General features: G+C 66.9%; 54 protein-coding genes (2 of these 54 running past the window's edge). 25 read left to right on the plus strand and 29 right to left on the minus strand.

The genetic code is table 11. The features are described 5' to 3' along the window. Together ACETK3_RS13670 and ACETK3_RS13675 are read left to right on the plus strand one after the other, a co-directional pair. Window positions 1-215 carry the 3' portion of a hypothetical protein gene (locus tag ACETK3_RS13670; protein ID WP_373993051.1) on the plus strand. The gene continues 148 nt to the left of window position 1, outside the view, so the window shows 215 of its 363 coding nt (coding positions 149-363); the start codon falls outside the window, past its left edge; the stop codon is at window positions 213-215. Between the two features lie 238 nt (window positions 216-453). Then, window positions 454-1326, plus strand: coding sequence for a glycosyltransferase family 2 protein (locus ACETK3_RS13675; protein WP_237429551.1), 873 nt, complete (start codon window positions 454-456; stop codon window positions 1324-1326). Here ACETK3_RS13675 and ACETK3_RS13680 read toward each other — a convergent pair. The 10 genes from ACETK3_RS13680 to ACETK3_RS13725 all read right to left on the minus strand — a co-directional run bounded on the left by ACETK3_RS13680 (window position 1323) and on the right by ACETK3_RS13725 (window position 11603). Beyond that, complete coding sequence (locus ACETK3_RS13680) at window positions 1323-2189, minus strand: TolB family protein (RefSeq protein ID WP_373993052.1); 867 nt, start codon at window positions 2187-2189, stop codon at window positions 1323-1325. The two genes, ACETK3_RS13675 and ACETK3_RS13680, sit on opposite strands and share 4 nt — an antisense overlap. 3 nt (window positions 2190-2192) lie before the next feature. Continuing rightward, window positions 2193-3194, minus strand: coding sequence for a sugar phosphate isomerase/epimerase family protein (locus tag ACETK3_RS13685; RefSeq protein ID WP_373993053.1), 1002 nt, complete (start codon window positions 3192-3194; stop codon window positions 2193-2195). A 26-nt stretch (window positions 3195-3220) separates the two neighbouring features. Beyond that, the gene (locus ACETK3_RS13690; protein ID WP_373993054.1) at window positions 3221-4414 is read right to left on the minus strand and encodes a Gfo/Idh/MocA family protein; all 1194 of its coding nucleotides are present in this window, start codon (window positions 4412-4414) and stop codon (window positions 3221-3223) included. Window positions 4415-4460: 46 nt separating this feature from the next. Further along, entirely contained in the window at window positions 4461-5579 is a 1119-nt protein-coding gene (locus ACETK3_RS13695; protein ID WP_373993055.1) for a Gfo/Idh/MocA family protein, read from the minus strand. Then, window positions 5576-6322: a sugar phosphate isomerase/epimerase family protein gene (locus ACETK3_RS13700; RefSeq protein WP_373993056.1), complete on the minus strand. Its 747-nt coding sequence runs from the start codon at window positions 6320-6322 to the stop codon at window positions 5576-5578. The genes ACETK3_RS13695 and ACETK3_RS13700 overlap by 4 nt, the downstream gene beginning before the upstream one ends. Window positions 6323-6364: 42 nt before the next feature. Continuing rightward, window positions 6365-7255, minus strand: coding sequence for a carbohydrate ABC transporter permease (locus tag ACETK3_RS13705; RefSeq protein WP_373993057.1), 891 nt, complete (start codon window positions 7253-7255; stop codon window positions 6365-6367). Then, window positions 7255-8217: a carbohydrate ABC transporter permease gene (locus tag ACETK3_RS13710; protein ID WP_236800529.1), complete on the minus strand. Its 963-nt coding sequence runs from the start codon at window positions 8215-8217 to the stop codon at window positions 7255-7257. Before ACETK3_RS13710 ends, ACETK3_RS13705 begins: the two co-directional genes overlap by 1 nt. A gap of 12 nt (window positions 8218-8229) precedes the next feature. Further along, a complete protein-coding gene (locus ACETK3_RS13715; protein ID WP_373993058.1) occupies window positions 8230-9558 on the minus strand; it encodes an ABC transporter substrate-binding protein in 1329 nt (442 codons plus the stop codon). A 120-nt stretch (window positions 9559-9678) separates the two neighbouring features. Further along, entirely contained in the window at window positions 9679-10509 is an 831-nt protein-coding gene (locus tag ACETK3_RS13720; RefSeq protein ID WP_373993059.1) for a hypothetical protein, read from the minus strand. Then, window positions 10506-11603, minus strand: coding sequence for a Gfo/Idh/MocA family protein (locus ACETK3_RS13725; RefSeq protein ID WP_237429554.1), 1098 nt, complete (start codon window positions 11601-11603; stop codon window positions 10506-10508). Before ACETK3_RS13725 ends, ACETK3_RS13720 begins: the two co-directional genes overlap by 4 nt. Before the next feature lie 192 nt (window positions 11604-11795). Between ACETK3_RS13725 and ACETK3_RS13730 the strand changes: the two genes are divergently transcribed. Continuing rightward, window positions 11796-13013, plus strand: a complete 1218-nt coding sequence (locus ACETK3_RS13730; protein ID WP_373993060.1) for an ROK family transcriptional regulator — start codon at window positions 11796-11798, stop codon at window positions 13011-13013. 30 nt (window positions 13014-13043) lie between these two features. Here ACETK3_RS13730 and treS read toward each other — a convergent pair whose 3' ends face one another. After that, the gene (gene treS / locus ACETK3_RS13735) at window positions 13044-15320 is read right to left on the minus strand and encodes a maltose alpha-D-glucosyltransferase (RefSeq protein ID WP_236800534.1); all 2277 of its coding nucleotides are present in this window, start codon (window positions 15318-15320) and stop codon (window positions 13044-13046) included. Window positions 15321-15597: 277 nt separating this feature from the next. Here treS and ACETK3_RS13740 point away from each other — a divergent pair, with 277 nt between their 5' ends. Then, complete coding sequence (locus tag ACETK3_RS13740; RefSeq protein WP_373993061.1) at window positions 15598-16482, plus strand: GAF domain-containing protein; 885 nt, start codon at window positions 15598-15600, stop codon at window positions 16480-16482. Next, the gene (locus tag ACETK3_RS13745) at window positions 16479-17387 is read left to right on the plus strand and encodes an SGNH/GDSL hydrolase family protein (RefSeq protein ID WP_237429556.1); all 909 of its coding nucleotides are present in this window, start codon (window positions 16479-16481) and stop codon (window positions 17385-17387) included. Before ACETK3_RS13740 ends, ACETK3_RS13745 begins: the two co-directional genes overlap by 4 nt. A 65-nt stretch (window positions 17388-17452) precedes the next feature. Here the strand turns inward: ACETK3_RS13745 and ACETK3_RS13750 are convergent, their stop codons facing one another. Both ACETK3_RS13750 and ACETK3_RS13755 read right to left on the minus strand, forming a co-directional pair. After that, the gene (locus ACETK3_RS13750; protein ID WP_373993062.1) at window positions 17453-17920 is read right to left on the minus strand and encodes a hypothetical protein; all 468 of its coding nucleotides are present in this window, start codon (window positions 17918-17920) and stop codon (window positions 17453-17455) included. A 79-nt stretch (window positions 17921-17999) separates the two neighbouring features. Beyond that, entirely contained in the window at window positions 18000-19352 is a 1353-nt protein-coding gene (locus tag ACETK3_RS13755; RefSeq protein WP_373993063.1) for a uracil-xanthine permease family protein, read from the minus strand. Between the two features lie 200 nt (window positions 19353-19552). Here ACETK3_RS13755 and ACETK3_RS13760 point away from each other — a divergent pair, with 200 nt between their 5' ends. Both ACETK3_RS13760 and ACETK3_RS13765 read left to right on the plus strand, forming a co-directional pair. After that, window positions 19553-20158: a malonic semialdehyde reductase gene (locus ACETK3_RS13760; RefSeq protein WP_373993064.1), complete on the plus strand. Its 606-nt coding sequence runs from the start codon at window positions 19553-19555 to the stop codon at window positions 20156-20158. Between the two features lie 173 nt (window positions 20159-20331). After that, window positions 20332-20874 carry a 2'-5' RNA ligase family protein gene (locus ACETK3_RS13765; RefSeq protein WP_373993076.1) on the plus strand — a complete coding sequence of 181 codons (543 nt, stop codon included), beginning with the start codon at window positions 20332-20334 and terminating at the stop codon, window positions 20872-20874. Here the strand turns inward: ACETK3_RS13765 and pgm are convergent. Continuing rightward, complete coding sequence (gene pgm, locus ACETK3_RS13770) at window positions 20871-22535, minus strand: phosphoglucomutase (alpha-D-glucose-1,6-bisphosphate-dependent) (protein ID WP_306969711.1); 1665 nt, start codon at window positions 22533-22535, stop codon at window positions 20871-20873. The genes ACETK3_RS13765 and pgm overlap by 4 nt on opposite strands. Before the next feature lie 239 nt (window positions 22536-22774). Here pgm and ACETK3_RS13775 point away from each other — a divergent pair, with 239 nt between their 5' ends. After that, window positions 22775-23740, plus strand: a complete 966-nt coding sequence (locus tag ACETK3_RS13775) for a nuclease-related domain-containing protein (RefSeq protein ID WP_306969709.1) — start codon at window positions 22775-22777, stop codon at window positions 23738-23740. Here ACETK3_RS13775 and ACETK3_RS13780 read toward each other — a convergent pair. After that, window positions 23700-24626, minus strand: a complete 927-nt coding sequence (locus tag ACETK3_RS13780; protein ID WP_373993065.1) for a LysR family transcriptional regulator ArgP — start codon at window positions 24624-24626, stop codon at window positions 23700-23702. The genes ACETK3_RS13775 and ACETK3_RS13780 overlap by 41 nt on opposite strands. 94 nt (window positions 24627-24720) lie before the next feature. On the opposite strand from ACETK3_RS13780, the gene ACETK3_RS13785 reads away from it, so the two are divergent. Together ACETK3_RS13785 and ACETK3_RS13790 are read left to right on the plus strand one after the other, a co-directional pair. Then, window positions 24721-25293, plus strand: coding sequence for a LysE/ArgO family amino acid transporter (locus ACETK3_RS13785; protein ID WP_236800542.1), 573 nt, complete (start codon window positions 24721-24723; stop codon window positions 25291-25293). 34 nt (window positions 25294-25327) lie between these two features. Further along, window positions 25328-25804, plus strand: coding sequence for a DUF4190 domain-containing protein (locus ACETK3_RS13790; RefSeq protein WP_236800543.1), 477 nt, complete (start codon window positions 25328-25330; stop codon window positions 25802-25804). A 35-nt stretch (window positions 25805-25839) separates the two neighbouring features. Here the strand turns inward: ACETK3_RS13790 and ACETK3_RS13795 are convergent, their stop codons facing one another. Continuing rightward, window positions 25840-26538, minus strand: a complete 699-nt coding sequence (locus ACETK3_RS13795; RefSeq protein WP_373993066.1) for a FadR/GntR family transcriptional regulator — start codon at window positions 26536-26538, stop codon at window positions 25840-25842. A 134-nt stretch (window positions 26539-26672) separates the two neighbouring features. Between ACETK3_RS13795 and ACETK3_RS13800 the strand changes: the two genes are divergently transcribed. From ACETK3_RS13800 to ACETK3_RS13810, 3 genes are read left to right on the plus strand one after another with little or no spacing between them, the layout of a single operon-like run. After that, window positions 26673-28043: an SLC13 family permease gene (locus ACETK3_RS13800; RefSeq protein ID WP_236800545.1), complete on the plus strand. Its 1371-nt coding sequence runs from the start codon at window positions 26673-26675 to the stop codon at window positions 28041-28043. A gap of 49 nt (window positions 28044-28092) precedes the next feature. Next, complete coding sequence (locus tag ACETK3_RS13805; RefSeq protein ID WP_306969705.1) at window positions 28093-29316, plus strand: CaiB/BaiF CoA-transferase family protein; 1224 nt, start codon at window positions 28093-28095, stop codon at window positions 29314-29316. A 1-nt stretch (window position 29317) separates the two neighbouring features. Then, window positions 29318-30835 carry a carboxyl transferase domain-containing protein gene (locus tag ACETK3_RS13810; protein ID WP_306969703.1) on the plus strand — a complete coding sequence of 506 codons (1518 nt, stop codon included), beginning with the start codon at window positions 29318-29320 and terminating at the stop codon, window positions 30833-30835. A 72-nt stretch (window positions 30836-30907) separates the two neighbouring features. Here the strand turns inward: ACETK3_RS13810 and ACETK3_RS13815 are convergent, their stop codons facing one another. The 6 genes from ACETK3_RS13815 to ACETK3_RS13840 all read right to left on the minus strand — a co-directional run bounded on the left by ACETK3_RS13815 (window position 30908) and on the right by ACETK3_RS13840 (window position 34304). Continuing rightward, window positions 30908-31180, minus strand: a complete 273-nt coding sequence (locus ACETK3_RS13815) for a dihydrofolate reductase family protein (RefSeq protein ID WP_306969701.1) — start codon at window positions 31178-31180, stop codon at window positions 30908-30910. Window positions 31181-31225: 45 nt separating this feature from the next. Beyond that, window positions 31226-31492: a hypothetical protein gene (locus ACETK3_RS13820; RefSeq protein WP_373993067.1), complete on the minus strand. Its 267-nt coding sequence runs from the start codon at window positions 31490-31492 to the stop codon at window positions 31226-31228. A gap of 48 nt (window positions 31493-31540) precedes the next feature. Next, window positions 31541-32017: a lipopolysaccharide assembly LapA domain-containing protein gene (locus ACETK3_RS13825; RefSeq protein WP_236800549.1), complete on the minus strand. Its 477-nt coding sequence runs from the start codon at window positions 32015-32017 to the stop codon at window positions 31541-31543. A 210-nt stretch (window positions 32018-32227) separates the two neighbouring features. Beyond that, a complete protein-coding gene (locus ACETK3_RS13830; protein WP_236800550.1) occupies window positions 32228-32446 on the minus strand; it encodes a hypothetical protein in 219 nt (72 codons plus the stop codon). 79 nt (window positions 32447-32525) lie between these two features. Then, window positions 32526-32753, minus strand: coding sequence for a hypothetical protein (locus tag ACETK3_RS13835; RefSeq protein WP_236821025.1), 228 nt, complete (start codon window positions 32751-32753; stop codon window positions 32526-32528). Between the two features lie 144 nt (window positions 32754-32897). Beyond that, window positions 32898-34304 (minus strand): amidase, encoded by a 1407-nt coding sequence (locus ACETK3_RS13840; RefSeq protein ID WP_306969696.1) that lies wholly within the window; start codon window positions 34302-34304, stop codon window positions 32898-32900. A 228-nt stretch (window positions 34305-34532) separates the two neighbouring features. Here ACETK3_RS13840 and ACETK3_RS13845 point away from each other — a divergent pair, with 228 nt between their 5' ends. From ACETK3_RS13845 to ACETK3_RS13855, 3 genes are all read left to right on the plus strand, one after another. Next, window positions 34533-34859 (plus strand): rhodanese-like domain-containing protein, encoded by a 327-nt coding sequence (locus ACETK3_RS13845; protein ID WP_142131663.1) that lies wholly within the window; start codon window positions 34533-34535, stop codon window positions 34857-34859. Then, on the plus strand, window positions 34859-35839 hold the full coding sequence (gene pheA / locus ACETK3_RS13850; RefSeq protein WP_237429569.1) for a prephenate dehydratase: 981 nt from the start codon (window positions 34859-34861) through the stop codon (window positions 35837-35839). The genes ACETK3_RS13845 and pheA overlap by 1 nt, the downstream gene beginning before the upstream one ends. A gap of 94 nt (window positions 35840-35933) precedes the next feature. After that, window positions 35934-36158, plus strand: coding sequence for a hypothetical protein (locus ACETK3_RS13855; RefSeq protein WP_306969692.1), 225 nt, complete (start codon window positions 35934-35936; stop codon window positions 36156-36158). A 58-nt stretch (window positions 36159-36216) separates the two neighbouring features. On the opposite strand, the gene ACETK3_RS13860 is transcribed toward ACETK3_RS13855, so the two are convergent. Continuing rightward, complete coding sequence (locus ACETK3_RS13860) at window positions 36217-37296, minus strand: diacylglycerol kinase family protein (protein WP_306969691.1); 1080 nt, start codon at window positions 37294-37296, stop codon at window positions 36217-36219. 88 nt (window positions 37297-37384) lie between these two features. Here ACETK3_RS13860 and serS point away from each other — a divergent pair, with 88 nt between their 5' ends. Further along, window positions 37385-38665 (plus strand): serine--tRNA ligase, encoded by a 1281-nt coding sequence (gene serS, locus ACETK3_RS13865; protein WP_306969689.1) that lies wholly within the window; start codon window positions 37385-37387, stop codon window positions 38663-38665. Window positions 38666-38751: 86 nt separating this feature from the next. Here serS and ACETK3_RS13870 read toward each other — a convergent pair whose 3' ends face one another. Beyond that, complete coding sequence (locus ACETK3_RS13870; protein ID WP_237429572.1) at window positions 38752-39747, minus strand: hypothetical protein; 996 nt, start codon at window positions 39745-39747, stop codon at window positions 38752-38754. A 275-nt stretch (window positions 39748-40022) separates the two neighbouring features. On the opposite strand from ACETK3_RS13870, the gene ACETK3_RS13875 reads away from it, so the two are divergent. Then, window positions 40023-40910: an HAD family hydrolase gene (locus tag ACETK3_RS13875; RefSeq protein WP_306969687.1), complete on the plus strand. Its 888-nt coding sequence runs from the start codon at window positions 40023-40025 to the stop codon at window positions 40908-40910. 67 nt (window positions 40911-40977) lie between these two features. After that, entirely contained in the window at window positions 40978-41562 is a 585-nt protein-coding gene (locus ACETK3_RS13880; RefSeq protein ID WP_306969685.1) for a histidine phosphatase family protein, read from the plus strand. Window positions 41563-41612: 50 nt separating this feature from the next. Here ACETK3_RS13880 and ACETK3_RS13885 read toward each other — a convergent pair whose 3' ends face one another. Then, window positions 41613-42212 (minus strand): hypothetical protein, encoded by a 600-nt coding sequence (locus ACETK3_RS13885; protein ID WP_306969683.1) that lies wholly within the window; start codon window positions 42210-42212, stop codon window positions 41613-41615. Window positions 42213-42364: 152 nt separating this feature from the next. Next, window positions 42365-44602, minus strand: a complete 2238-nt coding sequence (locus ACETK3_RS13890) for a catalase (RefSeq protein WP_373993068.1) — start codon at window positions 44600-44602, stop codon at window positions 42365-42367. A 185-nt stretch (window positions 44603-44787) separates the two neighbouring features. Here ACETK3_RS13890 and ACETK3_RS13895 point away from each other — a divergent pair, with 185 nt between their 5' ends. Further along, window positions 44788-47214 carry a phosphoketolase gene (locus ACETK3_RS13895; RefSeq protein ID WP_373993069.1) on the plus strand — a complete coding sequence of 809 codons (2427 nt, stop codon included), beginning with the start codon at window positions 44788-44790 and terminating at the stop codon, window positions 47212-47214. An 8-nt stretch (window positions 47215-47222) separates the two neighbouring features. Here the strand turns inward: ACETK3_RS13895 and ACETK3_RS13900 are convergent, their stop codons facing one another. From ACETK3_RS13900 to ACETK3_RS13910, 3 genes are all read right to left on the minus strand, one after another. Continuing rightward, window positions 47223-48014 (minus strand): DUF429 domain-containing protein, encoded by a 792-nt coding sequence (locus ACETK3_RS13900; protein WP_373993077.1) that lies wholly within the window; start codon window positions 48012-48014, stop codon window positions 47223-47225. 7 nt (window positions 48015-48021) lie between these two features. Continuing rightward, complete coding sequence (locus ACETK3_RS13905) at window positions 48022-49365, minus strand: carboxylesterase family protein (RefSeq protein ID WP_373993070.1); 1344 nt, start codon at window positions 49363-49365, stop codon at window positions 48022-48024. Between the two features lie 87 nt (window positions 49366-49452). Continuing rightward, entirely contained in the window at window positions 49453-49941 is a 489-nt protein-coding gene (locus tag ACETK3_RS13910; protein ID WP_236800566.1) for an inorganic diphosphatase, read from the minus strand. A 156-nt stretch (window positions 49942-50097) separates the two neighbouring features. Here ACETK3_RS13910 and dacB point away from each other — a divergent pair, with 156 nt between their 5' ends. The 5 genes from dacB to ftsH all read left to right on the plus strand — a co-directional run. Continuing rightward, on the plus strand, window positions 50098-51594 hold the full coding sequence (gene dacB, locus ACETK3_RS13915; protein WP_373993071.1) for a D-alanyl-D-alanine carboxypeptidase/D-alanyl-D-alanine-endopeptidase: 1497 nt from the start codon (window positions 50098-50100) through the stop codon (window positions 51592-51594). Between the two features lie 90 nt (window positions 51595-51684). Further along, window positions 51685-52860: a zinc-dependent metalloprotease gene (locus tag ACETK3_RS13920; RefSeq protein WP_236800568.1), complete on the plus strand. Its 1176-nt coding sequence runs from the start codon at window positions 51685-51687 to the stop codon at window positions 52858-52860. A gap of 105 nt (window positions 52861-52965) precedes the next feature. Further along, entirely contained in the window at window positions 52966-54024 is a 1059-nt protein-coding gene (gene tilS / locus ACETK3_RS13925) for a tRNA lysidine(34) synthetase TilS (protein WP_373993078.1), read from the plus strand. A gap of 30 nt (window positions 54025-54054) precedes the next feature. After that, window positions 54055-54606, plus strand: a complete 552-nt coding sequence (hpt, locus tag ACETK3_RS13930) for a hypoxanthine phosphoribosyltransferase (RefSeq protein WP_102977004.1) — start codon at window positions 54055-54057, stop codon at window positions 54604-54606. Window positions 54607-54790: 184 nt separating this feature from the next. Continuing rightward, on the plus strand, window positions 54791-55387 hold the start of the coding sequence (gene ftsH, locus ACETK3_RS13935) for an ATP-dependent zinc metalloprotease FtsH (protein WP_237429578.1). Its footprint extends 1464 nt past the window's final position; the window shows 597 of its 2061 coding nt (coding positions 1-597); the start codon lies at window positions 54791-54793; its stop codon lies beyond the right edge, outside the window.

Below are 55387 nucleotides of genomic sequence, written 5' to 3' on the forward strand. Positions count from 1 at the left end.
CGCAGTCGGGCACAGGCCAGAACCCCGTCCCGCACGACATGGACCTTCCCTCCAGCGCCGCGGACATCGATGAGGCGAATGACGATTCCCAGGGGTCGGCGCCGGTCTCATCCGAGTCCGGCCAGGAAGCAGCCGGCATCCCCGACGGAAGCGGCAACGACCTTCCGCAGGAGGAATCGCCCAATGACGACGACGAGAGCTTCGACGCCGGATAAGCCATCCTGATCCACTAATGCCCCCGCTTCCCTGCCGCCCGGCAGCGGAGGCGGGGGTTTTTGCCGTTCCGGGAGGGCCGGGTCCGGACCCAAGGAGCTGTGGCGCGGTACGGCTACGCGAATACATGCCGCACGGCTGGGTACGGACTACACGAAACCAACTCGCTGGCAACAGGCAGCAGCACGTTGGGCTGCCCTGCCGGCGCCAACTTCGACGCCAGGAAGGTGGACCGTGGGCATGAGGTTTTCGGAGCGGTGGGCGCAGCAGCAGGACCGGCCGGACGAGGCAGTGGTGGATGTGCTGGTGCCCACCTGCAACCGGCCGGCCGAACTCGCCGTCACCCTCGCCGGACTGGCCGCGCAGCAGGAACCCGCGTTCGCCGTCGTGGTCAGCGACCAGTCAGCGGGGCAACCTGCCTGGGAACACCCGGCCGCCGCCGCGATGGTGCGGGTGCTTGAGGCGCAGGGCCGGCCCGTCATGCTGCTGCGCCACCTCCCGCGCCGGGGACTGGCAGAGCACCGGCAGTTCCTGCTGGACCAGTCCACCGCGGACCAGTGCCTCTTCCTTGACGACGACGTCTGGCTGGAACCGGGCGCCCTGGCACGGCTGAGCCGGGCGCTTGACGAACTGCAGTGCGGTTTTGTCGGAATGGCGCCCCAGGGCCTGTCCTTCCTGGACGACCGCCGGCCACACCAGACGGCAAACTTCAAGGCCTGGGACGGCCCCGTGACGCCGGAGCGCGTCCGGCCGGGAACCCCGGAATTCGAACAGTGGCCGCTGCACAGCGCCGCCAACCTCAGCCACCTCAGCGCCGAACTGTCGCTGCAGCCGGGCCAGTGGGTGCCGTACCACGTCGCATGGCTGGGCGGGTGCGTGCTGTACCGAAGGGAAGCACTGAACGACGCCGGCGGGTTCCGGTTCTGGACCAGCCTTCCCGACGGGCACGCGGGGGAGGACGTGGTGGCCCAGTGGCAGGTCATGGAACGATACGGCGGCGCAGGCATCCTGCCCTCTGGCGCGGTCCACCTGGAATCACCCACCACCGTAACGGACCGCGCCGTGGAGGCGTACGACGTCGTCCTTGGCCAGGAGTCGGCGCGCACGCCCTAGTCGAGCGGGTATGCCACGTAGGCGAAGCGCTGGGAGTCCGGCGACCAGCTGTTGACGTTGAGGGTGCCCTGGCCACCGAATAGCGGCCACGTGTGCAGCGGCGCGGTCCAGTCGGTGGTGGACACAAGGACGACGTCGACCGGCAGGTCAGCGGGGTGGCCTTGGGTTCCGGCGGGGAAGCGGACGTAGCTGGCCAGCCTGCCGTCAGGGGACAGGTGCGGGAACCAATCGACGGTGCTGCTTTTCAGCAGCCGCTCGAACCCGCTGCCGTCCGGACGGACCCGGGCAAGCTGGGCATGCCCGGAAATGGTGCTGAAGGACTCGGTGTTGAGGTACAGCCAGTTCCCGTCGGGCGCGTACTCGGGCCCGTCGCAGTGTCCTGGGCCGACCTCCACATCGTGGGGAGCTCCGCCTGCTGCCGGGATGGTCCGCAGCCGGCCGGGTTTGCTGAAGTCGCCTGCTGCGATGTCCACGTACGCCAAGTGCCGGCCGTCGGGGCTGACGCCGTGCAGGAAATGCCAGGAGCCGTCATCGTCCGTGATCCTGGTGGCTGGGCCGCCCGCTAGGGGTGCCCGGTAGATATGGCCGTCCTCGCCCGAGAGGAAGATGTGGCCACCGTCAGGGTCCAGGACGTGGTCGTTGTTGAGTTCCGGAATACCCGTAAGCGGAACCTCGCTGAGGGAGCTTTCCCTCAGATCGAACCGCCACAGCCTGCCAGCCCCGTTGAGGATCAGAGCCCGGCCGTCCAGTGTCCAGTTAGGTGCCTCAAGGAGCATATTCCCCGTGGAGTATGCCGGTTCCGCTTCCCCTGAGCCCGAGGCAACCCATACTTCGCAGCGCTGGCCCGGCCGAAGCCCGCGCACGCGCTAGTCCTTGCTGCTGAACGCGGCGTCGAAGCTGGTTTGGGAGGCGGGAAAGTCGTATTTCTTGAGGGCGGCGAGGGCTTCGGGGGCCCCGTGGAGGCGGTCCATGCCGGCGTCTTCCCATTCGATGCTGATGGGGCCGTCATAGCCGATGGCCGTCAGGGCGCGGAAGGAGGCTTCCCAGGGGACGTCGCCGCGTCCTGCGGAGACGAAGTCCCAGCCGCGGCGGGGGTCGCCCCAGGGCAGGTGGGAGCCCATGACGGTGTTCCGGCCGGTCTGGCGGACCTTGGTGTCCTTGCAGTCCACGTGGTAGATCCGGTCCTTGAAGTCCCAGATGAAGGAGACGGGGTCGATGCCCTGCCACATCATGTGGGACGGGTCCCAGTTCAGGCCAAACGCTTCGCGGTGGCCGATGGCTTCGAGGGTGCGCACGGTGGTCCAGTAGTCGTAGGCGATCTCGGACGGGTGGACTTCGTGGGCGAACCGGATGCCGTTTTCGTCGAAGACGTCCAGGATGGGGTTCCAGCGGTCGGCGAAGTCCTGGTACCCGGCATCGATGACTTTTTCCGGGACCGGCGGGAACATGGCCACGTACTGCCAGATGGAGGAGCCGGTGAACCCGACGACGGTGTCCACGCCGAGGGCCTTGGCGAGCCGGGCCGTGTGTTTCATTTCCTCGGCCGCGCGGGTGCGGACGCCTTCGGGGTCACCGTCGCCCCAGACCTTGGACCCGACGATGGCCTGGTGGCGGAAGTCGATGGGGTCATCGCAGACGGCCTGGCCTTTGAGGTGGTTGGAGATGGCCCAGACTTTGAGGTTGTACTTGTCCAGGATTTCGAGTTTGGACTCGACGTAGCCGGGTTCGTCCCAGCGCCAGGCGTCCAGATGGTCGCCGGAGACGGCGATTTCCAGGCCGTCGTAGCCCCAGCCGGAAGCAAGCTTTGCGACTTCTTCGAAGGGCAGGTCGGCCCACTGGCCGGTGAACAGGGTGAAAGGGCGGGGCATGAGGGGTCCTTAACTGGTGGGCGGCGCTAGTGGCGGACGACGGTGAGGGTGCTTTTGTTGGCTGCGGATTCCTCCACCGCGTCCAGGACGTACTGGACGTTCAGGCCTTCTTCGAACGAGGGCGAAGGCTGGGTTCCGTCCTTGATCGCGGTGAGGAAGTCGCGGATCTGGTGGGTGAAGGTGTGCTCCCAGCCGATGATGTGGCCCTGCGGCCACCACGCCTCGAGGTAGGGGTGCTCGGGTTCGTTGACCAGGATCCTGCGGAAACCCTGTTCGCGGACCGGAAGGGTGGCGTCCAGGAAACCGAGTTCGTTGAGGTTCTCCAGGTCGAACAACAGGCTGCCCTTGTCGCCATAAATTTCGATCTGGAGACTGTTTTTCCTGCCGGTGGCCACCCGGGAGACCTCCACTGAGGCAATGGCCCCGGAGGTGAGGGACAGCGTGGCCCAGGCGGCGTCGTCGACCGTTACGTCCTCTTTGGACCCGGAGCCGGCGCCGTTTCCGGCGGGACGCTGGTTGACGAAGGTATTGAGCCGGCCGCTGACCTCCGTGACCTGGTCGCCCAGGAGGAAGAGGACCTGGTCGATGGCGTGGGAGGCGATGTCGCCCAGGGCGCCGGAACCGGCAGTTTCCTTGCGCAGCCGCCATGTCATGGGCGCCTGGGCGTCGCTGAGCCAGTCCTGCAAATAGGCGGCACGGACGTGCCGGACCGTGCCGAGCCGGCCCTCAGCGATCAGTTCCTTCGCCAAGGCCAGGGCCGGGACGCGGCGGTAGTTGAAGCCGATCATCGACTGCACTCCCTTGGCACGGGCCTTGGCAGCGGCGGCCGTCATGAGTTCGGCCTCGGCCAGGGTGTTGGCCAGCGGCTTTTCCACCAGCACGTGTTTGCCCGCCTCCAGTGCGGCGATGGCAATCTCGGCGTGCATCCAGCCCGGGGCGCAGATGTCCACGATGTCGATGTCCTCCCGTGTGATGACCGTCCGCCAGTCCGTTGCGGACTCGGCCCAGCCATACTTGGCCGCCGCCTCCGCCACGGCGTCGGCGTCCCGGCCCACGAGGACTTTCTGCTCGAAGGCCGGGACGTCGAAGAAGCTGGCCACATTCCGCCACGCGTTGGAGTGGGCCTTGCCCATGAAGGCATAACCGATGGCAGCCACCCCCAACGGGCGGGAAGCCGGCCGGGAGGCCGGGGATTCGGACGGGTGAGCGGGTGTGGTCATGATGCGTTCCTGGGTGCTTCCTGCTTGCTGGACTGGTCTTGCCGGGTTAGATCGTTGCGGTTTCCGGTGCCCAGTCCTCGGGGAGGGCGGGGGATGCCGGGGCCGAGCTTTCGACGTTGATGAACGTGCCGGAATCGATGGATTCCGAGATGGAGACCATGGTGTCCAGGACGTGGTAGCCCAACTCACCGGTGGCGCGGTGCGGGACGCCGGCGCGGAGGGAACGGGCCATGTCCAGCACGCCCATTCCACGGCCGTTGGCCGGCCCGGTGGCAGGAACGGTGGTCCAGTCCTCGTCACCGGCGCGCCAGAGCTTGATGTCACCGGTGAAGTAGTTGGGGTCCGGCAGCGAAATGGTGGCCTCGGTGCCCGTGATTTCCACGAAGCCCATGCGGGTGCGCGGAGACTCGAAGGAGAAGACACTGTGCGAGGAGGCACCGGACTCGAACTGCGCCATCGCCGAAACGTGCGTGGGCACCTCGACCGTGAACTCCTCGCCCGCCTTGGGCCCGGAGCCGATCACGCGCACGTCCTTGGCCTTGGACCCGACGGCGGCCACCTTGCGGATGGAGCCAAAGGCCTGGACCAGGGTGGTGAGGTAGTAGGGGCCCATGTCGAACAGGGGACCGGCACCGTGCTGGAAGAGGAACGCCGGGTTGGGGTGCCAGGACTCCGGGCCGGGGGTCTGGAACGTGGTCATGGCCGTCAGCGGGGTTCCGATGTCACCGCGTCGGATCAGCCGCAGTGCCGTCTGCAGGCCCGCGCCCAGGAAGGTGTCCGGGGCACAGCCCAGGCGGATACCTGCGGCGTCGGCGGTCTTGAGCAGGCCCAGCCCGGATTCGCGGTCCAGGGAGAACGGTTTTTCGGTCCAGACGTGCTTTCCGGCGTTGACGGCGGCGGTGGCCACCTCCACATGCGCGGCGGGAATGGTGAGGTTGACGATGATTTCGACGTCGGGGTGGTTCAGGGCCTTGTCTACCCCGCCCCACTCGGCGATGCCGTACTCCTTGGCGCGGGCCTCGGCTGCTTCCTCGAAGAGGTCGGCGATGACATGGACTTTCAGGTCCGGGAACGCCGTGAGGTTGTCCAGGTACTGCTTGCTGATCACGCCGGCGCCGATGACGCCGACGCCTACGGGTCCCTTGCGGGATGCTGTGGTGGTCATGCCTTGACTCCTTCGCCTGCGGCGTCCAGGAAGGACAGGCTTTGGGTGATGCCCTCGAAGATGTCGCCGGCGTAGTCGTCGAACTCCACGACGCCCACCTCGAGGGACTTCGCGGCGGCGATGACGTCCATGACGGGGACCTTGCCCTGGCCTGCCGGCTGCTGGGCCTTGTTGTCCTTGTTCAGCGGGCCGTCCTTGATATGGATGAACTTCACCCGGTCGCCGAGCCGCTGGAGGAGTTCAACCGGGTCCTGGCCGCCGACGGCTGCCCAGTAGGTGTCCACTTCCAGGACCAGTTCCGGATCCAGCAGGGACTCGAAGTACTCCAGGGCGGTGCGGGCCTCGATGGTGGACTCCAGCTCCCAGGCGTGGTTGTGGTAGCCCACCCGGATGCCGTATTCGGCGCCCTTCCTGGCGGCGGCGTTGAGCTTCGCTGCCGTGGCCTGGATGTCTTCGGCCTTCTGCCAGTGCTCGGCGGGCAGGAAGGGGTCGATGACGGTGGTGATGCCCAGCTCCTTGGCTGCCGCGAAAATCTCGTCCTGGTCCTGGCTCATGAGGGGTGCGTGGCCGGACGGGGCGGTGAGTCCGTTCTCCTTCAGGGCCGCGCCAAGTTCCTTGGCGGTGGCCACGAAGTTGTACGGCTCAACCTGGGTGTAGCCGATTTCGGCCACCTTCCTGATGGTTCCCGGGAGGTCCTCCGAAATGGCGTTGCGGAGGGTGTAAAGCTGCAGTGAGTAGGACATAAATTTCCTTTGTGGAGTGGTTGTTCAGGGGAAGTTGGGGTGTCAGCGTCCGGCGAGCGAGCCGCCGATGCCGCCGACGCTGAAGTACTTGTTCAAGGTGGCGAAGACGATCACGGGCGGGAGCATCATGACCACTGCCAGGGCCATGACCGAAGTCCAGTCCGTTGCGTTCTGCTGGAAGAAGGACTGCACACCCATGGGGAGGGTGAAGATTTCGTTGGAGCGCAGGAACACGATGGCTACCAGGTAGTCGTTCCAGGCCAGGAGGAAAGCGAAGATCGCGGTGGACAGGACGCCGGGCAGTGAGTTCCGCAGGACCACCCGGGTGAAGGACCCGAAGACGGAGCATCCGTCGATCCAGGACGCTTCCTCCAGGCTGATGGGGATGGAATCGAAGTACGCCGCCATCATCCAAGTGGCCACGGTCATGGTGGAACCGACGTAGATGATGGTCAGGCCCAGGAGGTTGTCCACCAGGCTCATGCCGGCGAACAGGATGAACAGCGGCACCACCGAGGTGATGATGGGCAGCGACTGCATCACGAACAGCAGCAGCGAGTAGCCGGAGACTGCCTTGCTGCGGCCGCGGGAGAGGACGTAGCCGGCGGGCGCGGCGACGGCCACGGACACCACCACGGTGGAGAGGGTGGTGACCAGGCTGTTCTTGAGCCAGGTAGCGGCCAGGGTCTTGGAGAAGACATTGCTGAGGTTTTCGAAGGTGAAGCCGGTGGCAGTGCTGTTGGGTCCCGGCGTGAAGGCCAGGAGCACCGTGACCATGATGGGCACCAGGACGATTCCGGTGATGATCAGGATCGCCGCGAACCGCCACCAGCGGCCGCGCTGGCCGGCTTCCGACAGGGCCCTGCGCCGCTTGCCGGCATCAATGCCAAGAGACGGGCCGGATTCGGGATGGGCGTGGAGGACTGCGCTCATTATTCGACGCTCGACTTTCGGATCTGGCGGTACAGGATGACCGAGATGACCACCAGGGTCATGGTCATGAGGAAGGCGATGGCGACGCCGGGGCCGGTGGCGAAGTCCTGGAACACGGTCCGGTAGGCCAGGACCACCAGGGACGTGGTGGCGTTGACCGGGCCGCCGCCGGTGAGCAGGTAGATGGTGGGGAAGTCGTTGACGCAGAAAATAGTCATCAGGATCCAACTGATGTACGTGGAGCGGGCGATCAGCGGCAGGGTGATCTGGGTGAACTGCTGCCAGCGGCTGGCGCCGTCCATGCTCGCTGCTTCATAGACAGTGGTGTCCACCGACGCCAGTGCAGCCGAGATCATCATCATCATGAACGGAAAGCTGACCCAGACCTTGAACACCATCACCGTGATGGAGGCCAGGGTGGGGTCGGCCAGGAAGAGCGGGGTGCCCATGCCCAGGTTCCGGAACAGCGACGGGATCAGGCTGTCCGGGGTGGCCACCAGCCAGTTCCAGGCAGTGGATGAGACCACGATGGGAACTACCCAGGGCAGGAGCAACAGGACTTTGAACGTGCCGCCCGCCGGGATCTTGGTGCGCAGGAGCAGGGCCAGGCCCAGCCCCACCAGCCAGGAGCCGAAAACGCCCACAATGGTGAACCACAGCGTGAACTGGGCAGCCTTCCAGAACGCCGGCGAGGTCAGGACGGTGGCGAAGTTCTGCCCGCCCACGAAATTGCCGGTCTGGAGCAGGTTTCCGTCGTGCGTCGCTTGGACGGCGGCGTAGATCAGCGGGTAGCCGTGGATCAGGACAAGGAGGACCACAGAGGGGAGCAGGAGCCAGAAGAATGTCCTGGTGGCCTGCGCCGAAAGCTTGCTCTTGCGTTTTCCGGGGACGGCCCCGGACCCGCCGGGGGCAATCCCGCGGCGGGCCCGGGACAGGCCGGACTGGGTGGTGGTGCTGGACATGGGCGGTTCGTCCTACTTCTTCAGGACCGATTCGAGGCCGGACTGGAAGGTCTGCAGGGCAGTCTTGGCGTCTGCCTTTCCGGTGATGATGGTCTGGCTGAACTGGTTCAGTGCCTGCCCGCCGTCGAGTGCTGCAAGGTTGGCGTTCAGCTTGCTGCCCTGGGCAGCGAAGGTCTTGGCGATGGGCTGCCAGTCCTTGACGATCTTGACGTTGTTGGGGTCGTTGGCGAACTCGGGAAGCTCGGTGATCGACTTGAAGACCGGCAGGGCGGACATCAGCTTCTTCTGCCACAGCTGCTTGAGCTGGCCGAGGTAGTACACAAGGAACTCCTCGGAGGCGTCCTGGGAGGGGGTGTTGGTGTACATCATGATGTTGTTCGGGAAAACGATGGTGGCCTTGTCCCCGTGCGGTCCGGTGATGGGGTCAGCCACCAGGAGGTCGCCCGAGGTGTCGCCGACACGTTGGGGCACGTTCACCTGGAACAGGCCGTAGCCTGCCTTTCCATCCTTCCACTGCGCCGACATGTTGTCCGTGGTGTAGCTGACTGCGGCGGGATCAATGATGCCGTTGGACACAAGTTCCAGGACGAACTCCATGGCCTCGACGTTGCGGTCGTTCATCAGGTCCAGCTCGCCGTCCTTGTTCCAGACACCGCCGCCGTTGTTGACCATCATCATGATCATGGAGTGGTTGGCGTAGTTGTTGCCGGCGCCGGCGCCGGTGGTGAAGCCGAACGCGCCCACCTTCTTCAGGGCCTTGCCCGCTTCAAGGAGGGAGGGCCAGTCCGTGGGAAGTGCCACGTTGGCCTTCTCGAACAGGGACTTGCGGTACCAGAAAACGCGCATGTCCAGCTGCCACGGGACGGCGACGTAGCCCTTGTCCGACTTGAACGGGTCCAGCACGCCGGGCAGGAAATCGTCGAACTGGCCGTTGGCCTTCAGCTTCTCGATAACCTTGTCCGCGTAGGCGATCTGGCCCTGCTGCTCGAACTGGAACGCCTGGAAGCCGCCGCCCGTGGACACAGCCGGGCCGGTCTTGGAGGCGATCGCCGAGGAGAAGGTCTGGTAGAAGTTGTTCCACTGGATGATCTGGTAGCTCGCCTTGGCGCCGTTGGCACCGTTGAAACCTTCCGCGATGCCCTTGGCGGCGTCGTTGTAGGCCGGTGTTGCCCACGGCATGTCCCAGAACTTCACGGTCCCGCCGGCTCCGCCTCCGCCGCCGCCCTGTGACGCCGAACCGCCGCCGCAGGCCGCGAGGAGGGGTGTTGCGGCAGCGGCAGCCGTCAGGCCCAGGAAACCGCGCCGGGAGAAGGAGCGGCGCTGTTCGGAAGTTGCGTTCATGATGTGTCCTTTCGGGACCGCTTGCGCTGAGCGCCGTTGGTGCGGTCCTGCTCATCGTTGAGAGTGGAGGTGGGACTGGATTGTTCGGTTGTGCTGTTCGGTTGCGTATCGGTGGGCTGGTTACGTGGCAGCGAGGGTTGCGTAGAGGTCGGTCAGCCGGGCGAACCCGGCCAGATCGTCCGGGCTGGTGCCGGCGCGAAGATGGTCCTTCAGGCGCCGCCACGCTGACCGGTGGGCGGATTCGTAAAGCGTGGGAAGCAAAAGTTCGCCTTGGGTCCCCGTGACCCGGACTTTCGCCGGCCAAGCGGCGTCCGGATCGGGAACCTGGACGCTGACTCCGCCGTCGGCGGTGTAGAGGCGGATATCGACGCCGGCCATTCGGGCCGAGGTCAGCACGCCCTGGGCGGTGAACGGGGCTCCATTGGCCAGCCTGCCGCGCACCGCGTACCCGGTGGCGCCGCTGCGCAGGACCCGCACGCCGCCGAGCGGCCCGCAAACGGCCAGCAATGCGGCGAGATGGTCGACCAGGAGCCGCTGCGGATCCGTGCCGGGAGCCGCCGTCGCCACACTGTCCAGCAGTGAGGCGGTACCGGCGGCGCTGCGCACCGCATCACGGGCGTCGGGTTCCGTGGGATCACCCACCAGGGCCGGATTGGAGGCCCAGCGGAGGTCAAGGACGACGGCGGTTCCTGCGGCGCCTGCCGCTGCGGCCAGTTGCGTGGTGTCTTCGGGAGCAGGGTTGGCCACCACGATCCCGCGGGCGCCCGCCGCGACGGCATTGGCGGCCTCGGCGGTCCAACCGGGCTCACCCGCGATCACCAGCACATCCGCGGTGCCCTGCCGGCTGTCCTGGGCGGGACCGAAGGTTTCAGGCAGTGAAGCCATGGTTTGGGTGACAGCGCCGGCTTCCCGGGCCCCGGTGCCCGCCGAAACTGTGTACTGGCCGCTCATGCCGAAACTCCTGCTTTTTCTGCGGCGCCGGCGTGTGCTGCCGCGGCGCTTGCCACCGTTGCTTCGGCGATGGCCAGGGCGAACGTGAGGTCGTCGATCAGGGTTTGGGCGGAGGGGGCCCGGCGGGTTCCCGTGGCGAGCCCGGCGAGTTCACGCCATTCGCCCTCGTAGCCGTTGTGGCCGTACGGGCCAAAGCCGGTGGTTTCGGTCCCTTTGCCACGGGAGATGGTGGCGACGGCGGAGCCGGCCTGGATATAGGACGGCGTGAAGTCGATGTGCAGGGCGGCATCATCCCCGATGGCCTCGAAGGTCCATTCCGGCTTCCAGGTGCTGTTCATGACGGCCCGCAGTTCGATAACGCGGGTGGGAGTGCGGAGCGAGACTGCGTAGCCGAACGGGCGGACGTGGAACGCGTGGAGGACCTCTACGTCGGCGAAGTCGGGCGTGAACCGGCGGACCAGGGGCAGGTCGTGGATGGCCAGGCCCATGATTCCGCCCTGCAGTGCGCCCTTGATGACCTCGATGTCCGAGTAGTCAGGGTTGCCTGCGGTGGGCCGGGTAATGATTTCCGTTGCGAAATCCTCGAACCGCGCATTGGGCGGCAACACGATCGAAGAGCGGATGGTGTGGACCTGCTCCGGGAGGTCACCCCAGTTCTGTTCAGCCGCCAGCCAGCCGGGATCGAACGTGTGCATGGCGCCGACGACGATCGGAACGCCGGTTTCGGTGCTGACGGCCGAGATGCGGGCTGCTTCTTCAGCATTCATGGCGAAGGGCTTTTCGCAGAGGACTGCCTTCTTGCCGGCCCTGCAGGCGGCGATGACCTGGTCTGCGTGGAACTGGTGCGGGCTGCAGATCGCCACGATGTCTACGCCGGGGTCCGCCAGCAGGGCCTCCATGCTGGTACCGGCCACGGCGCCGACACGGGCGGCCACGGAGGAAGCGACGGCAGAGTCCACATCCATGATGTGCCGCACTTCCAGGATGTCCTGGAGGCGGGCCAGGGCCGGGAGGTGGATGGCTTGGGTGACCGGTCCGGCGCCGAGGATGCCGACGCCGAGGGGGCGGCCTGCGGGCGCTGCGTGCTGGGACAAGTTCCTACCTCTTTGTAAGCGGACTCCGGGATGCTGGGCCATCACTGCGGCCGATGCCAGGCATCGGATTCGCAAATGTGCCGTGAGTCACAACCTAGGACCACTTTTGACACGCGTCAAGCAAAAGTTGTTTGTTGCGCGTCATTCTTCTGCCGTGATGACAGTAGTAAGTAAGAGTGTTATGACTTAGACATGACTCAAGCCACGGGGAAACAGGCCGCGAAAGACGCTGACGTCGGCAGCCTGTCGCGTGCGGGCGACCTCTTCCAGCTGCTCCGGGACGGCAGGGCCCGTACCCGTGCGGAGCTGGCCCTGACCACGGGGCTGGCCCGTTCCACCGTCGCTTCCAGGATCGACGCCTTGATGCTGTCCGGCCTGGTGGGTCCGGCAGGGGAGGCGCTCTCCAGTGGCGGCAGGCCGCCGTCGCGCTTTGCCTTCAACCCTTCCGCCCGCCTGGTCCTGGCCGTGGACGTGGGCGCCACGCATGTCATCGTGGCGGTCACCGACCTTGGCGGAACCATCCTCGCCGAACACCGGCTGGCCCAGCAGGTGGCCGACGGGCCGGAGGTGGTGCTGGACCGGGTGGTGGCGCAGGGCAAGGAGCTGCTGGCGTCCGTGGGACGCAACGTGGGGGAGCTCGCCGGCATCGGTATCGGGCTGCCCGGCCCGGTGGAACACGACACCGGCAAGCCGGTGAAGCCGCCCATCATGCCGGGGTGGGACGGGTTCGACGTAGTCAGCTACGTCCAGCGGTCCCTGCCGGTCCACGTGCTGGTGGACAACGACGTGAACATCATGGCGCTGGGGGAGCAGTCCGCGCACTGGCCCGAGCACAGCAACTTCTTCTTCGTGAAGGTGGCCACCGGCATTGGCTCCGGAATCATCAGCAACGGGGAACTGCAGCGCGGCGCCAACGGCACGGCCGGCGACCTGGGGCACGTCCAGGTGGCACGGGGCTCGGATGTCCTGTGTGCCTGCGGAAACTTTGGGTGCCTGGAGGCACTCGCGTCAGGTCCCGCCGTCGCGCGCTCCTTGAAGGAGCAGGGACTTGACGTGGCAATAGGCGCCGACGTGCTCCGGCTCGCCGCCGACGGCAACCTGCAGGCCATCCAGGCCCTGCGGCAGGCCGGACGGGACATCGGCGAGGTGCTGGCCACCGTGGTCAACCTGCTCAACCCGTCCGTCATCGTGGTGGGCGGCAGTGTCGGCGAGACGGGGGAGCACTTGGTGGCCGGAATCCGCGAGGTGGTGTACCGGCGCTCTCCGCCGCTGGCCACCTCGCACCTGCGCATTAACGTTTCGCGGGCCGGCGCCCATGCGGGCGTGCTTGGGGCCAGCCAGCTGGTCACCCAGTACGTCCTCTCGCCGGCCATTATCGAAGCGACGCTGACGGCCGCAGCAGTCGGGTAGCGCCGGGGTTTTCCGGCGCCACCCCCGGCGTTAGGCCTCGGCCTCCGGCTCAGGTGCCTCGGTCAACAGCAGTGCAGTGCCGCCATAGGCGGGCAGTTCCAGGAAGAAGCTGTGCAGGTCGTCCACCTGGCCCACTGTCTCGCCGCTGAAGAGGTCCGTGACGTTGGCGCCGGATGGCAGCTCGTTGGACTGGATGCTGCCGGCGATGTCCTGCCCGGAGAAGTTGAGCGCCGTGACCTGCAGCCTGCCGTCCGTCAGCCGGTTCACCAGCACCAGTGCGCTGCGGTTGGAGACGTCCGGCACGTCCAGCAGGGTGCCGGTGGCGATCCCGTTGTCCTCGCGGACCGCAAGGATCCGCTGCAGCCTGCGCGCGAACGAGTCCGGGTCCTTCAACTGTTCTGGTAGTGGCCCGTAGAGGCTGCGGGCCCGCGGCATCCCGGCCGATGACGTGGTTGCGTCCGGGCTGGTTCCCATGAGGTCGTGGGCACCGCGGTTGATCCAGCGGGTATCGCCCTGGGACGTGAGTTCCCGGACCCTGCTGCGGTCCAGCGCCTGGATGCCGGTGAGGTCCCAGCCGGAAAGCGCGAAGACGCCGGGCTGCAGGGCGTTGTACATGGCCAGGAGCAGGTGGACGTCCCGGATCTGGGCTTCCTGCTCCGGGGTGGCGGCGTCCGGGTCCTGGATTCCCAGGGCGGCCATGATGAAACTGACCGACGTGCAGGCAATGCCGTTGGTGGTGAACACGGCGTTGTAGGGCGCGTTTTCGCCGGTGAGCCGGTCCCGCAGGGTCTGCTGGACCTGCTCGGCCAGCTGTGCGCCGGTAAGTTCCTCGCCGTTGAGCTCAAACATCTCGTCCCGGTGCCCGGCCGCGAAGTGCAGGAGTTCGTAGGTGAGCTCGTCATGGTTCTGCAGGGCATGCACCAGCGAGGCCTGGTCGACGCCGATTTCCAGGGACAGTCGGAGGGTCAGCCGCAGGAACTCGGTGTCCGCGGTGACCAGGGCATAGTGGTACGCCGGCCGGGTGATGAAGTCGTAGGACAGGTCCGGGCCGGACTCCGAGGTTGCCTTGATGTCGTCGATGGTCAGGTTCAGTTCCTGGAAGGAGAACCCGCCCACCTTGCGGATCATGGATCCGATGAGTTGGTTGGCGGCCTCGGAGAGCGGGTGGCCTTCCGACCAGCCGGGCTGTTCCTCTGCGCTCTTTTCCACGCCCAGGAAGCCGTTGGCGTCAAGGCGCAGCGCTCCGGTGCCAAGGTCCACGAGCGAGTGCAGGGCATCGCCGACCACGAGCCGCATTCCGGCGAACGTGGGGTCCAGCCAGTTGATGGAGGGCTGCCCGGCCTTGAAGTAGTGCAGGTAGACCCAGCGGCGGGTTTGGCCGGTGGTGTCCACGATGGGCCGGGTGACGCTCCAGTTGGTTTCCTTTACCCCGGGCTCGTAGAAGATGACCCGCTGCAGCCGGCCGATGATGTAGCCGGCCTTCTGCAGCGCCTGCTCGGCGTCGGGGCTGAGGTTGACCGAATCGGCACCTTCGGGGACGTCCGGGAGCAGGTTCCAGTCCTCTTCCGGGATATCGATCATGTGGTAAATCCCGGGGTAGTCCCGGAAGTTCATTTCGGCGAGCCGGAAGTCGGCTCCCTTGCCGGTGTGGCCGGGGACGATGTCGTCGATGATGGTGCCCTCGTGCTCAGCAGCCACTTCGCACATCCTGCGGAACTCGTCCTCGGTGCCGAAGACCGGGTCGATGGCCATGCTGATGCGGTCGAAGTGCCCGTCCACGCTGGGCGTGTGGGACCAGCCACTGATGCCGCCGGCAAGTTTCACGGGACCGGTGTGGATGCCGCGGATTCCGATTTCGCGGAAGGCCTTCCACATCTGCGGGTCTCCCAGTGCCGAGAGGAACGACTGGCCGGTGGGGGTGATGAAGGACAGCGGGTAGGCGGTGAACCACACGGAGGCGCGTTCGACGGCGGCACGCGGGTTTGGGTGCGCGTACGAGTTTTGCCACATGCTGGCTTGGCCTGACAGCTGCCGGGCCAAGGTGTTCGCGTCCCCGAGCATGGCCTGGTTGCGCAGCCACTCCACATAGGCGGCGTTGCGCCCGTCGAATTCGAAGGATGGCCTGCTGCCGACGAACTGGCGCCGGCGGGCGATGGGCCGCAGTGCCTTCGGCCGGGCGGCAAAGAACTGCTCGTCGAAGTTGACGTCCAGTTCCGCTGCCTGCTCCGCAGCGCCCGCTTCCACTTCCCCGTTGCCTGCGGCTGTATCCGCTTCTGAAGTGTGCTCGCTGGTGCCCGGCTCCTGCATAAAGCTCCTCTTTCCATTGCTCGTTTCCGTGCTGGCATGGATGCTCCACGACCCCTTGCTCAAGGACAGGTACCCAAGCGAGCAGGGAGTATTCGGCGTTCCCTCTCCCGATGCTACTGCGCAGGGGGCCGGCGGAAGGGGACACCGGCGCGCCGCTCATCGGTAACCGGGCGAATCCCCCTTGTTTCCCCGCTATTCCCCACCGGGGTGCAATGGGGTCGTATTCTTGAATCAGAGGTTTTGCAGTGGGCCGAAGCGCTGATAGCAGGGCTGGAGCATGGCCGCTGATCCCACGGGGCAGGTTGGCTGGGGACCGCTTCCAGTTACCCCGGAGCCCGTTTTCGACAGCAAGGACGTTGAAGACTACCTCTGGGAAGTGACCCGCGACTTCATGACGGGTATCAAAGGTGAGCGCCGCAGCATCAGCTGGGCGGCCACCCTCTTTCGCTTGGGCAAGGCCCGCACCCTCGCGGCCAGTACCGAGCAGGCGCGCGAAGCGGACCGTGAGCAATGTTCCTTCGCCGATGGACCGGTGATGGAAGCCGTGCGCACTGGGGAATTCGTCCTGCTGTCAGATCTGAGCCGGGATCGCCGCTGGCCTGGGTATTCCAGTGCTGCCGCCGTCCACGGCGTGCAGTCCCTGCTCTCCGTCCCCATCCTCACCGAGGGTGCCACCAGCGCCGCCATCAACCTTTACTCACCGTCACCGCACACCTTCACCAGTGATGACCTGGTGCACAGCCAAAGCTACGCGCGGCAGGTGGCGCGGGCCCTGCGTGTTGTGGTCCGGGTGGCTGAGCGTGCGGAAACGACGGCGGGTCTCGCCGTCGTCCAAAGTTCCCTGGTCCTGGTGGACCTTGCGGTGCGCAGCCTCATGAACGAATACGGGCTCACCCGTGAGGGGGCGCTTCGGTTCCTGCAGACGCAGGCGCTGCACCACGAACTGGACCTCCGGGACGCGGCACTGAATGTGGTGGCCCCCAGCGGCATGGACCGTGGGGCCGGGCAGCCTTCCGGGCTGCGGCAGGAAACGTACGACGGCGTGTCGGAGCTTCCGCGGCCGTCGGCGGCGGGGCGTGACTTTCCAACCGGGTCGTCGCCCCGCAAGGACGCTGCGGCGGGGAAGGAACCCCCGCCCGCTGCAGAAGGGAGGACGGCATGACCATCGCGAAGCAGGAGCTGCGCTCCATTGCGGGAGGACCGGCCAAGCACCCCTGGCACCGGTTCGTCGCACTGGGGGACTCCTACACCGAAGGAATTGGCGACCCCGAACCGCAGAGCCTGGGCGGCCTGCGGGGCTGGGCAGACCGGGTGGCAGAGGAACTGGCCGCCGGCCAGCCTGATTTCGCCTATGCCAACCTGGCCATCCGCGGCATGCTGCTGAAACAGATCCTGGACGGGCAACTGGCACCGGCCCTGGCACTCAAACCCGACCTGGTAGCCATGTCCGGCGGTGGCAACGACATCGTGTTCCGCCACGGGGATCCGGACAAGCTGGCGGAAAAAATCGACGAGGCCGTGGGGGTCGTGACCGCTACGGGTGCCACCGTGCTGCTGTACGCCGGGCCCGACTGGGGGAATACGCCGGTCTTTGGCAAGATCCGTGGCCGCGTGGCCATCTACAACGAGCACCTGCACCGGATCGGGGCCAGGCACCACGCCATCATGGTTGATCTGTGGTGCCTGCCCGAGCTCCAGCACGCGCTGATGTGGGACCCGGACCGGCTGCACCTGTCCCCGCTGGGCCATCACTCTGTTGCCGTGGCCACCCTCAACGCCCTGGGCGTGGCGCACGCGCTCAAGCCGCTCCAGCCGCGGCCGCTTCCGGCCCACGGGTGGACGCAGGCCCGGGCCGAGGACCTGGTGTGGGCGCGGCAGTATTTCGTGCCGTGGGTGCTGAAGCGGCTGCGCCCGCATCAGTCCGACGGCTCTTTGGCGGCGAAGCGGCCGCTGCCGGTTCCGGTGTTCGGCCTTGGCCGTCCAGGTCCGTTCCCGCCGGGCCACCCGGTCGCGGGCCTGCACGCCGGGATGGCGGGCGGCCCGGCACCGGAAGGACATGCGGCCTAGCTGCTACCCGACTGGCCTAACCAAAGCCGGATCCGCTTGTCGCGATGCCGCCAACCAGGCCGGCGTCACGACCTGCGGGCGTCCCTTATCAGCGCCATGAGTGCCGGGACTCCCGCCGCCACGGCGGGAGCGGCCAGCAGCAGCCCGAAGTCGGGTTGGGACGCTGAAAGTATCGCCGCGATGACGGCTGCCGCCAGGGCCGCGATGAGCGCAAGGGACAACCACCTGCGACGGTCCCTTGCATTGAAGAAACGGAAACCCCCAAGGCCCGCGGTGGCCACGGCGGTGAGGATGACAATCCCTGATATGACCGCGACCCCAGGCCCGGAAGCATCCTTTAGCCGGTCAATGAGTCCCACCGGAACTGCGAGCATCCAGCCGCCCAGGAGAACCGCGAGGACGCAGCCTGCCAAGCGGCCTTTGGGTATTGGAGGCTGGGTATGGATCTGCTCCGGCGGCAGGTCCGCCTGTTGGACGTGGCGGTGGGCTGCCGGCGGTGGCGGCTGCGACGGACGTGCAGTGTTCTCAAGCATGGTCCCCCAAAGGTAGTGCCTGATGTCCGTCTACCCTACAGGGGCAGCCCCGGAGCCCGCCTCTTCCCGGCGTTCCGCCTTAGCGCTTCTTCGGTGCGCGTTTCGCCGCGGCCTTCATCGCGGCCTTGGCCGCGGGAGGCAGCACTCCCTGCTCGGTTTCGGGTTCGGCCACCGTTCCCCGTGCCTTCGCCACCGCCTTCATGCCGTGGTAGATCACCAGCGCGGCAGCGGAGCCCAGGGCGATGCCGGTGAACTTCAGGTCGCCGATGGTCCACGTGTAGTCGGCGATGCCGATGATCAGGGCCACGGCCGCGGTGGTCAGGTTGACGGGGTTGGAGAAGTTGACCTTGTTCTGCACCCAGATCTTCACGCCCAGGACGCCGATCATGCCGTACAGCATGGTGGCCGCGCCGCCCAGCACGCCTGCCGGGACGGTGGCAATCAGTTCGCCGAACTTCGGCGAAAAGCTGAGCAGGACGGCGAACATGCCCGCCACCCAGTAGGCCGCCGTCGAATACACCTTGGTGGCCGCCATGACGCCGATGTTTTCCGCGTAGGTGGTGGTGCCGGAGCCGCCGCCGAAGCCTGCCAGCATGGTGGCGGCACCGTCAGCCATCAGCGCGCGTCCGGAGACGCCGTCGAGGTTCTGTCCCGTCATGGCCGCAACCGACTTCACGTGGCCGATGTTCTCCGCCACCAGCACCAGGACCACCGGGACGAACAGGCCCAGGACGCCGATGTGGAACTCGGGGGTCTGGAAGTGCGGCAGGCCCACCCAGGCCGCGGCGTCCATCTTGTCGTACTTCACCTCACCGCGGAGCATGGCCACGACGTAGCCCACCACCACGCCCACCAGGATGCTGAGCCGGCCCAGGATCCCGCGGAACAGGACGCTGACCAGGAGGATGGTGACCAGCGTGACCAAGGCGGTGATGGGGGCAGCGTCGAAGTTCTGCTTGGCGGCGGGGGCCAGGTTCAGGCCGATCAGCGCCACGATGGCACCGGTGACGATGGGCGGCATCAGCCGGTTGATCCACCCGGCGCCGAATTTCTGCACTACTGCGCCCACCAGGGCCAGGGTGGTGCCGGCCAGCACCACGCCGCCAAGCGCTCCGGGGATGCCGAACTGCGCCTGGGACGCGGTGATGGGCGCGATGAACGCAAAGCTTGAACCCAGGTAGCTGGGCACCCGGCCCTTGGTGATCACCAGGAACAGCAGCGTGCCGATGCCGGAGAAGAACAGCGTGGTGGCCGGCGGCATCCCGGTGATGATGGGAACCAGGAAGGTGGCGCCGAACATGGCCACCACGTGCTGCATGCCCACGCCAATGGTCAGCGGCCACGCCAACCGCTCGTCCGGGGCCACCACCTGGCCGGGCTTGATGTTTTTGCCGGTGCCGTGCAGCTTCCATTTGATTCCGAGCATGCTCATGGGAAGGGATGCCTTTCAGGGGGTGCCGCGAGGGGGCGAAGATCAACTCGCTCAAGAATACCGCCAAGTTTTTCGCGCAGCCCTGCTGTGTCCAAGGTCACCCGGCGTCACGGGAAGAGGAGGAAAGCACTTGAAGTTGCAACTATGGAAAGCAACAGAGGCCACCCCGGCAGGCGGGCGGCACAGCGAAAGGTAAGCCAATGACCATTGCCCATGACGAAGCGGTTATCGACTCGGCAGCCGTGGACGCCATCTTCGCCCAGGCCCGCACCGCCAACTCCTTTACCGGTGAGGTGACCGAGGAGCAGGCACAGGCCATCTACGAGCTCACCAAGTTCGGCCCCACCGCCTTCAACTCCCAGCCGCTGCGGGTCACCTACGTCCGCTCGCCCGAGGCCCGCGCCACGCTTGTGGACGCCCTGTCCCGCGGCAACCAGGCCAAGACGGCCTCCGCACCGCTGGTAGCCATCCTCAGCTATGACACCGACTGGGCCGGCAAATGGGACAACTTCCTCCCCGGCTACAACGCGCCGAAGGCCATGTACGACGCCGATCCCGCCCTGGCTGCCGCCACCGGCAACAACAACGCGCACCTCCAGGCCGGCTACTTCATCCTTGCCGTCCGCTCCCTCGGCTTCGCCGCCGGCCCCATGACGGGCGCCGACTTCGACGCGATCGACGCCGCCTTCTTCCCGGCCGGCGACCAGAAGAGCTTCCTGGTGGTCAACATCGGCCAGCCCGGTGAAGAGGCCTGGGGCGAGGCAAAGCCGAAGTTCTCCTACGACGAGGCCGTCCGCACCGTCTAACGTCTGCCCCCCAACAATCGCCCGCTCACTTTTGGCGGTCTTCTAGTGAACGCCCGCTCACGATGGTGAGCGGGCGTTCGTTGTTTTACCGTCACATGTGAGCGGGCGTTGGAGCATCCGTTGCCAAAAGTGAGCGGGCGTCGAAGGGGCGGGTGGGAGACTGGGGTATGGCGATGCGGAACCTGATCTTTGTGGCCTTCGTCGAGCCCGTGGCTGAGGGCCAGGTTTTCCCGCGGACTGACTGGCCGCTGCACATCACCCTGGTGAGGTTCGACGCCGGCAGCCAGGACAGTGCCGACATCGCCGAACGCATCGCCGGGCTGGCCCACGCTGCCGCCGCCACAGCGCTCGGTGCCGGACTGACAGTGGGGAAGGACGCCGCTTTCGGGCGCAACGGCTCCGTCCCCGTCAACCTCGTGCAACCGCACCCAGCCCTGCAGGAACTGCACGAGCGGCTGGTGCAGGTGGTGACGGATGCGGGCGGCAGGATCCTCACCCCGCACCACACCCTGACCGGCTACCGCCCGCACGTCTCCCACCAGGCGGTCACGAACCAAACCAGCACCAGCCCGGCCACCGCAGAAACTGAGGCCAAGCGACTCCACCCGGGTGACGCCGTCGTGCTTGACCGTATTGCCCTGGTGGACATGGCCCCCGAAGGCGACCACACCATCAGGCGGATCCTCGGCCTCTGGCGCCTCGAAGGTGGAAGCTAGGCGATAACGCTGTCCACCAGTGCCTTGGCCTCGGCCTGCACCTGCTTCAGGTGCTCCTCGCCCTTGAAGGACTCGGCGTAGATCTTGTAGACGTCCTCGGTGCCGGACGGGCGGGCAGCGAACCAGGCGTTCTCGGTGACCACCTTCAGGCCGCCGATGGGCGCGCCGTTGCCAGGGGCCTCGGTGAGCTTGGCCGTAATGGTCTCGCCGGCAAGTTCGGTAGCGGTGACATCCGCAGCGGAAAGCTTGCCCAGCTTCGCCTTCTGCTCGCGAGTGGCGGCCGCGTCGATCCGTGCGTAGACCGGGGCGCCGAACTGGTCCGTCAGGCCCTTGTAGAGCTGGGACGGGGACTGGCCGGTCACGGCGGTGATCTCGGAGGCCAGCAGGGCCAGCAGGATGCCATCCTTGTCCGTGGTCCACACACTGCCGTCCAGCTTGTTGAAGGAGGCACCGGCGGATTCCTCGCCGCCGAATGCGCCTTCGCCGGACAGCAGGCCGGGGACAAACCACTTGAAGCCCACCGGAACTTCAACAAGCTTCCGGCCCAGGCTCTCGGCCACGCGGTCGATGATCGAGGAGGACACCAGGGTCTTGCCCACCACCGAGGCCGGGTTCCAGCCGCTGCGGTTGCGGTAGAGGTAGTCGATGGCCACGGCCAGGTAGTGGTTGGGGTTCATCAGGCCGCCGTCGGGGGTGACGATGCCGTGCCGGTCGGCGTCGGCGTCGTTGCCGGTGGCCACGTCGAAGGCCGGCTGCCCGGAAGCTGCGGCGTCGGACATGCGCTGGATCAGCGAGGCCATGGCGGACGGCGACGAGCAGTCCATGCGGATCTTCTCGTCCCAGTCGAGTGTCATGAAGGCCCACTGCGGGTCCACCGTGGGGTTCACCACGGTGAGGTCCAGGTGGTGGCGCTCGGCGATCTCGCCCCAGTAGTCAACGGAGGCGCCGCCCATGGGGTCCGCGCCGATCCGGACGCCCGCGTTGCGGATAGCGTCCAGGTTCAGGACGGACGGAAGGTCGTCCACATAGCTGCTCAGGAAGTCGAACTTTCCGGTGGTGTCCGCGGCCTGGGCTTCCGCCAGCGGGATCCGCTTCACGCCGCGCAGTCCGTTTTCCAGCAGTTCGTTAGCGCGGTTGGCAATCCAGCCGGTGGCGTCCGAGTCAGCGGGGCCGCCGTGCGGAGGGTTGTACTTGAAGCCGCCGTCGGCCGGTGGGTTGTGGCTGGGCGTGACCACAATGCCGTCAGCCTGCGGTGCACCCTGTGCCGCCTTGCGGTTGTACGTGAGGATGGCGTGGCTCAGCGCCGGGGTGGGGGTGTAGCCGTGGCGGGCGTCGACCAGGACCTGGACTCCATTGGCTGCCAGCACCTCCAGGGCCGAGTTCTGTGCCGGCTCGCTCAGCGCGTGCGTGTCCTTGGCCAGGAACAGCGGGCCGGTGACGCTCTGCGCTGCCCGGTATTCGACAATCGCCTGGGTGATGGCCACGATGTGCTGCTCGTTGAAGGAGGCCTTGAGGCTGGAACCCCGGTGCCCGGATGTTCCGAACACCACACGCTGCCCGGGATCACCAAGGTCCGGTGCGATGTCGTAATACGCGTCAAGGAGCGCAGTGATGTCAACAAGGTCCTGGGGTTGGGCAACTGTGCCCGCGCGGCTAGCCATGGCTCCAGCATGCCAGAACCTGGCAGGAGTCAAAACGACCCGCCCAAAATCCGGACCCTGTGACACGCCATGACGCCCACAACCAAGTAGTCCACCTGAGTACACGGCCCGGAAAGTACCTATATACCCGCGCTTTCCCGTCCTGCTAATTTCGAAAAAATTCCAGGAAGAAAACCGGAAGGAACGGACGACGGCGGGCCGCCGGCGTCATCCCATCGGCAAGGAAACGGGGACGTCCAATGGGGGCAGGAGACGGGGCAGCGGAGCAGTCCAGACTGGCGGCCGAGCGCGTTGCCCGCCTGAAGCGCCGGCTCGACCAGGCCGAGTGCGCCACAAAGTCGTGGGATGCCGCGGCCGTGGGGGAGCGGGTGGTGGCCGACAAGCTCAGCGAGTTGGTCCCGCGCGGCTGGTACGTGCTGCACGATGTCCACTGGCCGGGCCGCCCCAAGGCCAGCCTTGACCACGTCCTTGTGGGTCCCGGCGGGGTAGTGGTGGTCGATTCCAAGAACTGGACCGGTGAAGTCCGGGTGGCATCGGGTGTGCTGTGGCAGGGCCGCTATGCCCGGACCCAGGCGGTGGAAGGTGCGCTGGCCCAGTGCGCTGCCGTGGCTTCCGTGCTGTCTCCGCCGCACCGCAGGCTGGTGCGTCCGCTCATCTGCATGGCCGCACAGCCGGACCTGTTCGGGGTGACCGACTCGGACGTTGCCGTGGCCGGTTTCCAGCGGGTGGTGGCGGCCATCGAGGCGCTCCCGGCAGTGCTCGACCAGCAGGCAGTTGTAGGGCTGTACGCCCAACTCGGCCAACAGCTCACCCATGAGCAGGAGCCCGGCATCACTGCCCTTCGGAACGTGCGCCCGGGAACCGTGGTGCGGCCGGCTGGAGCACTTCCCCCCGCCGGCCCCTCGGCCGGCCCGCAGCGAAAGTCCAGTTCAGACGAGGACGCGGACCGGACCCGAAGTGTGTCGAGGCACCCCGCCGGCCGTGCCCTGCCTGCGAAGGGAGCGGCAAAAGGAACGCCGGCAAGAAAGTCCACGGGAGACCGGCAGGCAGTCCCGGGCCACCAGGCGGGAACGCCGGGGCGACCAATCCGCCACGGCCGGAACGGCAAAGCGCAGCAGCAGGGCGTTACCAGTGGAGGAAAGCTCGCCCTCCTGGCGGCCTTCGTCATTTTTGCCGTCTATATCCTGCCCTACTTGGGCCGGTAGCTTCCCCCGATTCACCCGGCCGCAGCTGGTCTTTGGCGGCGCTGCGCACTGCGGCGGTGACCCGGTTGAGCCGTTCCGAATCGAGCGTCCAGGCCTGCCAGTAAAGCGCCACATCATGGTAGGCGGTGTCATCCAACCGGACCAGGACGCCGTCGGCCAGCTCATCGGTGAGCTGGAGTTCCGGGATCATGCCCCAGCCCAGCCCGGCTGTGACCGCGGCGAGGAATCCCTGGGAGGAAGGCACCAGGTGCGTGGGCGGAAGCTGCAACACGTTTTTTGCGGCGAGCAGCTGCTGCTGCAGGGTGTCTTTCGTGTTGAATTTCAGGACCGGCATTGCGGCCCAATCCAAGCGCCCGGATGCGGAAAAGCGGCGCCGCAGCCCCGGGGCAGCCACCGGGATGTACCGCATGGAGCCCAGCAGGTCCACCCGGCAGCCGCTCACGGGAACAGGATCCGAGGTCACAGCCCCCATGACGTCCCCCTCGCGGAGCAACTGGCTGCTGAAGCCCTGGTCCTCCACGTGGAGATCGAGGGTGGTGTCCTCCCATTGCGCGGCCTGATGCAGGACGGGGACAAACCAGGTGGCCAGTGAATCCGCATTGATGGCCACCGGCAGGTGGGCCCGCGCGTTCATTCCTGAACCAAGCGCTGCCGCCGTCTCCGCCTCCAGTACCTGCACCTGGCGGGCCATCCGCAGCAGCAGCGCACCGGCGTCGGTGGCGGTGCAGGGCAGTCGGCGGCGTACCAGGACCTGGCCCACCGAGGCTTCCAGGGCCTTGATCCGCTGGCTCACCGCGGAAGGGGTGATTCGAAGCAGGTCCGCGGCTGCCTCGAACGTTCCCTCGTCGACAACCGCCACGAGGGCTTTCAGGTGTTCCAGGTTCATAAAGACATCCTAATGATTCCCCAAGATCCTTTATTTGCCTGAACTTCGCCTGGATCCTACCGTCGTCCTTATGTGGACCGCAGGAATAACCGGAATGCTGACAGGCCTCGCACTGATCGTGGCCATCGGCGCGCAGAACGCCTTCGTGCTGCGCCAAGGCATCCGCAGGGAGCACATCGGTGCGGTGGTGGCCGTGTGCATGGCGGGGGATGCCGTGCTGATTGTCGGCGGGACGGCGGGGATCGGTGCGATTGTCACCCACTTCCCGGGGGCGCTGGAAGTCCTGCGCTGGGCCGGGGCCGCCTACCTGCTGTGGTTCGCGTTGCGCTCCTTCATGGCTGCGATGAAGCCCTCGGCCCTGGCAGGGCAGGCGCCCCGGTCGAAGAATTCGGTGATTGCCACCACCGCCGCCCTGACCTTCCTCAACCCCCATGTCTACCTGGACACCGTGGTGCTGCTGGGCAGCCTGGCCAACCAGCAGGGCCCCGACCTGCGCTGGATCTTTGCCGCAGGCGCGGTCACCGGGAGCGTGCTGTGGTTCTTTGGCCTGGGGTACGGGGCCAGGGCGCTGGCAGGCGTGCTCAGCAGTCCCCGCACCTGGCGGTGGATCGACGGAGCCATCGGCGTGCTGATGGTAATCCTGGCCATCCGGCTGGCGCTGCACTGAAGTAGGCTGTAGCCAGATTCATAGGGGAGAAATCATGAGCAACCAGCCATCCCAGGGACCTGACTACCAGCGCAGCGGTTCTTCGCCCTGGCCCGGCTACCAGCCGCCGCCGCAGAACCAGGGGCCCTCCTACGGGCAGCCGCAGTACGGCCAGTCCCAGTACAACCCGGGGCAGTACGGCCAAGGACAGTACAACAACGCCCAGTACGGCCAGCCCCAGTACTTCGGCCAGCCGTACTACGGCAGGGCGGTGGAACCGAAGACCCTGAGCATCGCCAGCATGGTCTGCGGCATCGCGTCGGTGATCATGGGCTGGCTGCTGCTGCCCCAGTTCGCCGCCATCATCACCGGCCACCTGGCCCTGCGCCGCGAACCCTCGGGCAAGGGAATGTCCATCACCGGCCTGGTGCTGGGCTACCTCTGCCTGCTGGGCTACGGCGCCATCTGGCTGCTGTTCATCATTGGCCTGGCCGTCGCCGCCACCACAGGGTCGAACACCGGCACCTTCTAGCAGCAGGTTCCCGCGGGCCTACGCCCTTGGCTGACCTAGCGGAGCAGTTCCACGTCCGAGACCAGCTCGATATGCGCCAGCATGGCCTTCGCGGCGGCATCCGCGTCTTGCGCGCGGATTGCGTCGGTGATCTTGCGGTGCGAGGCGAGGGATTGCTCGGGGCGTCCGGGCTGGCCCAGCGACTCCATCCGGGTTTCCAGGATCATCTCGGCGATGAAGGCCATCAGCTGCGCGAGCACCGAGGAGTGGGCTGCGGCGGTGACGGCTTGGTGGAACAGTTCGTCGCCCTGGGCGCCGCGGTCGCCGTGGTCGATTTCCTTCGACATGACGTCCAGGGCGTTGTCGATGGCGGCCAGGTCTGCGTCGGTCCGGCGTTCCGCCGCGAGGGCGGCAAGCTTGACTTCCAGGGTGCTGCGGGCTTCCACGATTTCCGGCAGCCGGCTCTGGTGCTCGCGCAGGCCCTTGACCACCGAGGCGACGCTGGGCCGCCGGGCCAGGACGGCGCCGGTGCCATGCTGCACATCGATCACGCCCAGTACTTCCAGGGCCACCAGGGCCTGGGCCAGCGTGGCGCGGGAAACCCCAAGCCGCTCCGCGAGGTCCCGTTCCGCCGGGAGGAGGTCGCCGGGCTTCAGCTGGGCGGACTCAATGTACGCAAGGATCTGCTCCACCAGCTGCTCGTAAAGCCGCGGGCGCGAGACCCGCTCCAGGCCCAGCCGTGCTGTCTTCTCCACAAAGCCCTCCCTCGGACGTACCGGATCAGGATACCTGCTTCGTCTATTGACAGATGGACTCAGTGTCTAAGAGGCTAGTCCAGTGAGCCAGTAACTCACGTCACACTCCTCGCACCCCCAATGGAGAACCAACGATGTCCGCTCCTGTCTTATCGATCATCATCCTGGCGGCGATGTTCCTGCTCGCCACCGTCCTGCCCCTGAATATGGGGGCGCTTGCCTTCGTCGGCGCGTTCCTGCTCGGCGCCCTGGTGCTGGGCATGTCCACCAACGAGATCCTGGCCAACTTCCCCGGTGGCCTCTTCCTGACCATCGTCGGCGTCACGTACCTGTTCGCCATCGCGCAGAACAACGGCACCATCGACCTGCTGGTCCGCGGCGCGGTCAAGCTGGTAGGCAGCCGCGTGGCCCTCATCCCCTGGGTCATGTTCGCCATCACCGCCGTCATTACCGCCGTGGGCGCACTGTCTCCCGCCGCCGTCGCCATCATTGCCCCGATTGCCCTGAGCTTTGCCGGCAAGTACAAGATCAGCCCGCTGCTGATGGGCATGATGGTGATCCACGGCGCCCAGGCCGGGGGCTTCTCACCCATCGCGGTCTACGGCGTTACCGTCAACGGCATCCTTGCCAAGACCGATCTCGCCTTCAGCCCCACCGCACTGTTCCTCTCGAGCCTCATTTTCAACCTGGTCATCGCAATGGTGCTCTTCGTGGTCCTGGGCGGCAAGAACCTCCTGTCCTCCAGGGTGGGCCACTTTGTGGAGCAGGCGGCCGAGGCCCGGATGTCCGTCAGCGTCGGTGCCAAGGCCGCCGGCGGCGACGTCCCGTTCAAGGGCTTCGGCTCCGGCATGTACGGCCCCCGGGACCCCGCCGGAGACGGTATCGCTGCCACCAAGGAGCGCAAGGACCGAATCCCGCAGCTGGTCACCATTGCCGGCCTGATTGTGCTGGCCGTCGTGGCCCTCGGTTTCAAGATGGACGTCGGCTTTGTGTCCATCACCATCGCCATCGTGCTGGCCCTGGTGTCACCCGCAGCGCAGAAGGGCGCCATCAACAAGATCAGCTGGTCCACAGTGCTGCTGATCTGCGGCATGCTGACGTTCGTTGGAGTGCTGGAGGAAGCCGGCACCATCAAGTTCGTGTCCAGCGGCGTGGCCGACATGGGAATGCCGCTCCTTGCAGCCCTCATCATTTGCTTCATCGGCGCCGTGGTGTCCGCCTTTGCGTCCTCCACTGCCATCCTTGCGGCCCTCATCCCGTTGGCCGTCCCGTTCCTTTCCACCGGCGAAATCGGCGCCGTGGGCGTTATCTGCGCGCTCGCCGTCTCCGCCACCATCGTGGACGTCTCGCCGTTCTCCACCAACGGCGCCCTGGTGCTCGCCAACGCCCCCGAGGGCGTGGACAAGGACCAGTTCTACAAGCGGATCCTCGGCTACAGCGGGATCGTCATCGTGGCCGGACCCGTCCTGGCGTGGCTGGCATTGGTGGTCCCCGGCTGGCTCTAACGGCCATCGCACCCCAACCCAGCCTGTTTTTTAGAGAGGAAACCAGAACATGAGCACCGAGAACCGCCAAGGCCCCCTGGCCGGGCACACCGTCGTCGACCTCAGCCGGGCACTGGCCGGACCGCACGCCGGCATGATGCTGGCGGACCTCGGCGCCCGTGTCATCAAGGTGGAAAACCCGGGCACGGGGGATGACACCCGGGGCTGGGGCCCGCCCTTCGTGGGCCCGGAGGACGACCTGCAATCCACCTACTTCATGTCCTGCAACCGCAACAAGGAATCCATCACCCTTGACCTGAAAAGCGACGACGGCAAGGCGGTGCTCCGCGGCCTGCTGGAACGGGCAGACGTGGTGATCGAGAACTTCCGGCCGGGCGTCATGGACCGGCTGGGCTTCTCAACCGGCGCCATGCACGAGATCAACCCGCGCCTGGTGATCCTGTCCATCACCGGCTTTGGCCATGACGGGCCCGAATCCCAGCGCAGCGGCTATGACCAGATCCTGCAGGGTGAAGCCGGCCTGATGTCCCTCACCGGGTCGGGCCCGGACGATCCCCAGCGGGTGGGGGTTCCCATTGCCGACCTGCTCTCCGGGATGAACGGGGTTGCCGGCGTGCTGGCCGCCCTGGTGGAGCGGAACCGAACAGGCCAGGGCAAGATGGTGCGCACGTCGCTGCTGGCATCGCTGATCGGGGTCCATGCCTTCCAGGGCACCAGGACCACCGTCGCCGGCGAAGTTCCGCAGGCCCAGGGCAACCATCACCCGTCCATCGCCCCCTACGGCCTGTTCAAGTGCAAGGACGGCAGCGTGCAGATCAGCGTCGGCAGCGAGAAGCTGTGGCAGTCGTTCGCTGCGGCCTTTGGCCTGGACCCGGCCGCCCCGGGCTTTGCCAGCAATGCCGAAAGGGTGCGGAACCGCGCAGAGGTGATTGCCGCCGTCGAACGGGCCTTTGCGGCGTTCGGCGCGGAGGAGTTGCTGCAAAAACTGAACGACGCCGGGATCCCGGCCGGGAAGGTCCGCTCACTGGACGAGGTGTACGCCTGGGAGCAGGTGGCGTCCCAGGGGCTGGTGGTGGATGTGGAGCATCCCCTGCTCGGCAAAGTCAGCCTGCCCGGCCCGCCGCTGCGGTTCTTCGCCCCCGGCGACGCCGCCGAAACCACCGGGAAGCACCATGATGCCCCGCCGCTGCTCAACGAGGACGGGCCGGCGATCCGGGAGTGGCTGGGCCTCGCTTCTGCGGCCGGCAACGGCACGGCTCCCGGGGCCGAATAGCATGGCGACGGCGGAGAAGGTGCGGCACTTGAAAGCGACCGAACTGCTGGATGCGGTGGTGGACCCGGGTTCATTCATCTCATGGGATACGGAGCCGGAACAGCCGGTCCTGTCCTCTGAGTACGCCCGCGACCTGGCCAGGGCCCGCGAACGCAGCGGCGCGGACGAGTCGGTCATCACCGGTGCCGGTTTCATCCGAGGCCGCCGGGTGGCGCTGATCGTCAGCGAATTCTCCTTCCTGGCCGGGTCGATAGGCCACGCGGCGGCGCAAAGGATCGTTGCCGCCGTCGAACGTGCCACTGCGGAGGGCCTGCCGCTGCTGGCCGGCCCCGCGTCCGGGGGGACGCGGATGCAGGAAGGGACGCTTGCGTTCCTGTCGATGGTCAAGATCACCGGTGCCGTCCGGGCGCACCGCCAGGCCGGGCTTCCGTACCTTGTCTATCTGCGACACCCCACCACCGGCGGCGTCATGGCATCCTGGGGATCGCTGGGGCACATCAACGTGGCCGAGCCCGGCGCGCTGCTGGGATTCCTGGGCCCGCGGGTGTACGAGGCGCTGTACGGCGAACCGTTCCCTGAGAACGTACAGGTGGCGGAGAACCTCTTCCAGAAGGGTTTGATCGACGGCGTCGTGGAACCTGGCGACCTGGCCGACCTGGTGGGCCGGGCGCTGGACATCCTGGCCATGAAGGAGGGTGCCGCTGCAGGGGTTCCCGCTCCGCCCGAGACCCTCAACGTCCGCCCCTCGACCGTTGATGCCTGGACGTCCATCGAGATCTCGCGGCGGCAGCGGCGGCCCGACCTCCGCCAGTTGTTGAAGTTCGGTGCCACCGACGCGCTGCCCCTGAACGGGACCGGGCAGGGCGAGAAGGACCCGGGGCTGCTGTTGGCCCTGGCGCGCTTTGGCAGCCAGCCATGCATCGTGCTGGGGCATGCGCGTCCGCTGCGGAAGGACGCGGTCGGCATGGGGCCAGGTTCGCTGCGGGAAGCGCGCCGGGGGATGAAGCTGGCGGAGGAGTTGCGCCTCCCCCTGCTCACGGTCATCGACACCGCGGGCGCAGCCCTGTCGCAGGAGGCGGAGGAAGGCGGGCTTGCGGGTGAGATTGCGCGCTCGCTGCACGAACTGATCGGGCTGGAATCGCCGTCGGTCTCCGTGCTGCTGGGCCAGGGCGCAGGGGGCGGCGCCCTTGCGCTGCTCCCGGCCGACCGGACCATCGCGGCGCAGCACAGCTGGCTTTCGCCGCTGCCCCCGGAGGGTGCCAGTGCCATCGTGCACCGGACCACCGCGTTCGCCCCGGACATGGCGCAGGCACAGGGTGTGAACGTCACGGCACTGTATGCCAACGGCCTGGTGGACCACATCGTGGATGAGCGCGGCGATGCTTCTGTGGAACCACGCGAGTTCTGCAGCCGGATGGCCAGGGCCATTGAGTACGAGCTGGCTTCCGTGGCCGGTGTTCCCGTGCCTGAGCTGGTGGCCGCCCGGGCCCGCAAGTTCGCCAGCCTGGGCTCCCGCTGACGCTCGGTTCCGCCGAGGGGCGCGGGGTTTCCCGGTGCCCCACGCTCTGGCCGCCTGATCCGGCCGGCGTTCCTAACCAGGCTTGTCCGGGGTGTACAAAGCCATGAGGACGCCGGTGCTTGTATGGTCGGCTTCGATGAGCCGCAGCGGGGTTTTGGTGCCGCCCGCGAAAAGCTGTTGCCCGTTGCCCAGGACGACCGGGTGGATCATCAGCAGGTATTCGTCAATCTGGCCAGCAGCCATGAGTGCGCGGATCAGCACTCCGCTGCCCATGATGACGAGGTTGGAGGCGAAGCTTTCCCGGAGTTCCTGCACGGCCGCGGGAACGTCACCGTGCAGGAGCATGGAGTTCGGCCACTCCAGCCTGGTTGCCGGATCCCTGGTAGCGACTTACTTCGGCGTGTTGTTCAGGGCCTCCTTGAAGGGGCCGCCCTGGGCGTTCCATGACGCGAGGAGCTGCCCGTAGGTACGACGCCCGAACAGGAAGGCATGGTCCGGACCCATCCGTTCGCCCATCTTCTGCACCGTGGCCTGGTCGGCGTAGGGAACCGCCCAGCCGCCGTCGCTGAATCCGCCCCGCGTATCCTCATCCGGCCGGCCGGGACCCTGCATGACGCCGTCGAGCGTCACGTGGTTCATCACCACAACCTTGCCCATCGCCAGCAGCCTCTCCTTGCCGGGCGGCTTTCTGTATTGGCCGTGCCTCTACCTGCGCTGCTGGACCCTGGACCGGTGGGCGTTCCGGCGCAGTTGCAGGATCCGTGCGCCGCCTGCCACGGCCACCAGGACGGCGCCGGTCACGGCGGCGATGAACAGTGCCATGCCCAACGGGACGGATCCTTCGAAGCCCAGGAACTTCACCAGGACCAGCTCCTGGTTCTGGAGGATGAAGATGATCAGCAGGATCAGCAGCACCAGGGCTGCTACCACGGCCGCCCAGATGACACCGGTGCGCGTGACTTTGCGTTCCGGAGCGCCGCCGGCCCTTGGGGTGGTTCCGGCGGCAGGTGTTCCCGGCTCACCCGCTGAGTAGGATGGCGCGTTGCCGTAGGTTGCGCGGTCTGCTGCCGGCTGGGCTGTGTTCGACGGCGTCATGTTTGAGGGTGCTGCGTTCGACGGCGTCATGTCGGTGTCCGTTTCCGGCCGACGGTCGGGCCCCGGAGTGTATTGTCCTGCGCTCATGCTCATCCCCTTTCCCAGAATGCTAAGCATGCTTATTGTTCAACCATAGACGCACTGCTGGGACAGCACAACGACCGGCCGGGCCGGCGGCGCCGTGAGTTGCGGCCGTAAGCTGCTGCATTTGGGGCAGGCTGCAGGGAAGACCGCGGAGGGGCCCTCCAAGGACCCCTCCGTTGATTGCTGACTTTTGCGCGGGCAGGTGCCCGGACGTCAGACCCTCTCCCTGCTCCGTTGGGTCTTGTCCCCGTCGGCGGAGGGGGTGCGCGGCGCAGGGGTCCTGCGCCAGTTGGGGAAGGCCCAGAACGTGAAATTCTGTGCCTTGACCGGCTCCTCCGGAGGTTCCGCAGGGGTTTCCGGTTCCGCTTCAGGCCGGCGCGTGGTTTCTTTCTTTGCGCCCCACCCGAAGTCCTTGCTCGATGCGTAGCACATCACAGACCTCCTTATGGTGACTGCCTTTTAATCGTCCTCCTGCCGGGCGTGGGAGTCGAGAGAGCAGTGCAGGAAGCTGTCAGTCGCCGCTGGACACCACGTCCTCCGCCTCCTGCGGGCGGTGGAACTCGCAGGGCCCTTGATGGCGGAGGGGGAGGAGGCAGGTCCGGCCCGTGGGCAGGTGGACCAGTCCGCACCTGCCGGCCAAAGCCACGTCCTCCCTGACGTTGGCGTTGCTCAGGTCCGGCCGTTCGTCGTCGACTGTCTCGGTGGGCCCAGCGCTCGCCGCAGCCTGTTCAGCGTTCATGGTGGCAACTCCTGGTCGGGGGGAGGACGGATGCAGGTGCAGAAACGTGCATTTCCAGTTTGCGCGGCCACGGTTACCAGCGGGTTAAGGTGGCGTTAGATCCAGGTCAACAGCCTCGGGGGGTCGCCTAACAGGCCGGCTTTCCTAGAAGCCCAGCTGACGCGCCACCTGCAGGAGGAGGGTTTCCGATCCCATGGGCCCCACCAGCTGGATGCCCATGGGAAGCCCGCTGCCGGCGGGTCCTCCCGTCCAGTGCACGGGAAGGGTGATGGCCGGCAGTCCGCACACGTTCACCATGGAGGACCATGGCGCGTATTCGCACTGTTTCCGGTAGTCGCCGTCGGCATCCCCGGGCCACTCGGCGGCCGGCCAGCGGTCGCTTCCATGGGCCGTCCCGGTGAACCAGCCCACCGGCCGCGGAGTCTGTGCCAGCGTGGGCATCAGCATCAGGTCCCACTGCCCGTACTGTGCCAGGGTGTCGTGCTGGAACTGCCGTAGGAAGGCCAGCGCCTCGGCGAGCTTGGCCGGGCTGCGCTGCTGGGCCCGCCGCCGGAAGGTCCTGGTGAGGGGTGCCAGCAGCGCCTCCCGCGTGGGGCTGATCCTGGCGGCACCCACCCCCGCGGTCCAGGCCGTAGTGAAGGCATCTGGATAGCGGTTGTCGTAGCGGATGTCGGCATCACCAAGAGCATGGCCGGCCTGCTCCAGGAGTGCAAAGCCTGCGCGCAGCGCGTCCAGAGCCTCCTGCTCCAGGGTGAAGGGAAAAGTGCTCGACCACGGGCTGTCCAGCGTAACACCGATCCTTAGCCGCGGTGGCTCGTGCTGCAGCGCCTGGAGGTAGGCGTGCCCCGGGGCCAGGACGTCCATCATCAGTGCTGTGTCCCCTGAACTCCAGGCGAGGGGACCGGGCACCACCAGCCGGGCGGGGTCGCCCGCGCTTTCCCCGGCCGTTACGAGGCCCCGTCCCGGCTTCAACCCCACCAGGCCGCACGCGGCCGCCGGAATCCTGACTGACCCGCCGCCGTCGGTCCCCGGGGCGAAAGGCAGCAGCCCTGCCGCCACCGCAGCGGCGCTGCCGCCGGAGGAGCCTCCCGAGCTCCGGCTGGGTGCGCGGGGATTGCGCGACGGCGGTGCGATGCGGTTTTCGCTGTACGCGGTCAGTCCAAATTCTGGCACCTGCGTTTTGCCCAGGACGGTCACGCCGGCGTCCCTAAAGAGGGCCACCAGCGGGCTGTCGACGGGGGCAGGTTTGTGCTCCAGTGCGGCGCTGCCGTGCGTGGTCACCACGCCCGCGACGTCGGTAAGGTCCTTGAAGGCAAGCGGCATGCCGTGCAGCGTGGGCAGGTCCGCGGCGACTGTCCGCGAGTGCCTGACGTCCGCCGCATGGGCCTCCTCCAGGGCCTGGTCCGCAGTCACGGTGATGAAGGCGCCCAGGAGGGGGTTCTGCTGCTCGATCCGTGCCAGGAAATGCTCGGCTGCCTCCACCGCGGACACCGTTCCGCTCCGCAGGAGATCCCGCAGGTCCAGGGCCGGGAGTTCGTGGAGTTCAGCCATGCAAACGCGCCACCGTTCGTCGTCCGGCCGCCGGTTCCATGTTGCGGCCGGTGAGTGCCAGTGCCCCGGTGAGGGTGGCGATCTGTCGGGACATGGAAACCTCCTTGGGTTCCTCCAGCCTAACCCGCGGCTTTTCCGGCCTCTTCAAGTTTTCCGGCCTCTTCAAGGCGGCAAGGGGCAGAAGGGCTAGGCTTAAAGCGAACTCTGATCCGCCAAGACAGGACTCCGATGAGCGATTTCGATACCGTCCCCGTCCACGACGTCCCCGCTGACGCAGTGATCCTGGATGTCCGGGAGGACTACGAGTGGGTTGCCGGTCACGCCGACGGCGCACTCCACATCCCCATGGACCAGATCCCGGCCCGGCTCGGCGAACTCGACCCGGACGAGGACCTCTACGTCATTTGCCGCACGGGCGGGCGGTCCTTCCGCGTTGCCCAATGGCTTACCGGCCAGGGTTACACCGCCATCAACGTCTCCGGCGGCATGGACCAGTGGCTGGAATCCGGCAAGCCCCTGGTCTCGGACAACGGACTTAAGCCGCTGGTCCTTTAGTGCCCGGCAGTCCCCGAACCTACTCCTTCCTGGGACCGGAGGGCACCTTCACCGAGGCGGCCCTCCTGCAGGTGGCTGATGCACTCCAGGCCGTCAGGGTCCCGGCCTCCAACGTCAATGCCGCCCTTGACAGGGTGCGCGACGGGTCAGCGGACGGCGCCATGGTCCCCATCGAGAACTCGGTGGAGGGCGGAGTCACTGCCACCCTGGACGCGATCGCCTCCGGCCAGGAACTGCGCATCATCCGCGAGGTCCTGGTTCCCATCAGCTTTGTCCTGGTGTCCCGGCCCGGAGTAGGAGTGGAAGACGTCCGGCGGGTGTCCACCCACGGCCATGCCTGGGCCCAGTGCCGGTTGTGGGTGGAGAAGCATATACCTGAAGCGGAATATGTGCCCGGCTCATCAACAGCTGCAGCGGCACTCGGACTGCTGGAGCGGGACTGCACCTACGACGCCGCAATCTGCGCCCCGCTCGTTGCCCGGGAGCACCCGGAGCTGTCCGTGCTGGGAGAGGACATCGGCGACAACCCCGGTGCCGTGACGCGCTTCATCCTGGTCAGCCGGCCCGGTGCACTGCCGGCGCCTACCGGAGCAGACAAGACGACCGTTGTGGTCCCGCTTCCGGAGGACCGTCCGGGCGCTTTGATGGAGATCCTGGACCAGTTCGCCAGCCGGGGCGTCAACCTCAGCCGGATTGAATCCCGGCCCACCGGGCAGTACCTGGGCCACTACTTCTTCAGCATTGACGCGGACGGCCATGCCTGCGAAGCGAGGGTGGCGGATGCGCTCGCCGGGCTGCACCGCATCAGCCCGGGAACCCGCTTCCTGGGCTCGTACCCCAGGGCTGACGGGCAGGCCACGCCGGTGGCGGCGCACACCTCCGATGCAGCCTTCTCGGCGGCGCACACCTGGGTCCAATCCATACTTGCCGCGGAATCCGTCGCAGGTGAAAGCGGTTCCGAGGCTTCGCGCACAGCGTAGGCGAATGCCTCTGGAGGTACTTCCGCGGGCTGTGGACAATGCGTATGCTTGCTTGATCCACATGGGGTATGGCCCCTGATGAAGGGAGCGGGTCATGACCAGCAGCAATGACAACGACGGCCAGGGGATGATCGTCAACCCCAAGCCGACGGCGGACAACCAGGATTGGGACGGGGACGACGCTGACCGCGCCGACCGCCTGCGCTTCGAGGAGGAGCAGGCCATGATCCGCGAGCAATCCGAAGCCCACGCCGCTGCCAAAGAAGCCCATGCCGCTGCCAAGCAGGCCGCTGACGCGGAGAAAGAGTCCGGGACCTGAGCTGGATCCCGGCGCTGCGTAATGCCGGCATTCCTGCCGGCCCCGCTTTTACCCCTTATTACCGCGCGGTTGCCCCGGTGGCCTGTACCTGCCCTTTCACCCGGATCAGGAGCGACCGGGGCTCCACCTGAACCGTAAGCTGTGTCGCTTCCCCTGATGTGTCGCCGTCGAGCTGTGTGGGCATGGGCTCGGGGCACTTGATGACCACCCTGGTTGACCGGTATACGGTCATGACGGGCAGCTTTCCGCTGTGCTTGAACATGATTTTCACGTACATCAGGAGCCAGCCAAGGGCGCTGCGCGGGCTCATCACCACTACGTCCAGCATGCCGTCGTCGATCATGGCCTGCGGGATGAAATCGATGCCGCCCGGTACCAGACCACAGTTGGCGAACAGCACGCTGCGGATGTTCCGGATCTGCTCGGGGCTCCCGTCCAGGGCGATGGATACCCTCTTCCGCCGGCCGGGGAGGTGCCGCACGCCGGCCTCCGTGTAGGCCAGCCAGCCCACCGCCTTCTTCAGCCCCGCGTTGGTGTCGGCCAGGACCTCCGCATCCATGCCGATGCCCGCGATGACCAGGAACACGTGCTCGGAGTAATGCCCGGTCCGCGAGTTCTCAATGGCCATGCGGGCAGTGTCGATATAGCGCTGGCGGCCGAAAAGCGCTGTCTGGACGTTGCCGTGGAGGTCGTTCACGTCCAGGTCCACGTTGCGGGCCAACAGGTTGCCGGTGCCCAGCGGAATCAGGCCCATGGCAACGTTGGTGCGTGCGAGGGCCTCAGCCACCACGCGTACCGTGCCGTCCCCGCCGCCCACCAGGACGACGTCGGGCTTTCCTGCCAGTGCCGCCTGCATCTGGGAAAATCCGGGGTCCTCCGCCGTAGTTTCGAAGAAGACGGGCTCGTCCCACCCGGCGGCAAGGCAGGCCCTGTGAATCATTTCCCGGGCTTCTCCAGCCCGCGCCTTGATGGGGTTCAGGACTACTGCCACGCGCTGCTGCGCCAGCCCGGAGTCATAAGCTTCACCGGCCACGGTACTGCGAACGTGCAGGGCCTTGAGGCGCCGCACCCCCCACCAGCTGGAGGTGGCAAAGGCAAGCGCCACCGCAATCAGCAGGTAGAGAATCCAGTCGCTCATGGTGTTTCAACAGTAGCCCGGCGCACGGCGGGAGGGGGCACGGAGCCGGCCGCCCGCCGTCGTGCAGTGAATTGGATACCCTTGTCTGGTGATCGACGTAAAAGACCTCAGCGAAAACCCGGACAAGTACCGTGCCAGCCAGCGTGCCCGTGGCGCGGACGAATCAGTGGTGGACGCGATCATCTCCGCGAACTCCGCCCGCCGCGAGGCCCTGCTCCGCTTCGAGAACCTCCGCGCCGAGCAGAACGTGTTCGGCAAGAAGGTGGCCAAGGCCAAGGGCGAGGAGAAGCAGGCCCTGCTGGCCGAGGTCAAGGAGTTGGCCAACTCCGTCAAGGCAGCATCGGCCGAGGCTGATGCTGCGCAGACCAAGCAGGAAGAACTGCTCCGCACCATCCCCAACCTCGTCGAGGACGGCGTTCCCGAGGGCGGCGAGGACGACTACGTAGTGGTCAAGACCGTCGGCACGCCGCGCGAATTCCCTGACTTTGAACCGCGCGACCACCTGGAGATCGGCGAGCTGCTTGGCGCGATCGACATGGAACGCGGCGCCAAGGTCTCCGGCGCCCGCTTCTACTTCCTCAAGGGCGTTGGAGCGCGGCTGGAGATGGCGCTGCTGCAGATGGCCATGGACCAGGCCATCGAGGCCGGCTTCGTCCCGATGATCACGCCCACCCTGGTGCGTCCGGAGACCATGCAGGGCACGGGCTTCGACGTGAAGCACGACGCCGAGATCTACCGTCTCGCCGAAGACGACCTTTACCTTGTGGGCACCTCAGAGGTGGCCCTTGCCGGGTACCACGCGGACGAGATCCTCGACTTCTCCGCTGGCCCCATCCGCTACGCAGGCCAGAGCTCCTGCTACCGCCGCGAGGCCGGGTCGCACGGCAAGGACACCCGGGGAATCATCCGCGTGCACCAGTTCAACAAGGTGGAGATGTTCATCTACACCACCGTTGAGGAAGCTGCCGCCGAACACCAGAGGCTCCTTGCCTGGGAAGAGGAGATGCTGGCCAAGTGCGAGCTGCCCTACCGGGTGATTGACACCGCGGCCGGCGACCTGGGCATGTCCGCCGCCCGAAAGTTTGACTGCGAAGCGTGGGTTCCCACCCAGGGCGCGTACCGCGAGCTGACCTCCACCTCCAACTGCACCACGTTCCAGGCACGCCGCCTGAACATCCGCGAACGCATTGTCAATGCGGAGGGCGTCTCCAAGGGCACCCGCGCCGTGGCCACCCTGAACGGCACCCTGGCCACCACCCGCTGGATCGTGGCCCTGCTGGAGCACCACCAGAACGCGGACGGTTCGGTCAACGTGCCCAAGGCACTCCAGAAGTACCTGGGCGGCCTCGAGGTGCTGCCGGTCCTGTAGGGGTCTCTTCTTCGCGGCGCACCCGCAACTTGGCGGTGCACCCTTGAACGGACAGTGCACCGCCGAGTTCGGGGGTGCACTGTCCGTTAGCGCGTGCCCGGTTGTCTGCTCCGGCTGCTAGGCAGCCCTGCCTGCCGGAGGCATGCTGCAAAGCGGACAGGGTTCGACGCCGTTGCCCAGTCCCACCTGACAACCCGGAAACCTGCCGCCCGAAGCCTGTCCTCGCGTTTCTTTTCCGCCAGCACGGCCTGGCGGGCTGTTTGAGTGCCCAGATATTCATCATTGAGGTATTTGGCGTCGCCGTCGAACTCGCCAATGAGCCGGTACTTGGGCCAGAAGAAGTCGGTCCGGGCGAGCAGTGAACCTTCCTGCAGGAACTTTGCCTGGAGCATGGGGGCCGGAAAGCCGAGCAGATGCATCTGGGCGCGGCTGAGCGATTCACCAGCCGACTCTGACTGCGGCGATGCGAAGTCGAGCACCTGTGCCACCCAGTTCCGACGGGCCGCTGATTCGAGCGTGAAGGCCGTTCTCAACAGTTCGTCCTTGCCAAGTGGGGGCCCGGATACTCGCCGACTGCTGATCGCATGATCCGCCAACACCACTCCTGCCGCGAAGTCCTCCGTCGCAATGACGCCAATGACTGTTTCCGCAAGAGGGGTTACCAGCAGCCCTCCTCGTTGGACTGCTGCTGCGTTCGCGAAATGCCGGTGGATGCCGTAGGCGGTGATGTGTTCGATTCCTGTTTGTCCGGAGCTGTCACGTGCCGCGGACGTTGTTGGTTTCCTGCGGCCCGTGTGGCCTCTGGTTGCCCCGGAGAGGTGGATGTACGCAGGCACGGCGAGAAGTTCCAGGTCCCATATGACAGCGGCCGTGTGCAGGCAGAATGTCGATTGCGGGAGCTCCAGATCTACCGCGCGGACGGTCTGGACGTATCTTTCCCATGGCGGCAATGACACCCATGCACGTTTCTCGGCATAAACACCTTTGCGGACACGGACAAGTTCACCCTGCGCGTAGCGTCTACTGAGTGAACGGGTGTCCCCCGTGGTGCGGCGGAGGTCCTGCGCGGAGATCAAGTGCATGCCCTTATCGTCACCGGCCAATGAGTGGCCGTTGAAGGGGCCGGTGGGCGCATGTGGACAACCAGACAGCTCATATTCGCACCGGCTGATGGACGTTGCACCGGCGCGTTCGGGGGTGTGGTGTCCGCGGGCGGCTGCGTACCGCAGATGACGGCGCTTCCGCGAGTGGTCCGCGCAGCCGCACGCATGTGGAAACCCGCCGAGTTAATCAACAGTTCATTAAACCTGTGGTCCCCGTCCTAGCGCGTGTCAGTTACGTCTGGTTCACTATGTGGATGACAACGCTGACTGAAACCTCAGTCGCCGGCAACGATGACCGGCGAGAGAACAACGAAAACAACGCCCTGAACAACATCGAGTTCACCGCTATCGACCGGAAGTTCATGGTCGCGCTGGACGTGGACGGCACACTGGTGAACCATGACGGCCACATGTCCCCGGGTGTCCGGGAGGCCGCCCAGGCAGTGGTGGCCGCCGGGCACGAGGTGATGATCGCCACGGGCCGCTCCTTGAATGCCACGCTTCCCATTATCGAAAAGATCGGGATCGAGCGCGGATATGCGGTTTGCTGCAATGGCGGCGTGACTCTCCGGCTCCACCCCGAACTGGAGAATGGCTACGAGGTGATCCACAAGGCCACCTTTGATCCGGCCCCGGCCCTGCGCGCCCTGCGCGAACGCCTCCCGTCCGCCAAGTACGCGCTGGAGGACGCCGACGGCAACTTCCTGTCCACCGAGCGGTTCCAGGACGCCAGCTTCGGCGTCGAGGCGGTGGGCGTGGACTTCCACACCATGCTGGAGTCCACTGCCGTCCGCGTAGTGGTGTTCAGCACCGAGAACACCCCCGAGGAGTTCACCGAGGCCATCAACCACGTGGGCCTTGCGGGAGTTACCTACTCCGTGGGCTGGACCGCGTGGCTGGACATCGCGGCCGCAGGCGTGACCAAGGCCAGCGCCCTGGAAAACCTCCGGGTCCGCCTCGGCTTCGAAGAGCACCTCACCGTTGCCGTGGGTGATGGCCGGAACGACATCGAGATGCTCACCTGGGCCGGCCGCGGGGTGGCCATGGGTCAGGCCCCGGCGGAGGTGGTGGCTGCAGCGGATGAGGTCACCCACTCAGTGCACGACGACGGCGCCGCCCACGTGCTGCGCAGCCTCCTCTAAGTCGCCCGGCGACGAGGCCCGCTGCCGCGATTCCGGTCCTGGCCTGGAGCCAAGGCAGAATAGGGGCATGACCCTTACGACGTTCGCCCTCGTCCGCCATGGCCAGACCGACTGGAATGCCGAGCGCCGGCTGCAGGGATCAACCGACATCCCCCTCAACGACGTTGGACGTGGCCAGGCACGTGAGGCCGTCGCCGTCCTTGCCCCGTACGAGTGGGACGCCATCGTTTCCTCGCCGTTGAGCCGCGCCGCCGAAACCGCGGACCTCATTGCCGAGGGGCTCGGGCTGACAGTATCCCGGCGCGTCCCGGAACTCACGGAGCGCAGCTTCGGCCCGGCCGAAGGGATGCAGGCCGGACCGGAGCTGGACGCCCTGCGGGTACCCGGCGGGTTCAAGGGCGCCGAAAGTGAAGACGAGGCCGCAGACCGCGGAATCGCGGCGCTGGAAGCCCTGGCGGAGGAGTTCCGCGGGCAGCGGCTCCTGGTGGTCACCCACGGAACCCTGCTGCGTGTCACGCTCAGCCGCGCCATCGGCCAGACCCTGGCCAGCGTGGACAACGCCGTACTGAACCTGGCGCACCACCACGCGATCGACGGGTGGAAGCTGGAGTACTTCAACGGCGAGCCCGTGATGGCGGCAACCGGCAGCTAAGGGTCCAAGGGCCCCAAAAACAGATTGCGACGGCGGCCCCCGGCGGGGGGTCAGCCCACCGCAAGGATCAGCGCCAGCAACCGGGCAGCTGCGGGCCGGGCGGCATGTTCCTCATTCCACTGGGCCCGCGCGACGGCCTTGCTGACGGCCTGCGTGGTGATGCCCAGTTCCTGCGCCACCGCTTTCTGCTGGCCGCGGACTCCCGGTGTCAGCAGGTCCAGTACCCGCCATTCTGCCCCGGAGCGGTCCCGCACGATGTGGCCCAGCAGCCGGAGGATGGCTTCGGCGTCGTGGGCAACATCGGCCAACGGTCCCTCCACTGCAACCGGTACCCGCTCCTTGCTGTTGCGGAGCCGGTCCACCGCCCGGCGGGCGTAGACCAGGCCGTGGCCGGATGCGTCCTTGATCTGGTTGGGCAGCGGTTCATCCACCGGCCCGGCCCCGATACCCACGTACCAATGCCCGCTGCGGAGCGCGATCAGGGCGGCATCCACCGCCTGGTGCGGGCAGTCGACAATCCCCTGGACCTCGTCCTCGACGGACCTGTCAAAATCCAGGCGCGCGGGGATGTGCCGCAGTGCCTTGAGCAGCTGCGGAACCTGGTCGCCGTCGCGCCGGCTGTCCGTCTGGTTGATGGTGAGGGTGAACATTCTGGGTCCACACTACCCGGAAGTAGGAACTGCGAAACGGCCTGTTTCGCGCGCAGGCGCCTCGCCGGGCACTGGCGGAAATGACGAGGGGCCCGCATCACGTTCGATGCGGGCCCCAGCCAAAACCAGCGGAGCGGAAGGCCGGTGCAGGCCTACTGCGCCGCGGAAGCGGACGCGCCTACCCCGGTCGCCGGGAACCTGTCCCACGCGCGGTGCGCGGCAAGGAGTCCGGAGACCTCGGCGGTGACTTCGGCCGCGCTGTCCCCGGCAGCGATGCCAACCGTTTCCTGCCGGATGCCGATCGCCTCGAGGACGGCAGAGCCGGAGCCCCACACGCCAATGGCCTTGGCGTGGCGGTACGCCTCGGACAGCATGAGCGCGATGCGCGGATCCGGGGTGTCAACAGGCTCCCCGGCCTTGGCGTCGCGCCCGGCGGTGGCGTCAGGCGCGGACTGTTTGCCTCCGGCGACGATCAGCGCGTCGAACTCGGTGGACCGCGCCGTAAGGAAGGTCCGCTGCACCGTCACCGAAAGCCCGTCGGAGGAAAGCACGCCCCCTGTTGGTGCGATGACCAGCGGGACCATGCCTTCGCCGTCGAGCGCCTTGCGGGCCGCCTCCACCTGGGCCAGGTCGCTGGAGGAATCGGCAAGGATGCCCACCACGCGGCCGGCAACCGGCCACGTTTCGCCCACCTGGGACACAGCCGGGCTTGGTGCCCGGTCCGGGACCTGCTCCGTCGCATCGGGGGCCGGCATTCCCAGGCCCGCGGCGACGGCGGCGCAAAGCCCGGCATCGATGTTGGCCAAAGCCTGCAGCTGGCGTTCGCGGACGGCGGTCTCGAAGCACTTGCCGAGCTCGAATGTGTACGCCTGGATCACGTGGTCCTGCTCCACCGCGCTCAGGCTCCGGAAGAACAGCCGGGCCTGGCTGTAGTGGTCATCGAAGGATGCAGGGTTGCGCCGTTCCTTGATGGATTCCGCAACTGCCTCCGGCACGTCCACGAACGCGCCCATGTCCTGGCCGGCCAGGAACGGGCACCCGCCGTCCAGGGAATTGGGCCGGTATGGCGCAACTCCAGCATGGACTGCCGTCTGGTGCATCCCGTCGCGCAGCATGTCGTTGACCGGAGCATGCGGCCGGTTGATGGGGATCTGCGCGAAGTTGGGCCCGCCCAGGCGCGAGATCTGGGTGTCCAGGTAGGAAAACAGGCGTACCTGCAGCAGGGGGTCGTTGGTGACGTCGATGCCCGCCACCAAGTGGCCGGGGTGGAAGGCCACCTGCTCCGTCTCGGCGAAGAAATTGGTGGGGTTCGCGTTGAGGGTCATGAGTCCGATGGGCTGCACCGGCGCGAGTTCCTCGGGGACAAACTTGGTGGGGTCCAGGAGATCGATGCCCTGGAACATCTGGTCTTCGGTATCCGGGAAGGTCTGGATGCCCAGTTCCCACTCCGGGAAGGCCCCCGCCTCGATGGCGTCAGCAAGGTCGCGCCGGTGGAAGTCCGGGTCCATGCCGTTGATGATCTGGGCTTCCTCCCAGACCAGGGAGTGCACGCCCTGCTTGGGCTTCCAGTGGAACTTCACCAGCGTGGTGTCCCCGGCGGCATTGCTGAGCCGGAAGGTGTGGACGCCAAAGCCTTCCATGGTCCGGTAGGACCGGGGGATGCCGCGGTCGGACATGTTCCACAGGGTGTGGGCCTGTGCCTCGGTGTGGAGCGACACAAAGTCCCAGAAGGTGTCGTGGGCGCTCTGGGCCTGCGGAATCTCGCGGTCCGGGTGGGGCTTGGCCGCGTGCACCACATCCGGGAACTTGATGCCGTCCTGGATGAAGAACACAGGGATGTTGTTTCCCACCAGGTCGTAGGTGCCCTCATCCGTGTAGAACTTCGTGGAGAACCCGCGGGTGTCCCTGACTGCGTCCGCAGAGCCCCGCGAGCCAAGCACGGTGGAAAACCGGACAAACACCGGCGTCTCGACGTCCGGGGCGAGGAAGCCGGCGCGGGTGACCTTCGAAGCCGTCCCGTACGAACGGAACACGCCGTGCGCCCCGGCGCCGCGTGCATGGACAACGCGCTCCGGGATCCGCTCATGGTCGAAATGGGTGATCTTTTCACGCAGATGATGGTCCTGCAGCAGGATGGGACCGCGGGCACCGGCCTTGAGGGAATGATCCGTGTCCGGCAGCCGGAGCCCTTGGGCTGTGGTCAGGTATTGGCCCGACTGGGCGCGGGCGGTGGCTGGGGCACCGGTCGGGCTGCCGGTTGGGGACACGGCTTCGGGACCCCGTTGGTCCGGTTTCGGCGGCAACGGCTCCCGCGGGGTGGTGGGCTCTTCAAACGCCGGAGGTTCACTGGACGGAACTCCGGGAATTACAACGTCGTCTTCGGCTGGCATGTTTCGATCTCCCCGCATTCGATGGTCCCAGCCCCGCCGCAGCGGAAGCTAAGCTTGCTTACTACCCTACAGGTGGTCAGGGGCAGCAAGACAAGGTCCGACGGCGGGGGTTGCCTGCCTGCCCCTTCATCTGTTGCGATGGGGGAACGGCCGCCTGCAGCGGCACACCCGAGGTGAGGATGGTTATGGCCGGCAGCGCAGGGCACGATGTAAAGCCGCAGGACGAGACGCAGCAGGAGGACCTTCCGCAGGAGGAACTGGACCTCGTCGACAAGTGGTGGCGGGCGGCCAACTACCTTTCGGTGGGGCAGATCTACCTCCGCTCCAACCCGCTGCTGCGCGAGCCGCTGCAGGCAGAGGACACCAAATCCCGCCTGCTGGGCCACTGGGGCACCACTCCCGGGCTGAACTTTGTCTACGCGCACCTGAACCGCGTGATCCGCCGCGACAACCTTGAGATGCTCTTTGTTGCCGGTCCCGGCCATGGCGGCCCCGCCGTCGTCGCCAATGCCTGGTTGGAGGGAACGTACTCCGAAATCTATGCGCACGTGGGCAACGACGAGGCGGGTCTGCATGAGCTGTTCCGCCAGTTCTCCTACCCCGGCGGCATCCCCAGCCATGCGGCCCCCGAAAGCCCCGGCTCCATCAGCGAGGGCGGCGAGCTCGGGTACTCCCTGGCCCACGCCTACGGATCGGTGTTCGACAACCCCCAGCTGGTGACCGCCGTCGTGATCGGCGACGGCGAGGCCGAAACCGGGCCGCTCGCCGCCAGCTGGCACTCGCACAACTTTTTGGACCCCGCCGTGGATGGCGCCGTGCTGCCCATCCTCCACCTGAACGGCTACAAGATCGCCAACCCCACCGTCCTGGCCCGGATGCCGCAGGGCCAGCTGGAGCAACTGCTGCGCGGCTACGGCCATGAGCCGTACTTCGTCACCGTGGCCGATCCGGACGATACCGAGCAGGCACACCGTGATTTCGCCGCCGTGCTGGACCGCTGCCTGGCCCGGATCAAGGCCATCCAGGACGCCCACCGCCAGGATCCGGCCGCCGAAAAGGCGGGGGAGGGCGGGCACCGCTGGCCCCTGATCGTCCTGCGTTCCCCCAAGGGCTGGACCGGGCCCCGCACCGTGGACGGGCTGCAGGTGGAAGGCACCTGGCGCGCCCACCAGGTGCCGCTGTCCGAAGTCCGCACCAACGGCGAGCACCTGAAGCAGTTGGAGGAGTGGCTGGAGTCCTACCGGCCGGACGAACTGTTCGACGGCGACGGCCGCCTCCGGCCCGACGTCGCCGAAGGCGCGCCCACGGGAGACTTCCGCATGAGTGCCACGCCCCATGCCAACGGCGGCGTGCTGCGGCGCGCGCTGAAACTGCCCGCGTACCAGGACCACGCCGTCGAGGTCCCCACTGCCGGCGTCGAGCGCGTCAGCCCCATGGTGACGCTGGGCTCCTGGATGCGGGACGTCATCGCCCAGAACATGGAGAACTTCAGGCTGTTCGGCCCGGATGAGACGGCGTCCAACCGGCTGCAGAACGTCTACGAGGTCACCGACAAGGTGTGGCAGTACCGGATTGACGACGTCGACGAGCACCTTGCGCGCTCCGGCCGGGTCCTGGAGGTACTGAGCGAGCACCTGTGCCAGGGCTGGCTGGAGGGCTACCTGCTGACCGGGCGGCATGGGGTGTTCAACTGCTACGAAGCGTTCGTGCACATCGTGGACTCCATGTTCAACCAGCACGCCAAGTGGCTGAAGGTATCCCGCGCACTGCCCTGGCGCCAGCCGGTGCCGTCGCTGAACTACCTGCTGTCCTCCCACGTGTGGCAGCAGGACCACAATGGGTTCTCGCACCAGGACCCGGGCTTCATCGACCACGCCGTGAACAAGAAGGCGGAGGTCATCCGGGTCTACCTGCCGCCGGATGCCAACACCTTGCTTTCGGTGATGGAGCACTGCCTTGCGTCCACGGACTACGTGAACATCGTGGTCAGCGGCAAGCAGCCCTCGCCCACTTGGCTTGGCCCGGCTGACGCCGCCAACCATTGCCGCCGCGGCCTGGGGATCTGGACGTTCGCCGGTTCCGAGGTGCCCGGGGAGGAGCCCGACGTCGTCCTGGCCTGCGCCGGTGATGTCCCCACCGTGGAGACCGTGGCGGCCGCCGAACTGCTCCGCGAAGGTGCGCCTGGGCTCAAAGTCCGCGTGGTCAACGTGGTGGACCTGATGCGGCTGCAGGACGAGAGCGAGCACCCCCACGGCCTGCCCGCCCACGATTTCGACGGGATCTTCACGCCGGACAAGCCCGTCATCTTCGCGTACCACGGCTACCCGGCGCTGATCCACCGGCTGGCCTACAAGCGCACCAACCAGCAGGGCCTGCACGTGCACGGTTATAAGGAGGAGGGGACCACCACCACGCCGTTCGACATGGCCATGCTTAACGGAATCGACCGCTTCACCCTGGCCGTTGACGCGATCGACCGGGTGCCGGGGATGGCCGAGAAACACTCACTCCTGCGCCAGGACCTGCAGGACCGGAGGGCCCGCGCCCGCGATCACACCCGCACCCACGGCGAGGACCCGGAAGAGATCCGGAACTGGAAGCTCGGCGGCTAGTTCTCCCCTCAGCAGGGCAGTTCGTCCAGGGTGCAGGACGGCAGGTGGATCCAGCCTTCGCTGCGGGCTGCGGCGGCGTGGGCTGCATCCGGCAGGAGCGTGCGACGGCGGGGCACGGCCCGGGCGGCAAGGGCGGCGATGACGGCGTCGAACAGGTCGTCCGAGGCTGCCAGCCTGTCCCGGTGACCTGACAGGTCCAGCCATGGTGCCTGCTCTTCCAGCGAGGCGAGCAGGACACCGAGGCGCTCGGCTTCGGGGATGCCGCGGCCCTTGTAGCCGCGGCCATTGAGGCCCCAGATCTTCAGTGATGCCGCGGGGTACACCTCGGCGAGCCGGCCTGAGCCGTCGCGCGGCTGCGGGCCGTGGAGCCCGGCGATCTTCGCCTGGATCACGGCGCAGCGCATGGCGGGATGCGCCAGGCGGTCGGCGGACACGCTGAGCGGGATCAAGCCTGTTTCCCGGGTGACGAAGCGGTCAGTGTCCCGGTAAGCCAGCAACCGCCGGCCGGCGATCCCGTCGTGTTCCAAGACAGGTGCGGCATCGAAGTTCAGGTGCCCGGTCAGAAAGGGGATCAGTGCGTCCGGCCAGCCGACGGGACAGTCGACGCCGGTCATGTCACAGGTGCCGAACAGGTCCACAATCTCCTGGTCGTCCACGTCCAGAGCCAGGTGAGCGAGCCTGGCGGACGGCTGCGTGCCGGCCTCCGCGGCCTCCCTGGCCTCCGGGTGCCGGTCCCACTCGATCACGGCGACCGCCGTCTTCTTCGTTGCGGCGGCCAGATCCACGCCGAGGGTCCTCATCGGCCTGTCAGACACGACGGTAGTGGAGCGCGTCGTCCACTGCGCCGGCTTCACCCAAGTCATCCCCGCGGGCAAAACCGGCCCACAATGAGCGCACTGCCCGCCCGGTCATATCCACTTTCGCCCAGTCGGCCCCGGCGATCAGTCCCACGCCGTCCCACGTCTTCTTGCTGCCGAGCAGCAGGGGCAGGTCCACGGTATGGGCGGCGCCAAAGATGTTGCCGGGCGCATGCCAGTCCAGGACATAGCGGTGCACTTTTCCGCCCGCCTTGGCATGCCGGCGCGCAAACTTGCGGGTTGCCCGACCGTACACGGTCTCGGTCACCAGCCAGTCGATGGCCCGGACGGCCGCGGGACCCACCACGGGAGCGCCCGCCAAGCGCATCAGGCGCGGACTGCGGGGGAGGAACAATCGGGCCTCCTCCGAGGTATGTCCGATCAGGACTTCGATGGCAGGGGCAGTCCGGTTCCAGGCCGCCTCTATTTCGGACTCCTCGGGGAGCGGATCGTGGCCGTACTGGGTGCCGAACGGCATGGCCGCCAACATGCCGAACTTCTTGGCCACTTGCGTAACCTGTGCTTCGAGAGCCACCACATCCATGGCGGGCGTCTGCTCCGTGACGCCGTCGGCCGCGATGCCCATGGCGTGGTTCATCTTGGCCCGGCCCCGGGTAATGCCCAGTGGCGCGCTCTGGATGATGGCGCGCTGGAAAAGTGTGGGCGCCTCCGGGGTGGCCATCAGGTGGGCGATTGCATCGCCCCCGGCGGACTGGCCAAACGCGGTGACCCGGCCGGGATCGCCGCCGAAGGCAGCGATGTTCCGCTGCACCCAGCGGAATGCCTCGAGCTGGTCGAGGAGCCCCAGGTTGCCGGGACGCCCGGCAGGCGTCGCCAGGAACCCGAACAAACCGAGCCGGTACGTCACCGAGACCACTATCACCCGGTTCTCGGCCACCAGCCGGGCGGGATCGAAGATCGCCAGGTCACCCGATCCCGTGGTGTAGGAGCCGCCGTGGATCCAGACCATGACGGGCAGCTTTTCGTCCCGAGAGAGATCGCCGGGCATGGTGATCGACAGGTTCTGGCAGTCCTCGCTGCCGGGAAGCTCGCCGTACTTGGTGCCCAGGACATCGTCCAGGAACGGGACCGGCGCCTGCGGGCAGGCGGGCGAGAGGGACGTGGCGGCGAATTCGGCGGTCCAGTCCGGCACTGGCGCCGGCGGCTGGAACCGTTGTGCCCTGGCGTAGGGGATACCGGTGGCACGAACAACCCTGTCGTCGCGCCATCCGCTGACGGGGCCGCAGGGGGGATGAAACAGAAGCTGGGAGGTCAGCGCGGGCTCGGAACTCACAGCCCCACCATGCCACAACTTCCTGAAACAACGACGGCGGGTGTCCGGCTTCGAAAAGCCAGGCACCCGCCGTCGGACTGGTGTAGATCAGTGGCCGCTGGGCACGTAGCGCTTGATGGATGCTTCCAGTTCGGCTTCCGCGGCGGCGCGGTCGCCCCAGCCCTCGGCCTTGACCCACTTGCCCGGCTCCAGGTCCTTGTAACGGGTGAAGAAGTGCTCGATTTCCTTGATCAGGAACTCGTTGACGTCGCTGACTTCCTGGATGTGGTCAAAGCGGGCATCCACGGGGACACAGAGGATCTTGGCGTCTCCGCCGCCGTCGTCCGTCATGTTGAAGACGCCGATGGGGCGGGACTCGACGATGACGCCGGGGTGCAGGTCGAAGTCCTGCAGGAGCACCAGTGCGTCCAGCGGATCGCCGTCCTCGCCGAGGGTGTTCTCGAAGTACCCGTAGTGGGTGGGGTACTGCATGGAGGTGAAGAGGACGCGGTCCAGGCGGACGCGGCCGGTCTCGTGGTCAACTTCGTACTTGACGCGCGATCCCTTGGGGATCTCGATGGTCACGTCGTGCTTCATGGGAATGCTCCTCGGCAATTGCAGGGGGTGCGCGGCACACTTGACGGGCCCACAAAAAAGAGTGTCGGTGCCGCCGACTACAATTGAGGATATAGCGAGAGGCCCTGGAATCAGGAACTTGTGGGGAAATTTCAGGACTTGAGGACCAGCACCAGCATGACCAAATCAACCGGCGGGGAACCGTTGCGCAGCCGTCGGTCCAGCCGCGGGGGAAGCCCGGGCCAAAGTCCGCGCAAGCCATGGCCGCTGGCGCTGGCGGCCTTGATCCTGATCGTCCTTGCCATCCCGGGAGCACTGCTGGTGGCCCCGGGCTTCAAAGGCCCCGAGGCTCCCGCACCCGCCCCGGCGCCGCCCGCCTGGCAACAACCACCCGCCACGCTTTCCGCCCCCCAGGTGCTTGCCCCGCTCCAGCCCTCCGCCCCGGTGCCGGTGCCCTCAGCGGTGAGCGCCCAGGTGGACCCGGTGTTGAAGGCTGACGGCGGCGGAACCTTCACGGGCATGGTGCAGGACGCGCTCACGGGCCAGGTCCTCTTTGACCGGGGCGGCGCAGAGGGACGGGTGCCGGCGTCGAACCTTAAGCTGCTGACGGCGGTCACGGCGCTGCGAACCCTGGGTCCCGACCACCGGTTCAGCACAAAGGTGATTCAAGGCCCTGCCCCGGGACAGGTGGTGCTGGTGGCCGGCGGTGACGTCCTGCTGGGCGCCGGGGAGTCGAACGCGGAACAGGTGATGGGCCGCGCCGGCCTCGCCACTCTTGCCGCAGCCACCGTGCAGGCGCTGCAGGCCACCGGCACCACGGGCGAGATCAAGGTGCTGGTGGATGACTCCCTCTTTACGGGACCCGCGCTGAACCCCAACTGGCAGTCCGGCGACGTCGAAGCCGGCGAAATCGCCCCGCTGTACCCGCTGGCCCTCAATTCCGCGCGCTTTGACCCCGCCGTCACCACCGGCCCCCGTCCGCAGGACTCCGCCATGGCCGCGGGCCAGGAATTCGCCGCCCGGCTCCGTGCGGCAGGTGCCGGTGCGGGACTGACCGTGGCACCCGCCGTCGAACGTTCACCCGGAGACTCCCAAGCCAACGCTGCCGTTCTCGCCGCCGCTGACTCCGCCACGGTCGCGGAGCAGGTGAACCTCATGCTGCAGGTCTCGGACAACTATCTGGCCGAGACCATGGGCCGGATGGCCGCGGTGGCCACTGGCCGGCCGGGCAGCAACGACGGCGCCACTGCGGTGGTTGCTGCCGAACTCGGAGCCGCGGGCTTGTCCTCGGACACCATGAAACTCGTGGATGTGTGCGGCCTGGCCATGGGCAACCAGGTTCCGGCCCGGCAGTTCACGGACGTGGTGCGTGCCATTGCCACCGGTGCCGACGCCAGGCTTCGCGCCGCTTTGGACGGCTTCCCGGTTGGGGGCTTGTCCGGCACTCTGGACACCCGGTACGGGGACGCCACCACCTCCGGCGGCGCCGGGCTGGTGCGCGCCAAGACGGGGACTTTGAACACGGTTCTGGCCCTGAGCGGCTATGTGGTGGACGCCGATGGCAGGCTCCTGGTGTTCTCGTTCCTCGGCAACGGCCTGGTTCCAGGGGCGGCCGGCAACAAGGAAGCATTGGACCGGGCGGCCACGGCGCTTGCAGGCTGCGGCTGCCGCTAGCACTGTCCAACGGCTGTTCAGCGGCTGTGGAAGTTCGCCGGTGAGCGAACTTAAGGACGATCCCCAGCCTGCTGTGTTCTGATGGGACTCATGGAGTCCACTGCGCGCGAGTCCGCATCGACGTTGTCCTCAGCTGCCCAGTCCAACGGGGCCCAATCCAATGGGGTCCAGTCCGACCAGGCGCAGGCCCTGATCAATTGGGACCTCGCTGCCTCCACCGCGGCGCGGCTGGCTCCGGCCGGCCCCGTGCTTGACGAAAAGGCCATCGGCGAGGCGGTGGACAGCCTGCGCCGCCTGGCGGACGCCTCTGTTTCGCACGTCCATGACATCACCGGGCTGGAGGCTGCACGCGACCTGCGCGACTCCTCCGTACTGGTGGTGGACCGGGCATCGTGGGCCAAGGCCAACACCCAGAGTTTCGCGGTGATGCTCAAGCCTGCCATGCAGAAGATGCTGGACAGCCGGCGCGGGTCCCTGAGCCCCTCTGCGGCCAGTGTCAGTGGTGCCATCACCGGCAGCCAGCTGGGTGCCGTCCTGGCTTTCCTGTCCAGCAAGGTTTTGGGCCAGTACGATCCCTTCGCGGCGCTCGCGGAGAACTCCACGGCTCCCGCCGGTGGCCGGCTCCTGCTGGTGGCGCCGAACATCATCTCTGTGGAGCGCGAGCTCAACGTCACTCCGGAGGATTTCCGGCTTTGGGTGTGCCTTCACGAGCAAACCCACCGCGTCCAGTTCGCGGCCGCACCCTGGCTGCGCCACCACATGCTGGAGCAGATCGATAGCCTCAGCGGCCACCTCCTGGGCAACGTCGATTCCCTGATGGAGCGGGCCTCCGCTGCCGCCCGTTCCCTGAAGGACCGCTCTGCATCCGGGGACGCGCCGCGCCGCGGTGCCATCCTTGACCTGCTGCAGGACCCCGAGGAAAAGGCCGCAATTTCGCACCTGACCGCGGTGATGAGCCTGCTGGAGGGCCACGCGAACGTGGTGATGGACGCCGTGGATGCCAGCATCGTTCCGTCGGTGAAGACCATCCGGCAGCGCTTCAACGACCGTGGCAAGGACCGCGGCGTGGTGGAGAAGTTCATCCGCAGCCTCCTGGGCCTGGACGCCAAGATGCGCCAGTACTCCGACGGCGCCCGGTTCGTCCGCGCCGTGGTGGATGTGGCTGGCATGGACGGATTCAACAAGGTCTGGGAGTCGGCGGACCACCTGCCCACCGAGCCCGAGATCCATGACGCCAAGCTGTGGCTTGAGCGGATGGGCCTCTGATTGCCTGACGCCAAGTTGCCTGAAGCGGCGCCCGCGCCTGCCGCCGTTCCCAGCGGACGACGCCGGCCCGGAAGGCTGGCACCCGTCGTCGGCACTGCGCGCAAAATGCTGCAGGACGCCCTGGCGGACGCCGGTTATCCCCGCCACGTCCTGGTGGCCTGCAGCGGCGGCCCCGACTCCCTGGCGCTCGCCGCCGTCGCATCCTACTTCGCCCGCCGCGGCCACGTGAACGCACATCCGGTGACCGTGGGTGCCGTGGTGGTGGACCACCAGCTGCAGGATGGATCCGCTGACATCGCTGCCCGCACCGCCCAGGCACTGGAGGAGCTGGGCCTGGCGCCGGTGGAAGTCCGGACAGTCACCGTGGCCGGCACCGGCATGGGTCCGGAGGCTGCTGCGCGCGAGGCCCGTCACGCAGCCCTCGAAGCCGCCGCTGCGGAGCAGGGTGCGGAGGCAATCCTGCTGGGCCACACCCTTGACGACCAGGCCGAACAGGTACTCCTGGGCCTGGCCCGCGGCTCCGGCACCCGCTCGCTCGCCGGCATGCGGCCAGCCCGTGGCAGACTGCTGCGCCCCTTCCTGGGGCTTCGGCGCGCAGACACGGAGGAAATCTGCTCTGTGGAGGAGCTGAACCCCTGGCACGACCCCACCAACACGGATCCCGCGTTCGCCCGCTCACGGACCCGCGTGGAGGTCCTCCCGCACCTTGAGGACAAACTCGGCCCCGGAGTGGCCGAATCCCTGGCCCGCACCGCCGCCATCCTGCAGCTGGACGCCGATTACCTGGAGGATGTGGCGGAAAGCACCTACGCCTCCCTGGTGGAGCAGGACGGCGACGGGCTGGGCCTGCCGGAGGAGGCCTTGCGCGCCCTGGCCCCTGCCATTAGGTTCCGGGTGATCGCCAAGGCAGCGGCCGACGTCGGCGGCCAGCAGCCCAGTTACCAGCGCCTTTTGGCGGCGGAAGCGCTGCTGCGGCGGCAGGGTTCGGCCGGTCCGGTTGAGCTTCCGGGCGGCGTGAGTGTGTACCGGTTGTCGCTGGCGCAGCTGGAGGAATCGAAGGACGATGCGGGCACCGGCGCCGCGGGGGACGCCCCTTCCGTTCCCCGCGAACGCGCGCGCTGTGGGAAGCTAGTATTCCGGCCTCAAAAACCGCCCGCAAAATAGTCGCACCCCGCATCTAAACAGGAGCCATTGGTGGATTCAAACGACGTCCAGGCAGACCTCAAGCACGTTCTCTACACCAGGGAACAGATCCAGCAGCGCATCACCGAACTCGCAGCGCAGATCGACAAGGACTACGAAGGCCGCGAGATCCTCATTGTGGGCGTCCTCAAGGGCGCGGTGATGGTCATGGCGGACCTGGCGCGGGCACTGCACAGCCACATCTCCATGGACTGGATGGCCGTGTCCTCCTACGGCTCGGGAACCCAGTCCTCCGGCGTGGTGCGCATCCTGAAGGACCTGGACACTGACCTCATGGGCAAGGACGTGCTGATCGTCGAGGACATCATCGACTCCGGCCTCACCCTGTCCTGGCTCAAGACCAACCTGGAATCCCGCGGCACCGCCTCGGTCGAAATCTGCACCGCGTTCCGCAAGCCCACTGCCGCCAAGGTGGAGATCGACGTCAAGTACGTCGGCTATGACATCCCCAATGAGTTTGTGGTGGGCTACGGCCTGGACTACGCCGAGAAGTACCGCAACCTGGACTTCGTCGGCACCCTGGCCCCGCACGTCTACGAGTAACCCCAGGCCCTTCCGACGCCTTCGGTGCGCTGTCTGTCCCGCTACGCCCACAGGGAACTTTTGCTTTTCGCTATGCGTGATGTACTCCGGACGGTGTATAGCTAGAAGCTGACGCAGCACCATCACGTGCGCAGAGTACTCGCCGTGAAGCACTACCGGAAGGACGGGGCCAGCCCCCGAACAGATGAAAGCTAAGAACTTCTTCAAAGGCCCGGGCATCTGGATCGTCGTTGTGGTCGGTCTGCTCCTTGTGGCTTTTGCAACGCTCGCCCCCGGCGGTGCGGCCCGGATCGATACGGACAAGGGCCTGGAATTGCTCGCCAATAACAAGGTGGAGCAGGCCAAGATCTTCGACGGCGAGAACCGCGTTGACCTCACACTGAAGGACGACCTGCAGCTGGACGGGCAGGACAAGGGCAAGAGCGTCCAGTTCTTCTTCGTGGATGCCCGCGGCCAGGACGTGGTGAAGGCTGTCACCGACGCCAAGCCCGCCCAGGGCTTCACCGACCAGCCGATTGAAAGCAACTGGTTCTCCGGCCTGCTCTCCCTCCTGATCCCCGTCATCCTGCTGGGCGCCCTCTTCTGGTTCCTGATGACCCGCATGCAGGGCGGCGGCTCCAAGATCATGCAGTTCGGCAAGTCCAAGGCCAAGATGGTCAGCAAGGACATGCCGCAGGTCACCTTCGCGGACGTCGCAGGTGCGGACGAGGCTGTGGAGGAACTGCAGGAGATCAAGGAATTCCTGCAGGAACCGGCCAAGTTCCAGGCCGTGGGCGCCAAG

Origin of the sequence: Arthrobacter sp. E44, assembly GCF_041877125.1 — a bacterium.
Lineage (GTDB): Bacteria > Actinomycetota > Actinomycetes > Actinomycetales > Micrococcaceae > Arthrobacter.

Bases quoted from the DNA above. Each gene is read 5' to 3' on its own strand.
- ACETK3_RS13700 (WP_373993056.1), bottom strand. From the start codon at position 6,322: ATGTCCTACTCACTGCAGCTTTACACCCTCCGCAACGCCATTTCGGAG.
- ACETK3_RS13830 (WP_236800550.1), bottom strand. From the start codon at position 32,446: ATGTGCTACGCATCGAGCAAGGACTTCGGGTGGGGCGCAAAGAAAGAA.
- ACETK3_RS13760 (WP_373993064.1), top strand. From the start codon at position 19,553: ATGACCATTGCCCATGACGAAGCGGTTATCGACTCGGCAGCCGTGGAC.
- ACETK3_RS13785 (WP_236800542.1), top strand. From the start codon at position 24,721: ATGCTGACAGGCCTCGCACTGATCGTGGCCATCGGCGCGCAGAACGCC.
- ACETK3_RS13885 (WP_306969683.1), bottom strand. From the start codon at position 42,212: ATGTTCACCCTCACCATCAACCAGACGGACAGCCGGCGCGACGGCGAC.
- ACETK3_RS13675 (WP_237429551.1), top strand. From the start codon at position 454: ATGAGGTTTTCGGAGCGGTGGGCGCAGCAGCAGGACCGGCCGGACGAG.
- ACETK3_RS13730 (WP_373993060.1), top strand. From the start codon at position 11,796: ATGACTCAAGCCACGGGGAAACAGGCCGCGAAAGACGCTGACGTCGGC.
- ACETK3_RS13805 (WP_306969705.1), top strand. From the start codon at position 28,093: ATGAGCACCGAGAACCGCCAAGGCCCCCTGGCCGGGCACACCGTCGTC.
- ACETK3_RS13860 (WP_306969691.1), bottom strand. From the start codon at position 37,296: ATGAGCGACTGGATTCTCTACCTGCTGATTGCGGTGGCGCTTGCCTTT.
- ACETK3_RS13855 (WP_306969692.1), top strand. From the start codon at position 35,934: ATGACCAGCAGCAATGACAACGACGGCCAGGGGATGATCGTCAACCCC.
- ACETK3_RS13835 (WP_236821025.1), bottom strand. From the start codon at position 32,753: ATGAACGCTGAACAGGCTGCGGCGAGCGCTGGGCCCACCGAGACAGTC.
- ACETK3_RS13790 (WP_236800543.1), top strand. From the start codon at position 25,328: ATGAGCAACCAGCCATCCCAGGGACCTGACTACCAGCGCAGCGGTTCT.
- ACETK3_RS13845 (WP_142131663.1), top strand. From the start codon at position 34,533: ATGAGCGATTTCGATACCGTCCCCGTCCACGACGTCCCCGCTGACGCA.
- ACETK3_RS13875 (WP_306969687.1), top strand. From the start codon at position 40,023: ATGACAACGCTGACTGAAACCTCAGTCGCCGGCAACGATGACCGGCGA.
- ACETK3_RS13870 (WP_237429572.1), bottom strand. From the start codon at position 39,747: ATGCACTTGATCTCCGCGCAGGACCTCCGCCGCACCACGGGGGACACC.
- ACETK3_RS13895 (WP_373993069.1), top strand. From the start codon at position 44,788: ATGGCCGGCAGCGCAGGGCACGATGTAAAGCCGCAGGACGAGACGCAG.
- ACETK3_RS13780 (WP_373993065.1), bottom strand. From the start codon at position 24,626: ATGAACCTGGAACACCTGAAAGCCCTCGTGGCGGTTGTCGACGAGGGA.
- ACETK3_RS13775 (WP_306969709.1), top strand. From the start codon at position 22,775: ATGGGGGCAGGAGACGGGGCAGCGGAGCAGTCCAGACTGGCGGCCGAG.
- ACETK3_RS13920 (WP_236800568.1), top strand. From the start codon at position 51,685: ATGGAGTCCACTGCGCGCGAGTCCGCATCGACGTTGTCCTCAGCTGCC.
- ACETK3_RS13705 (WP_373993057.1), bottom strand. From the start codon at position 7,255: ATGAGCGCAGTCCTCCACGCCCATCCCGAATCCGGCCCGTCTCTTGGC.
- ACETK3_RS13695 (WP_373993055.1), bottom strand. From the start codon at position 5,579: ATGACCACCACAGCATCCCGCAAGGGACCCGTAGGCGTCGGCGTCATC.
- ACETK3_RS13720 (WP_373993059.1), bottom strand. From the start codon at position 10,509: ATGAGCGGCCAGTACACAGTTTCGGCGGGCACCGGGGCCCGGGAAGCC.
- ACETK3_RS13910 (WP_236800566.1), bottom strand. From the start codon at position 49,941: ATGAAGCACGACGTGACCATCGAGATCCCCAAGGGATCGCGCGTCAAG.
- treS (WP_236800534.1), bottom strand. From the start codon at position 15,320: ATGCAGGAGCCGGGCACCAGCGAGCACACTTCAGAAGCGGATACAGCC.
- pgm (WP_306969711.1), bottom strand. From the start codon at position 22,535: ATGGCTAGCCGCGCGGGCACAGTTGCCCAACCCCAGGACCTTGTTGAC.
- dacB (WP_373993071.1), top strand. From the start codon at position 50,098: ATGACCAAATCAACCGGCGGGGAACCGTTGCGCAGCCGTCGGTCCAGC.
- ACETK3_RS13825 (WP_236800549.1), bottom strand. From the start codon at position 32,017: ATGAGCGCAGGACAATACACTCCGGGGCCCGACCGTCGGCCGGAAACG.
- ACETK3_RS13750 (WP_373993062.1), bottom strand. From the start codon at position 17,920: ATGCTTGAGAACACTGCACGTCCGTCGCAGCCGCCACCGCCGGCAGCC.
- ACETK3_RS13745 (WP_237429556.1), top strand. From the start codon at position 16,479: ATGACCATCGCGAAGCAGGAGCTGCGCTCCATTGCGGGAGGACCGGCC.
- ACETK3_RS13710 (WP_236800529.1), bottom strand. From the start codon at position 8,217: ATGTCCAGCACCACCACCCAGTCCGGCCTGTCCCGGGCCCGCCGCGGG.
- ACETK3_RS13820 (WP_373993067.1), bottom strand. From the start codon at position 31,492: ATGGGCAAGGTTGTGGTGATGAACCACGTGACGCTCGACGGCGTCATG.
- ACETK3_RS13810 (WP_306969703.1), top strand. From the start codon at position 29,318: ATGGCGACGGCGGAGAAGGTGCGGCACTTGAAAGCGACCGAACTGCTG.
- ACETK3_RS13900 (WP_373993077.1), bottom strand. From the start codon at position 48,014: ATGAGGACCCTCGGCGTGGATCTGGCCGCCGCAACGAAGAAGACGGCG.
- ACETK3_RS13765 (WP_373993076.1), top strand. From the start codon at position 20,332: ATGCGGAACCTGATCTTTGTGGCCTTCGTCGAGCCCGTGGCTGAGGGC.
- ACETK3_RS13890 (WP_373993068.1), bottom strand. From the start codon at position 44,602: ATGCCAGCCGAAGACGACGTTGTAATTCCCGGAGTTCCGTCCAGTGAA.
- ACETK3_RS13690 (WP_373993054.1), bottom strand. From the start codon at position 4,414: ATGACCACACCCGCTCACCCGTCCGAATCCCCGGCCTCCCGGCCGGCT.
- ACETK3_RS13840 (WP_306969696.1), bottom strand. From the start codon at position 34,304: ATGGCTGAACTCCACGAACTCCCGGCCCTGGACCTGCGGGATCTCCTG.
- tilS (WP_373993078.1), top strand. From the start codon at position 52,966: ATGCTGCAGGACGCCCTGGCGGACGCCGGTTATCCCCGCCACGTCCTG.
- ACETK3_RS13755 (WP_373993063.1), bottom strand. From the start codon at position 19,352: ATGAGCATGCTCGGAATCAAATGGAAGCTGCACGGCACCGGCAAAAAC.
- ACETK3_RS13800 (WP_236800545.1), top strand. From the start codon at position 26,673: ATGTCCGCTCCTGTCTTATCGATCATCATCCTGGCGGCGATGTTCCTG.
- ACETK3_RS13685 (WP_373993053.1), bottom strand. From the start codon at position 3,194: ATGCCCCGCCCTTTCACCCTGTTCACCGGCCAGTGGGCCGACCTGCCC.
- ACETK3_RS13740 (WP_373993061.1), top strand. From the start codon at position 15,598: ATGGCCGCTGATCCCACGGGGCAGGTTGGCTGGGGACCGCTTCCAGTT.
- ACETK3_RS13880 (WP_306969685.1), top strand. From the start codon at position 40,978: ATGACCCTTACGACGTTCGCCCTCGTCCGCCATGGCCAGACCGACTGG.
- ACETK3_RS13815 (WP_306969701.1), bottom strand. From the start codon at position 31,180: ATGCTCCTGCACGGTGACGTTCCCGCGGCCGTGCAGGAACTCCGGGAA.
- ACETK3_RS13715 (WP_373993058.1), bottom strand. From the start codon at position 9,558: ATGAACGCAACTTCCGAACAGCGCCGCTCCTTCTCCCGGCGCGGTTTC.